General features: G+C 42.9%; 51 protein-coding genes, 1 tRNA gene and 10 pseudogenes (1 of these 62 only partly in view). 36 read left to right on the plus strand and 26 right to left on the minus strand.

All coding sequences use genetic code 11. The annotated features are described in order from the left end of the window. Window positions 1–58: 58 nt before the first annotated feature. Both VL20_RS01450 and VL20_RS01455 read right to left on the minus strand, forming a co-directional pair. Window positions 59–196 (minus strand): annotated as a pseudogene (locus VL20_RS01450) (IS630 family transposase); the annotation flags it as partial. 121 nt (window positions 197–317) lie between these two features. Beyond that, window positions 318–2,351 carry an elongation factor G gene (locus tag VL20_RS01455; RefSeq protein ID WP_052275391.1) on the minus strand — a complete coding sequence of 678 codons (2,034 nt, stop codon included), beginning with the start codon at window positions 2,349–2,351 and terminating at the stop codon, window positions 318–320. Between the two features lie 379 nt (window positions 2,352–2,730). On the opposite strand from VL20_RS01455, the gene ychF reads away from it, so the two are divergent. The 3 genes and pseudogenes from ychF to VL20_RS01465 all read left to right on the plus strand — a co-directional run bounded on the left by ychF (window position 2,731) and on the right by VL20_RS01465 (window position 6,258). After that, window positions 2,731–3,822 carry a redox-regulated ATPase YchF gene (gene ychF, locus VL20_RS01460; protein WP_052278350.1) on the plus strand — a complete coding sequence of 364 codons (1,092 nt, stop codon included), beginning with the start codon at window positions 2,731–2,733 and terminating at the stop codon, window positions 3,820–3,822. 274 nt (window positions 3,823–4,096) lie between these two features. Next, entirely contained in the window at window positions 4,097–4,228 is a 132-nt protein-coding gene (locus VL20_RS32115; RefSeq protein ID WP_260441168.1) for a hypothetical protein, read from the plus strand. Then, window positions 4,225–6,258 (plus strand): annotated as a pseudogene (locus tag VL20_RS01465) (N-6 DNA methylase). The gene VL20_RS32115 and the pseudogene VL20_RS01465 overlap by 4 nt, the downstream one beginning before the upstream one ends. Window positions 6,259–6,357: 99 nt before the next feature. Here the strand turns inward: VL20_RS01465 and VL20_RS01470 are convergent. After that, the gene (locus VL20_RS01470) at window positions 6,358–7,899 is read right to left on the minus strand and encodes an NAD(P)H-quinone oxidoreductase subunit N (protein ID WP_052275392.1); all 1,542 of its coding nucleotides are present in this window, start codon (window positions 7,897–7,899) and stop codon (window positions 6,358–6,360) included. Window positions 7,900–8,407: 508 nt separating this feature from the next. Between VL20_RS01470 and pipX the strand changes: the two genes are divergently transcribed. From pipX to VL20_RS01500, 5 genes and pseudogenes are all read left to right on the plus strand, one after another. Beyond that, window positions 8,408–8,680, plus strand: coding sequence for a transcriptional coactivator PipX (gene pipX, locus VL20_RS01475; RefSeq protein WP_002733869.1), 273 nt, complete (start codon window positions 8,408–8,410; stop codon window positions 8,678–8,680). A 3-nt stretch (window positions 8,681–8,683) separates the two neighbouring features. After that, window positions 8,684–9,343, plus strand: coding sequence for a YggS family pyridoxal phosphate-dependent enzyme (locus VL20_RS01480; protein WP_052275393.1), 660 nt, complete (start codon window positions 8,684–8,686; stop codon window positions 9,341–9,343). A gap of 321 nt (window positions 9,344–9,664) precedes the next feature. Further along, a complete protein-coding gene (locus VL20_RS01490) occupies window positions 9,665–10,237 on the plus strand; it encodes a cell division protein SepF (protein ID WP_002788446.1) in 573 nt (190 codons plus the stop codon). A gap of 125 nt (window positions 10,238–10,362) precedes the next feature. After that, window positions 10,363–11,175 carry a pyrroline-5-carboxylate reductase gene (gene proC, locus VL20_RS01495; RefSeq protein WP_052275394.1) on the plus strand — a complete coding sequence of 271 codons (813 nt, stop codon included), beginning with the start codon at window positions 10,363–10,365 and terminating at the stop codon, window positions 11,173–11,175. Window positions 11,176–11,413: 238 nt separating this feature from the next. Next, window positions 11,414–12,933: pseudogene (locus VL20_RS01500) on the plus strand (ArnT family glycosyltransferase). Window positions 12,934–12,952: 19 nt separating this feature from the next. Here VL20_RS01500 and VL20_RS01505 read toward each other — a convergent pair. Beyond that, entirely contained in the window at window positions 12,953–13,489 is a 537-nt protein-coding gene (locus VL20_RS01505; RefSeq protein WP_046662393.1) for a metal-binding protein, read from the minus strand. Between the two features lie 81 nt (window positions 13,490–13,570). Here VL20_RS01505 and VL20_RS01510 point away from each other — a divergent pair. From VL20_RS01510 to VL20_RS01520, 3 genes are all read left to right on the plus strand, one after another. Beyond that, window positions 13,571–13,642 (plus strand) — tRNA-Val (locus VL20_RS01510). Window positions 13,643–13,799: 157 nt separating this feature from the next. Beyond that, the gene (locus VL20_RS01515) at window positions 13,800–14,147 is read left to right on the plus strand and encodes a YkgJ family cysteine cluster protein (protein WP_052275395.1); all 348 of its coding nucleotides are present in this window, start codon (window positions 13,800–13,802) and stop codon (window positions 14,145–14,147) included. Between the two features lie 189 nt (window positions 14,148–14,336). Beyond that, window positions 14,337–15,761 (plus strand): AAA-like domain-containing protein, encoded by a 1,425-nt coding sequence (locus VL20_RS01520; RefSeq protein ID WP_052275396.1) that lies wholly within the window; start codon window positions 14,337–14,339, stop codon window positions 15,759–15,761. A gap of 190 nt (window positions 15,762–15,951) precedes the next feature. Here the strand turns inward: VL20_RS01520 and VL20_RS01525 are convergent, their stop codons facing one another. The 3 genes from VL20_RS01525 to VL20_RS01535 are packed head-to-tail and all read right to left on the minus strand — an operon-like array spanning window position 15,952 to window position 17,694. Next, a complete protein-coding gene (locus tag VL20_RS01525; protein ID WP_052275397.1) occupies window positions 15,952–17,139 on the minus strand; it encodes an RNA-guided endonuclease InsQ/TnpB family protein in 1,188 nt (395 codons plus the stop codon). 10 nt (window positions 17,140–17,149) lie between these two features. After that, complete coding sequence (locus VL20_RS34025; protein ID WP_167341529.1) at window positions 17,150–17,467, minus strand: ParE family toxin-like protein; 318 nt, start codon at window positions 17,465–17,467, stop codon at window positions 17,150–17,152. Beyond that, the gene (locus VL20_RS01535) at window positions 17,464–17,694 is read right to left on the minus strand and encodes a hypothetical protein (protein WP_002775250.1); all 231 of its coding nucleotides are present in this window, start codon (window positions 17,692–17,694) and stop codon (window positions 17,464–17,466) included. Before VL20_RS01535 ends, VL20_RS34025 begins: the two co-directional genes overlap by 4 nt. Window positions 17,695–17,996: 302 nt before the next feature. Between VL20_RS01535 and VL20_RS32125 the strand changes: the two genes are divergently transcribed. After that, the gene (locus VL20_RS32125) at window positions 17,997–18,119 is read left to right on the plus strand and encodes a hypothetical protein (protein ID WP_002796307.1); all 123 of its coding nucleotides are present in this window, start codon (window positions 17,997–17,999) and stop codon (window positions 18,117–18,119) included. 11 nt (window positions 18,120–18,130) lie between these two features. Next, on the plus strand, window positions 18,131–18,451 hold the full coding sequence (locus VL20_RS01540) for a hypothetical protein (RefSeq protein ID WP_002796305.1): 321 nt from the start codon (window positions 18,131–18,133) through the stop codon (window positions 18,449–18,451). A gap of 259 nt (window positions 18,452–18,710) precedes the next feature. On the opposite strand, the gene VL20_RS01545 is transcribed toward VL20_RS01540, so the two are convergent. Further along, window positions 18,711–19,517: a hypothetical protein gene (locus VL20_RS01545; protein WP_052275398.1), complete on the minus strand. Its 807-nt coding sequence runs from the start codon at window positions 19,515–19,517 to the stop codon at window positions 18,711–18,713. Window positions 19,518–19,605: 88 nt separating this feature from the next. Between VL20_RS01545 and VL20_RS01550 the strand changes: the two genes are divergently transcribed. The 10 genes and pseudogenes from VL20_RS01550 to VL20_RS01590 all read left to right on the plus strand — a co-directional run bounded on the left by VL20_RS01550 (window position 19,606) and on the right by VL20_RS01590 (window position 25,133). Continuing rightward, on the plus strand, window positions 19,606–20,133 hold the full coding sequence (locus tag VL20_RS01550) for a hypothetical protein (RefSeq protein WP_052275399.1): 528 nt from the start codon (window positions 19,606–19,608) through the stop codon (window positions 20,131–20,133). A 3-nt stretch (window positions 20,134–20,136) separates the two neighbouring features. Further along, window positions 20,137–21,789, plus strand: coding sequence for a caspase family protein (locus VL20_RS01555; protein WP_284525975.1), 1,653 nt, complete (start codon window positions 20,137–20,139; stop codon window positions 21,787–21,789). A gap of 259 nt (window positions 21,790–22,048) precedes the next feature. Continuing rightward, window positions 22,049–22,440, plus strand: a pseudogene (locus VL20_RS33530) (type II toxin-antitoxin system RelE/ParE family toxin). Beyond that, window positions 22,433–22,729 (plus strand): helix-turn-helix domain-containing protein, encoded by a 297-nt coding sequence (locus VL20_RS01560; protein WP_002731911.1) that lies wholly within the window; start codon window positions 22,433–22,435, stop codon window positions 22,727–22,729. Before VL20_RS33530 ends, VL20_RS01560 begins: the two are co-directional and overlap by 8 nt. A gap of 435 nt (window positions 22,730–23,164) precedes the next feature. Then, a complete protein-coding gene (locus VL20_RS01565) occupies window positions 23,165–23,539 on the plus strand; it encodes a type II toxin-antitoxin system RelE/ParE family toxin (RefSeq protein WP_002734817.1) in 375 nt (124 codons plus the stop codon). Next, on the plus strand, window positions 23,536–23,841 hold the full coding sequence (locus VL20_RS01570) for a helix-turn-helix domain-containing protein (RefSeq protein WP_002732780.1): 306 nt from the start codon (window positions 23,536–23,538) through the stop codon (window positions 23,839–23,841). The genes VL20_RS01565 and VL20_RS01570 overlap by 4 nt, the downstream gene beginning before the upstream one ends. A 56-nt stretch (window positions 23,842–23,897) precedes the next feature. Next, window positions 23,898–24,140: a hypothetical protein gene (locus VL20_RS01575; RefSeq protein ID WP_081417885.1), complete on the plus strand. Its 243-nt coding sequence runs from the start codon at window positions 23,898–23,900 to the stop codon at window positions 24,138–24,140. Beyond that, a complete protein-coding gene (locus tag VL20_RS01580; protein WP_052275400.1) occupies window positions 24,127–24,540 on the plus strand; it encodes a type II toxin-antitoxin system VapC family toxin in 414 nt (137 codons plus the stop codon). The genes VL20_RS01575 and VL20_RS01580 overlap by 14 nt, the downstream gene beginning before the upstream one ends. Window positions 24,541–24,762: 222 nt before the next feature. After that, the gene (locus VL20_RS01585) at window positions 24,763–24,954 is read left to right on the plus strand and encodes a hypothetical protein (protein WP_002796297.1); all 192 of its coding nucleotides are present in this window, start codon (window positions 24,763–24,765) and stop codon (window positions 24,952–24,954) included. Continuing rightward, entirely contained in the window at window positions 24,951–25,133 is a 183-nt protein-coding gene (locus VL20_RS01590) for a type II toxin-antitoxin system HicA family toxin (protein WP_012267861.1), read from the plus strand. The genes VL20_RS01585 and VL20_RS01590 overlap by 4 nt, the downstream gene beginning before the upstream one ends. 378 nt (window positions 25,134–25,511) lie before the next feature. Here the strand turns inward: VL20_RS01590 and VL20_RS01595 are convergent, their stop codons facing one another. From VL20_RS01595 to VL20_RS01605, 3 genes are all read right to left on the minus strand, one after another. After that, a complete protein-coding gene (locus VL20_RS01595) occupies window positions 25,512–26,630 on the minus strand; it encodes a glycosyltransferase family 4 protein (RefSeq protein WP_052275401.1) in 1,119 nt (372 codons plus the stop codon). 81 nt (window positions 26,631–26,711) lie between these two features. Then, window positions 26,712–27,938 carry a glycosyltransferase family 4 protein gene (locus VL20_RS01600; protein ID WP_052275402.1) on the minus strand — a complete coding sequence of 409 codons (1,227 nt, stop codon included), beginning with the start codon at window positions 27,936–27,938 and terminating at the stop codon, window positions 26,712–26,714. Continuing rightward, window positions 27,935–28,594: a D-glycero-alpha-D-manno-heptose-1,7-bisphosphate 7-phosphatase gene (locus VL20_RS01605; RefSeq protein ID WP_052275403.1), complete on the minus strand. Its 660-nt coding sequence runs from the start codon at window positions 28,592–28,594 to the stop codon at window positions 27,935–27,937. The genes VL20_RS01600 and VL20_RS01605 overlap by 4 nt, the downstream gene beginning before the upstream one ends. A 559-nt stretch (window positions 28,595–29,153) precedes the next feature. Between VL20_RS01605 and VL20_RS01610 the strand changes: the two genes are divergently transcribed. The 3 genes from VL20_RS01610 (at window position 29,154) to VL20_RS01620 (ending at window position 31,661) form a co-directional block, all read left to right on the plus strand. Further along, window positions 29,154–29,789, plus strand: a complete 636-nt coding sequence (locus VL20_RS01610) for a D-sedoheptulose-7-phosphate isomerase (RefSeq protein ID WP_002788412.1) — start codon at window positions 29,154–29,156, stop codon at window positions 29,787–29,789. A gap of 37 nt (window positions 29,790–29,826) precedes the next feature. Further along, window positions 29,827–30,852, plus strand: coding sequence for a GHMP family kinase ATP-binding protein (locus VL20_RS01615; protein WP_002768766.1), 1,026 nt, complete (start codon window positions 29,827–29,829; stop codon window positions 30,850–30,852). 92 nt (window positions 30,853–30,944) lie between these two features. Beyond that, window positions 30,945–31,661, plus strand: a complete 717-nt coding sequence (locus VL20_RS01620; RefSeq protein ID WP_052275404.1) for a nucleotidyltransferase family protein — start codon at window positions 30,945–30,947, stop codon at window positions 31,659–31,661. On the opposite strand, the gene VL20_RS30935 is transcribed toward VL20_RS01620, so the two are convergent. After that, the gene (locus VL20_RS30935) at window positions 31,639–31,863 is read right to left on the minus strand and encodes a hypothetical protein (RefSeq protein ID WP_052275405.1); all 225 of its coding nucleotides are present in this window, start codon (window positions 31,861–31,863) and stop codon (window positions 31,639–31,641) included. The two genes, VL20_RS01620 and VL20_RS30935, sit on opposite strands and share 23 nt — an antisense overlap. A gap of 192 nt (window positions 31,864–32,055) precedes the next feature. Here VL20_RS30935 and VL20_RS01630 point away from each other — a divergent pair, with 192 nt between their 5' ends. Continuing rightward, window positions 32,056–33,099: an IS630 family transposase gene (locus tag VL20_RS01630; protein ID WP_052275234.1), complete on the plus strand. Its 1,044-nt coding sequence runs from the start codon at window positions 32,056–32,058 to the stop codon at window positions 33,097–33,099. Here VL20_RS01630 and VL20_RS01635 read toward each other — a convergent pair. The 5 genes and pseudogenes from VL20_RS01635 to VL20_RS01655 all read right to left on the minus strand — a co-directional run bounded on the left by VL20_RS01635 (window position 33,096) and on the right by VL20_RS01655 (window position 40,080). Continuing rightward, window positions 33,096–33,836, minus strand: a complete 741-nt coding sequence (locus tag VL20_RS01635; protein WP_052275406.1) for a hypothetical protein — start codon at window positions 33,834–33,836, stop codon at window positions 33,096–33,098. The genes VL20_RS01630 and VL20_RS01635 overlap by 4 nt on opposite strands. Before the next feature lie 404 nt (window positions 33,837–34,240). Continuing rightward, window positions 34,241–35,149, minus strand: coding sequence for a glycosyltransferase family protein (locus VL20_RS01640; protein WP_002788401.1), 909 nt, complete (start codon window positions 35,147–35,149; stop codon window positions 34,241–34,243). 10 nt (window positions 35,150–35,159) lie between these two features. Further along, window positions 35,160–36,100, minus strand: a pseudogene (locus VL20_RS01645) (glycosyltransferase). A gap of 1,129 nt (window positions 36,101–37,229) precedes the next feature. Continuing rightward, window positions 37,230–38,081: a glutamate racemase gene (gene murI / locus VL20_RS01650; RefSeq protein WP_002788398.1), complete on the minus strand. Its 852-nt coding sequence runs from the start codon at window positions 38,079–38,081 to the stop codon at window positions 37,230–37,232. Window positions 38,082–38,181: 100 nt separating this feature from the next. After that, window positions 38,182–40,080, minus strand: a complete 1,899-nt coding sequence (locus VL20_RS01655) for an N-acetylmuramoyl-L-alanine amidase (protein ID WP_052275407.1) — start codon at window positions 40,078–40,080, stop codon at window positions 38,182–38,184. Window positions 40,081–40,213: 133 nt separating this feature from the next. Between VL20_RS01655 and VL20_RS26895 the strand changes: the two genes are divergently transcribed. Beyond that, window positions 40,214–40,417 carry a hypothetical protein gene (locus tag VL20_RS26895; protein ID WP_284525976.1) on the plus strand — a complete coding sequence of 68 codons (204 nt, stop codon included), beginning with the start codon at window positions 40,214–40,216 and terminating at the stop codon, window positions 40,415–40,417. Here the strand turns inward: VL20_RS26895 and VL20_RS01660 are convergent. The 5 genes and pseudogenes from VL20_RS01660 to pyk form a co-directional block, all read right to left on the minus strand. After that, window positions 40,397–41,784 (minus strand): annotated as a pseudogene (locus tag VL20_RS01660) (cation:proton antiporter). The gene VL20_RS26895 and the pseudogene VL20_RS01660 sit on opposite strands and share 21 nt — an antisense overlap. 239 nt (window positions 41,785–42,023) lie before the next feature. Further along, on the minus strand, window positions 42,024–43,862 hold the full coding sequence (gene modB / locus VL20_RS01665; RefSeq protein ID WP_052275408.1) for a molybdate ABC transporter permease subunit: 1,839 nt from the start codon (window positions 43,860–43,862) through the stop codon (window positions 42,024–42,026). Between the two features lie 188 nt (window positions 43,863–44,050). Next, entirely contained in the window at window positions 44,051–44,848 is a 798-nt protein-coding gene (gene modA, locus VL20_RS01675; protein ID WP_052275410.1) for a molybdate ABC transporter substrate-binding protein, read from the minus strand. A 621-nt stretch (window positions 44,849–45,469) separates the two neighbouring features. After that, the gene (locus tag VL20_RS01680) at window positions 45,470–46,171 is read right to left on the minus strand and encodes a 2,3-bisphosphoglycerate-dependent phosphoglycerate mutase (protein WP_002772325.1); all 702 of its coding nucleotides are present in this window, start codon (window positions 46,169–46,171) and stop codon (window positions 45,470–45,472) included. Between the two features lie 164 nt (window positions 46,172–46,335). Then, a complete protein-coding gene (gene pyk, locus VL20_RS01685; RefSeq protein ID WP_052275411.1) occupies window positions 46,336–47,757 on the minus strand; it encodes a pyruvate kinase in 1,422 nt (473 codons plus the stop codon). A 211-nt stretch (window positions 47,758–47,968) separates the two neighbouring features. On the opposite strand from pyk, the gene bchM reads away from it, so the two are divergent. The 5 genes and pseudogenes from bchM (at window position 47,969) to VL20_RS01710 (ending at window position 50,730) form a co-directional block, all read left to right on the plus strand. Further along, window positions 47,969–48,661, plus strand: coding sequence for a magnesium protoporphyrin IX methyltransferase (gene bchM, locus VL20_RS01690; protein ID WP_052275412.1), 693 nt, complete (start codon window positions 47,969–47,971; stop codon window positions 48,659–48,661). A gap of 3 nt (window positions 48,662–48,664) precedes the next feature. Further along, window positions 48,665–49,432 (plus strand): 3-methyl-2-oxobutanoate hydroxymethyltransferase, encoded by a 768-nt coding sequence (panB, locus tag VL20_RS01695; RefSeq protein ID WP_052275413.1) that lies wholly within the window; start codon window positions 48,665–48,667, stop codon window positions 49,430–49,432. Then, window positions 49,425–49,918: pseudogene (gene msrA / locus VL20_RS01700) on the plus strand (peptide-methionine (S)-S-oxide reductase MsrA). Before panB ends, msrA begins: the two are co-directional and overlap by 8 nt. Before the next feature lie 51 nt (window positions 49,919–49,969). Then, a complete protein-coding gene (locus VL20_RS01705) occupies window positions 49,970–50,278 on the plus strand; it encodes a carbon dioxide-concentrating mechanism protein CcmK (RefSeq protein WP_002732196.1) in 309 nt (102 codons plus the stop codon). Window positions 50,279–50,382: 104 nt separating this feature from the next. Beyond that, entirely contained in the window at window positions 50,383–50,730 is a 348-nt protein-coding gene (locus VL20_RS01710; RefSeq protein ID WP_002733188.1) for a carbon dioxide-concentrating mechanism protein CcmK, read from the plus strand. Window positions 50,731–50,797: 67 nt separating this feature from the next. Here VL20_RS01710 and VL20_RS01715 read toward each other — a convergent pair whose 3' ends face one another. The 4 genes from VL20_RS01715 to cbiT form a co-directional block, all read right to left on the minus strand. Then, window positions 50,798–51,205, minus strand: coding sequence for a 14-3-3 family protein (locus VL20_RS01715; protein WP_052275414.1), 408 nt, complete (start codon window positions 51,203–51,205; stop codon window positions 50,798–50,800). A 78-nt stretch (window positions 51,206–51,283) separates the two neighbouring features. Further along, window positions 51,284–52,801, minus strand: coding sequence for a uroporphyrinogen-III C-methyltransferase (cobA, locus tag VL20_RS01720; protein ID WP_052275415.1), 1,518 nt, complete (start codon window positions 52,799–52,801; stop codon window positions 51,284–51,286). Window positions 52,802–52,855: 54 nt separating this feature from the next. Then, window positions 52,856–53,773 carry a phosphatidate cytidylyltransferase gene (locus tag VL20_RS01725; RefSeq protein WP_002796273.1) on the minus strand — a complete coding sequence of 306 codons (918 nt, stop codon included), beginning with the start codon at window positions 53,771–53,773 and terminating at the stop codon, window positions 52,856–52,858. Between the two features lie 42 nt (window positions 53,774–53,815). Then, window positions 53,816–54,406: a precorrin-6Y C5,15-methyltransferase subunit CbiT gene (cbiT, locus tag VL20_RS01730; RefSeq protein ID WP_052275416.1), complete on the minus strand. Its 591-nt coding sequence runs from the start codon at window positions 54,404–54,406 to the stop codon at window positions 53,816–53,818. Window positions 54,407–54,810: 404 nt separating this feature from the next. Here cbiT and VL20_RS26900 point away from each other — a divergent pair. The 3 pseudogenes from VL20_RS26900 to VL20_RS01740 form a co-directional block, all read left to right on the plus strand. Beyond that, window positions 54,811–55,044 (plus strand): annotated as a pseudogene (locus VL20_RS26900) (RNA-guided endonuclease TnpB family protein); the annotation flags it as partial. Between the two features lie 180 nt (window positions 55,045–55,224). After that, a pseudogene (locus VL20_RS01735) lies at window positions 55,225–56,439 on the plus strand (ISL3 family transposase). Between the two features lie 29 nt (window positions 56,440–56,468). Next, window positions 56,469–57,270, plus strand: a pseudogene (locus tag VL20_RS01740) (RNA-guided endonuclease InsQ/TnpB family protein); its annotated part runs 114 nt beyond the window's last position; the annotation flags it as partial.

Below are 57,270 nucleotides of genomic sequence, written 5' to 3' on the forward strand. Positions count from 1 at the left end.
TAGAGAAAGACATTTGGCGATTTTTGTCAATTGTTTTCGATCTAGAGCGAACTATACTTTAGACGTTCATAATCTGAGATTTATTAAACTTCTGAAATCGGAGAGTGAGCAAAAAATCAAGTTCTTTTTTATGTTTCAGATGGGCATCATTCAGACATCCATAAATAGCCGAAGAAAACTCAGAAAAGTTTTCAATCCCTCGTTGCAAGGGTCTCCCTTGTAACGCATTTCCAGAGGTTCTACCTCTTGTGTAACCCATCAGGGAAGGGAGGGAGACCCTCCCTTTCCTCAATAGACCACACCAGAGGCGAAATCGCCTACTTGTTACCATTACCCCGCATAGCTAAAACCGCATCGCGTAGTTTATCTGGCACTTCTTGCAGGTGATCCTCATCCCACTGGAAAAAACCGACACCCATAGTCAAAGAACGCAAATCAACGATAAAATCGTGCATTTCCGCTTGGGGTAGATAGGCCGTTACCTGATCCCAACCTTTCCACTCCGCAGAAGCTTCAAAACCCTGAATTTGACCGCGTTTACCACTGATTAACTGTAAAACCTTGGCGGTGTATTCTGAGGGAGCGAGAACCGTCACCGATAGAATTGGTTCTAATAAGACCGGATGACATTTAGGCAGTCCCTCCGTCATCGCTAGACGGGCCGCTTGTTTAAAAGCTTGTTCGGAACTATCGACACTGTGATAGGAACCATCGGTGAGAGTAACATCAATATCCACCACGGGAAAACCCAAAGGACCATGACCGAGATATTCCCGCACTCCCGTTTCCACCCCGGGGATATACTGTTTCGGGACAACACCACCGACAATGCTTTCATGGAAGTGGAAACCTTCCCCCCGGGCCAGGGGTTTAATATCCAGGTACACATCACCAAAAGCACCGTGGCCGCCGGTTTGGTGTTTATAACGTCCGTGGGATTTGGTGCTGGCCTTGATCGTTTCCTTGTAGGGGACTTGGGGTAAATGGGTGGTCATCGGTAGATTATACTTGCGCGCTAGGCGATCGAGGGCCACTTGCAGATGAATTTCTCCCTGTCCCCAGAGAATCACTTCTTGAGTATCACCGTGTTGTTCCCAGTAGAGGGAAGGATCTTCTTCGATCAGTTTTGTCAAAGCTGAACTTAATTTAACTTCATCCTTGCGATTTGCGGCGGCAATAGCGAGAGCAAAGACGGGTTTAAGCTGTAATCCTCTGGGAAGATCGGGTTTTTGACTGCCGCTGCTAACCACGTCTCCGGTGGCGATTCCCTCCAAACGACCGAGAGCGATAATTTCCCCCGCTTGGGCCTGCTGTAGGGGTTGTTGTTGTTGTCCCATGAGACGATAGATACCACCAATCCGCACACCGTTCAAGGCCATGCCATCGTTAAGGGTTCCCTGCCAGATTCGCCCTAGGGAGAGGCGACCGCCCTGGGGAGTAAAATAGGTTTTGAGGATTTGTACCACTGCATCCCCATCCGCACTGGGATCGAGACCGCGACGATTGGCGGTAATTGTCGGGGCCGGTGCTTCTTCCACTAAAGCGGTGAGGAGATGACGCACACCATAGTCCCGTTCCGCCATACCGAAGAACACGGGTACTATCTGATCGGCTCCCAGTTCTTGTTTTAAGTCTTGGAGAATTTCTTCCCGGGAGGGGTTAATATCTTCGAGGAGTTCTTCTAAAAGATGATCGTCAAATTCGGCGATCGTTTCCAGCATTTCTTGTCGAGCAATCTGTTCTTCTTCCTTGAGGTGGTCGGGTAAAGCGACAGGATCGGCGGGACTGTTAGCATGGTAATGATAAGCCTGTTCGTTGATTAAATCGATGAATCCGATAATTTCGTTGTTCTGACGGATAGGATATTGCTGGGGAACGAGGGGACGACTAGAAACGGATTTGAGAGCTTGTAGGACTTCGTTAAAGTGACTATTACAGCGATCCATCTTGTTGATGAAGATTAGATGCGGAATTTCCCAATCATCGAGGAATTTTAGCAAGGGAGCCAGGGTGAGAACTCGATCGACCACCGGTTCACAAACGATAATAGCAGCACCGGCCCCGACGAGGGCATTATAGGTTTCACTGGCAAATTCGATCGAACCGGGGCAATCGAGAAAGGTAAAATTTAGGTCTTGGTATTGACTATGGGCAACGGAAACTTCTACACTCATCTGTCGATCCCGCGCTTGGGTGGAACTATCAGCGACGGTGTTGCGATCGCTGATTTTGCCTTTTCTGGTGATTGCTCCTGTTACGAAAAGTAAACTTTCCAGTAAGGAGGTTTTTCCACTGGAGTAGGGGCCGACAAGGGCCACATTACGGGTGTTTGCTCCGATACTTTGATTCATACAGATACCCCCAACAATGATTTAGTGATTAGTTGTGGCGATTGGACGATATTTACACTCGATCGCCCTAGGAAATATACTGTCATAGCACTGAAAATTACTCTCAGGACGTATTTAGAAGTGAAAGGCCTGTCTTGCCATAATTTTGCCCAGTGCTACAGGTGTATTCTTTCCTACTCTTCACCCTAACTCAGTCTCAAGCATTACATCCCATTCTCGCAATCTCTTGTAAAATCTCGCCTACTTTTAGTTAAGGAACTTGAATAAATGTTAACTAAGCTGTTGACTATCGAGAGTTTTTCTCATCAACTGGATTTACAAAAACGAGAGGCAGCCTGATATAGTGAGAGGTCGGGATGATGTTTATCAAGCAATTTTTATGTTAAAAGCTGGAATCGTGGGACTGCCAAATGTGGGGAAATCGACCCTATTTAACGCTCTGGTGGCTAATGCCAAGGCTGAGGCCGCTAATTTCCCCTTTTGTACCATTGAACCGAATGTGGGTGTGGTATCCGTCCCCGATGAACGTCTGGAGGTTTTGGCTAAAATCTCTAATTCTGAGAAAATCGTGCCGACGCGGATTGAATTTGTCGATATCGCCGGATTAGTCAAGGGTGCGAGTCGCGGGGAAGGATTGGGTAATCAATTTTTGGCGAATATCCGGGAAGTGGACGCGATCGTTCATGTGGTGCGCTGTTTTGATAATGATGATATTATTCATGTTTCCGGTTCTGTGGATCCGGCCCGGGATATCGAGGTGATTAATCTAGAGTTAGCTCTGGCGGATTTGGGACAGGTGGAGAAGCGGGTGGAACGTTTACGCAAGCAGGCGAAAAATAGCAAGGAAGCCGCCGAAGAATTAGCTATCCTTGAAAAAATCCTAATTTGTCTTAATGACGGTATTTCGGTGCGAAAAGTGGATTTAAACAAAGAGGAAGAAGAATTAATTAAAAATCTCGGTTTATTGAGTCGGAAACCGATTATTTATGCCGCTAATGTTAGCGAAGATGATCTAGCTACGGGTAATGATTGGGTAGAAAGTGTCCGTCAAATTGCCCAACAGGAACAGGCCAAAGTTGTGATCGTTTCTGCTCAAGTGGAATCGGAATTAGTGGAATTGTCGGAGGAAGAAAGAAAAGATTTTCTTGGTTCTTTAGGAGTAGAAGAAGGGGGATTAAAATCTTTAATTCAAGCTACCTACGAGTTATTAGGACTGCGTACCTATCTCACCACCGGTCCCCAAGAAACCCGCGCATGGACGATTATTGCCGGTATGAAAGCACCCCAGGCAGCCGGAGTTATTCACTCGGATTTTGAACGGGGTTTTATTCGTGCAGAAACCGTGTCTTATCAGGATTTAGTTAATAGTGGCACGATGAGCGCAGCCAAAGAAAAAGGTTTAGTCAGAAGTGAAGGCAAGGAATACATTGTTCAAGAGGGTGATGTTTTACTATTCCGTTTTAATGTTTAGCTAAAAATAAATCAGGTGAGCGCTTCCACCTGATCAAAAGGTTGAATTTGGCGTTGTCAATAGCTGTAGGGCTAATTCATGAATTAGCCCTACAATTGGCGCTAATTCTGGAATTAGCCCTACACTTGGCTTTGTCAAATTGAAAGATGCTCCGAATTTCTGTCATAAACAATCTCTAAGCTTTTTTTACTCACTTTGGTTAACATTAAACTGAATTTTTTATCTCTTGACATACTCTAATTTATATTCTATAATTAGCTACAGGAGCAAGTTCTTGTTTAATCAAGATGGCGATGATCTCTGTCCACTAAAAGACTGGTTTGCTAGGAATGCAGTCGAGGCTAAAAATAGTTTATCTATTCAACAACTCGCAACGGAAAACGGTCAAATCAAACTGGAAAAATGAAAGAGCAAGGATTGTTATTTTCTGAAGACAGCCTTTTACCTGAAAAACTCCCCCAAATTCAGGAATTAAGACCTTCTAACAATCTTGCAGCAGTTTTTGAAGAGTGCCATAATTATATTTACGCCAACGAAGGAATGCTCAAAGACAAGATTTTTCACGAGATGGTTAAACTAATCATCATCAAACTTCATGATGAAAAATCTGCCAAGCAATCTGTAAATTTTGGCGTTACAGCAAGTGAATATAAAGCCATCGTCGCCAATAAGTCCGATGAATTTATGTCGCGTCTTAGTCAATTATTTACCTCCATCAAGAATCATTATCGGGGATTTTTCACCGATGACACATTCAAGTTAAAACCTTTGACTCTTGCTTATATTGTAGGCAGGTTACAGTACATTAATTTAACTAAAACATCTGGGGATATAAAAGGGGAAGCCTTCCAGACTTTTGTAAATAGACACCAGCGTGGAGATAGGGGAGAATTTTTTACCCCTCATCCAATTGTCCGCCTTGCGGTTGAAATGATAGACCCCAAACCAAACGAAAAAATTATAGATCCTGCTTGCGGAAGTGGTGGTTTTTTAATTCAAGCAATCAACCATGTTCGACAAAATAATCCAGAGTTCAATATAGCAAGTTTTGTGCAAGAAAGTATTACAGGAATTGAATTTAATCCCGATGTCGCCCTTTCCGGAATGATTCGTTTAGTTTTTGAAGGTGGCACAGGTGCAGAAATTATCTGCACTAATGCGCTTATCGAAGATGAAAAATTAAATAATTCTTTTGATGTTATCTTGACCAATCCTCCTTTCGGAAATAAAGGCAAAGTAGAAGACCAGACAATTCTTAAATCATATCTTCTTGCCCGGAAATGGCATAAATCAGCGTCCAATAGTTGGGAAGTTTCCCCAACCATTTTAGCGGGTCAGTCGCCCGATATTTTATTTATTGAGAAATCTATAAAATTATTGCGGGTAGGTGGGCGCATGGCGATTATTCTGCCCGATGGTTTATTACAAAATATCTCTAATGGACCGATTCGGTATTGGTTGCGCTCCCAAACAAAAATATTAGGGGTTGTTTCCATACCGTCGGAAGCATTCGTGCCATACGGTACAGGAATCAAGACATCACTTTTAGTAGTTCAAAAATTACCAGCAAACAATGATTCTTGTTTTATGGCACAAATCAAAAAAATAGGCTATGACGTTAAAGGACAAACAATATATAAGCGCAACGAGTCGGGAGTTATAGCCCGAACAAAATCAGGTTTGCCAATAGTTGACGATGATATAGATGATATTTCTCACTCTTTTAGGTCATTTATCAATGGCGAATTTGCACAAAACAGCGATTGTATTTATACAGTTAAAAACACACTGCTCAATTCGAGACTGGATGCCGAACATTATTTACCCAATGACCAAAAATTATTAGAACATCTGAAATCTATTGGAGCGAAACCTTTAGGTGAAATTGCCGATATTTTGAGAGATTGAGCTGATTTTCGTTTAGCCAGGGATAGTGAAATTAGATATATCGCTATTTCCGATGTTGATTACCGTACAATGCAAGTTGTTTCCCAACAAATAATCAAGGCACATGAGGCCCCATCTCGTGCAACTTATAGATTGTACAAAGGTGATATTATTACAGCAATTTCAGGAGCAAGCACGGGAACACCACGCCAAGCAACAGCCCTAATCACAGAAGATGAAGACGGGGCAATTTGCTCAAATGGATTTTCAGTATTAAGAAATATTCAGGGAGTCGAGCCTTTGTTTTTATTAGTATATATGCGAACAGACTTTTTTTTGCGTCAGATTAAAAGGTATATGACAGGTCATGCCATTCCTACTATTTTAGTAGATGATTTGTCTAAAGTTTTAGTGTCTATTCCACCCAAATCTGAACAGCAGAGAATCGCCAAAAGTATGGCTGAAATTCAAGCAATTAGAAAAGAATCGTTAAAAGCAAGTGAGAATGTTGTTAACGAAATGAGTCTTTTACTTGGCCAATTTGAGTAAGGCAAAAAGCAGGTTAAGCTTAGAAAAAGTCTTAAGGTGGTTGATTTATCCCAACCTTAAGACAGGACTAGAATAGCTAGGATAAATCAACAGGGATTCTCAATTCGCCCGGGAAATGTGCGTCGCCAGGGCCGCCGATTGTAGGATGGGGGTAGTGGTGACGGAATCCGTCGCTAGGGTAAAGAGAGGATTGGAGAGGATACCGGCCAGGGAAGTCGCCACTAGGGAGAGGACAATACCCACCTGTAGGGGACGCATCCCGGTAAGAGTCCAATTGATAACGGGGTAATTTTTCACCGCATCGGACATCTCTTGGGGTTCCTTGACCACCATCATTTTGACCACACGGATATAGTAGTAAATCGAGGCCACACTGGTGACTAAACCAACGAGGACGAGGGCATAAAGTCCCGCTTGCCAACCGGCCCAGAATAGATAAATCTTACCAAAGAAGCCCGCTAGAGGTGGAATTCCCCCCAAAGAGAGGAGACAGATGCTTAAACAGAGGGTTAGCAGCGGATCTTTCTGGTAGAGTCCCGAATACTCAGCGATCTGATCGGTTCCAGTTCTGAGAGCAAAGAGAATCACACAGGCAAAAGCCCCTAGGTTCATGAACAGGTAAATTAACAGATAGAAAATCATGCTAGAGTAACCCGCGTCAGTACCGGCGGTTAAACCAATCATGACAAAACCCGCCTGACCGATCGAGGAATAGGCTAACATCCGTTTCATGCTAGTTTGGGCTAAGGCGACCACGTTGCCGAGGATCATGCTCAAAATTGCTAGAGCGATAAAGATAAACCGCCATTGTTCGCTCACTAGACCGAAAACCGTCACTAATAGGCGAATTGCTAGGGCAAAACCCGCCGCTTTGGAACCCACCGAGAGGAAAGCGACCACGGGAGTGGGTGAACCTTCGTACACATCAGGGGTCCACTGGTGAAAGGGAACCGCCGAAATTTTGAAGGCGATACCGGCAATCACAAAAACTAATGCGATCGCCAAGGCCAAGGACTGACCACCGTTAACATCGGTTAATTTTTGGGCAATGGCACTTAAACTGGTTTCACCTCCGGATAAACCGTAGAGAAGGGAAACACCATAGAGGAAAATCGCCGAACTAGAAGCTCCAATTAACAGGTATTTTAAAGCAGCCTCGTTCGATCGAGGATCCCGCTTCATGTAACCGGTCATTAGATAGGAGGAAATACTGAGCATTTCTAGGGAGATGAAGATCATCACCAATTCACTAGAGCCAGATAGGAACATTCCCCCGAGGGTTGCGGTGAGCATAATGGCCAAGAATTCCGCTAGGGAGGTTCCCGCTTGTTCCACATAACGGATAGACATCAGCACTGTGGAGGCGGTAGAAAGAGCAATAATCGCCCTAAAGACGATACTGAGATTATCGCCCTCAAAAGCCCCTAAAAAGGCCACTGGTTTCGGATTGTCCCAGGCAAAATAGAGAGCAACCACAGCAGCGAGCAGACCAGCGATCGCAACGTAGGGCAGCCAACTTCTGGCACTCCGTCCCACGATTAAATCGCCGATTAAAATCACCATCAGGGTAATAATCAGGATTCCTTCGGGCCAGATAACGCCGGCGTTTAGCTGACTGGCAACAAGACTAGAAAAATCCATATTGATTGAGGTTAAAGGAATTTGAAGTTAAAAAAGGCTTAATACAAGCTTAGGGCATTTGATCAGCGATTCAGTGATCAGTTATCAGTGATCAGTGATCAGATGTGAGTTTTCAGTTCACCGATCGCCGCTATTGGGTTAAAATTTCTAAAAAACCAGATAAATTTGAGATAATCTTAGCTTTTATGGGTATTATACTTGTCCATTGTCTTTTTTATCCTCTTGTCTCCTAGTCTCCTCAGCTAAGGGAAAATCTTTGATTTTTGCAGCCGAGCTAATTTCTGGTGGTGACAACTTGTCACCGAAATGTATCCACGTTAACAGGGAAAAAGTGAAAACTCAGGAAATCATGACATAGACTGGCATCGTTAGTTGTCGTTGAAGGATTCTGGTAAAATCAGGCTAGGGGAAACACCCGAAAAATCAATTGTTTTTGAGCCATCCGCTTGATTTTTTTGTGGAAAAATTTTCTAGTTCGCTCAATCCTTTTCCTTTAGCGATCGCTTGAATGAGTAACGAAACCTATCTCAATCATCCCACTTTCGGTCTATTATACAGAGTGTGTCTATTAGAAGAACATCGGGAATTATTCACCACTCTTTATGCCCAACGTCTTTTTTTTCTGGTGACGGTGGGACCAAAAAAAGTCTCGTTCGATCCGATTAGTCGTTCCGATGCTCGTCTTTTAGTGGAAAACCGGCTGCGAAATTTGCGCCGGGGCAGTAATGTGCAAGAATTTAACAGTCTCAACCAAACTTATCAACAAACCTTTTCAGTCTAGTTCATGACGATCGCTAGTCGTATCGAGTCCATCCGTCTTACCCTACCCCCCGGCACGCGTCTGATTGCCGTCAGTAAACAGGTATCGAGCGATTATATCCGTCAAGCTTACCGAGCAGGAGTGAGAGATTTTGCCGAAAGTAAGCTACAGGAAGCAATCTCGAAGCAGCAAGAACTAAAAGACCTCCCAGATATTTCTTGGCACTTTATCGGGCATCTACAGGCAAATAAAGCCCGCAAAGTCCTAGAATCTTTTGATTTAATCCATTCCCTCGATAGTTTAAAATTAGCCCAAAGACTCGATCGCCTGGCCGGGGAATTAGAGATTAATCCCCAAGTTTTGCTACAGGTGAAAGTTGTCCCCGATCCCGATAAGTTCGGTTGGGACAAGGCCGAACTCTTAGCAGCTCTTCCCGATTTAGTCAACTGTCAACAGCTAAAAATTCAAGGTTTGATGACAATTCTGCCCCAGGGATTATCGGCTGAGGAAAAGTTAGCCGCCTTTGAAAAAACCAGCGATTTAGCCCAAATAATCGAGAATAGCTCTAGTTTATGCCTGCCCCATCTATCCATGGGGATGTCTAACGATTATCCCCTGGCCGTCAAGGCCGGAGCCACTTTGATCCGGGTGGGAACTGGTATTTTTGGTGATCGCATTTACTGAACCATCGGCGTAAATTTACAGAAAAAACCTCTAGAAAATTTAATAATCCGTGACAATATATCTTAAAATTACAACGTTCAGTCTAGAAACTGGTGGTTAGAAATGGGGAATGGACTTTTTCCCAATCCCTGAAAACTATTCCCCCTGATACCTGATAACTGAAAAGAGGGAACTAACCGCTGCCTCCAGACGACTAAAATGACGAACCCTTAACAAAATAGTTCCCCTGTACCAAATGAGAGCAAGAATTGTTAAAGGCCAATAAATAACCCCGACTCTAGACAAGACCACCCAAAAAAATCTTTTGAAGGACATTAGACTGTGAACAACATTTTTACCAAGCTCAAAGATTTTGTCGGTATCTCCGAACAACCAGAAGACGAAGATGAAACCGACTACGAAGAAATGAATTGGGAACAGTTTTCCCCCCAAGAGAAGGATCAAAACGAAGAAGAAGAACCCCTTAATCGTCGTCAACGCGAACCTTTAAATCTCAATACAGCCACATCTATGGGACTCAACAGAAGCAACGTGATCGGTATGCCAGGTATTAACAACAATAATGCAGAAGTAGTCGTGATCGAGCCCCATTCCTTCGAGGAAATGCCCCAAGTTATCCAAACCCTGAGAGAACGCAAATCGGTGGTTTTAAATCTCAACGTCATGGATCCCGAAGAAGCACAAAGAGCCGTGGATTTTGTCGCCGGTGGCACTTATGCAATTGATGGTCATCAAGAACGCATCGGTGAGAGTATTTTCCTATTTACCCCCAGCTGCGTTAAAGTTAGCACCCTTTCCGGAACTATTCACGATATCGCTGATAACCCGAAAATGGCTCGTCCCGTTTCCTCCGCACCTGCTTGGGGAGCCGAAAGCAGTCGATTAGCTCAATGAATCCTGCCATAGTCCTCTCGTCAGGTTTGTCGAAGCTAGAAATCGATCGATTTATCGAGAGGATGCGTTTTTTCTTGGTAGGATAGCTAAATCTCTCTTTTTTACTTTTTACTTTAAAAAATACTGTGTCTATTCGTTTAGGAATTATTGGCGGTGGAGTGATGGCCGAGGCCATTCTCAGCCGTTTATTAAAAAAAAATATTTATAGTCCGGAAGCGGTGTTGGTTAGTGAACCCCAATCCCAACGGCGCAACTTTTGGGTGAATACCTACGGAGTACAAGTCAGTGAGGATAACCGGGAAGCCGCCAGAGCAACCGAGGTGTTAATCTTAGCGGTAAAACCGCAAATTTTAGAGCAAGTAGTCAATAGCTTGCTGGGAATACCCGAAAAACCCCTAATTATCTCGATTTTAGCGGGAGTTACCCTCAATCGCCTAGAAATGGGCTTTCCCGATCGGCCCGTCATCCGGACGATGCCTAATACCCCCGCCACGGTGGGACAAGGGGTTACAGCGATGGCGGCCGGTCGTCATGCGGAACCGGAACATCTGGCCGTAGCTAGAGATATTTTTGCTGCGGTCGGTTCGGTGGTGGAAGTTCCCGAGGCTTTGATGGACGCGGTAACGGGATTATCGGGATCGGGCCCGGCATTTGTGGCCTTGATGGTGGAAGCTTTAAGCGATGGTGGTGTGGCGGCCGGATTACCGCGATCAATTGCGTCTCAATTGGCCATAGAAACAGTTTTAGGGACGGCAACCCTGTTAAAAGAATCGGCCATACATCCGGGGGAATTAAAGGATCGCGTCACTAGCCCGGGGGGAACCACGATTGCTGGGGTGAGACAATTAGAAAAAGGCTCTTTTCGATCGACTATTATCGAGGCAGTAGTGGCGGCCTATCAACGTTCTAAAGATTTAGGGCGTAGTTCCGAAAAGTAATTTTTGTATCTTTTTTAACCATAAGTAGGTAGGCGTTAAAAATTATCAGACACCCCCCTTATCAAGGGGGGATTAAGGGGGGACTAAGGGGGGACTAAGGGGGGATCGGCACCCCCCTTATCAAGGGGGGCAGGGGGGATCGAACCTAAAATCCATTTTTAATTTAATTATAACCAGCTACTTAACTGATGTCTCGATCTGTGATAAGATACGCAGCAATTCTTGTCCAGAAAAAGTTATGAATAAGAAATCTAATCGTTTTGATTTAATGGCATTAATTGCCATTGCTGTTTTTTTTCTGGGGATTGTTTTCTGGAAAGTCCCGCTTCATTATCCCTATATCCTTAATTTTGATGAAGCGGTGGCCCTGGTACTTGCCTACGTCACTAAACAAGGTTATCGTCTCTACGAACAAGTTTGGCACGATCATTTATCGGGTTTATCTCTTTTACTAAATAGTTGGTTAAGCGTGACAGGATTTACTATCCATGCCGCGCGCCTTATGGTGCTTTCTTTGTCCACAATTATGTTAGGAATTTTTTATCTAATTCTGAGAGTTAATTGCGGAATATTAGCTTCTTGTTTATCGGTATTTATTCTCTCAACCTGTCTAGTGTATATTACCCTATCAACGACAATGTTGCGGGAGTTACCCTCACTTTTTTTTACAATCTTAAGTATTTTTATCATCTTTAAAGCCGTTCAATTCACGGGTAAGCTTAAGTATGGACTGTATTTACTCAGTGCCATTGCTTTCGTTTTTTCCCTGCAAATTAAACTTTCAGGCATTACTATTATCCCAACTGTAGCTTTAATTATTTTTCTCAATCAACAAAGTAGCTTTATTAAAAGAATCATTGATATTGTTATTTGGTCAGTCGCTGTCGTTTTAGTCTTTGTCTTGGGTTCCCTGACTATTTTTCCTTTTTCCTACGAAAATATTATTAAATCTCATGTCAGCGTTGCCTCTAGTTTTACTCAAGAAAATCTCACCTTATGGACTCTCTTACAAAGCGCCCTACAGCACGAACCAATTTATCTAATCGTGACAGCGATCGCTATTATAGCGATGGTTTTTACTCGCAATATAATACCACTTTTACCGCCCTTGATCTGGTTGGGTTCTAATCTATTTAGATTCGCCACAGTCGCGCCAATTTGGCCCTATTACTATATCCATTTAATTATTCCCGCCGTTTGGATAATTGCCTTGTTTGTCGAACAGTTAAAAATTACTGATAGCCTCGGAGAATTTAGGCAAAATCGAAAAATAACCCAGGAATTAGTTCTCAAAATGCTGATTTTTCTCTCCCTTTCTGGTCAATTTCTCTTTAATACCTTGAGAATAATTACCAATCGTGATCCTGCAATTAATGCCTACGTTCAATTTAACAAAAAGTATAAACCTCTTTTAGCAGAAGCTGTGTTTGAAAAATTTAAAAACTCCGATAAACTCCTGTTAACCGACAATCCTCACTACATATATCAATATTTCTTGAAAACACCCCAGAAACTGCTGTCATGACCAGAAAGAGATTTATCAATCAGAATCTTGATGGAGATTTTATCCTAGAAGTCATCGAAAAAAGACAGCCGGATTTAGTTTTCCTCTATCGATTTGAAAAGCAATTTCTGCAATCACCAAAACTCAAGGATTATTTAGAGAAAAATTATATCCAGTTTCCCGATCAGCAAGAAAAAGGAACTCTCTTTATCAGTCCGAAAACTTGGCAAGAATATCAAAGTAAGGCTAATTAGAAATTGTGGACGGGGACTATTAACGTTTTTTCTTTTTTACCGGTTTTTGAGCCACTTTTCGAGAACGTTTATAGGCAGATCCGATCCAATCACTACAACTATGACTCATCGCCCCTAATTCTAAACCCAGGAAAATAGCGATCGCTACCCGGGGATACTGTTGCCATAATGCGATCGCTTGCTGCGGCCACAGTCGCCAATCCCAGTCTATACCCCAGAAACTTTGCAGGATGGGAATGATGATGATCGCCGCTAGTAAAAGAAAACTACCCAGATAAAATAACCGAAAGACCGTGCCGATCAATAAACCGTGGGATAACCAACCGCGATGACGGATCATAGAACGATAGGGTAGCCACAACCAGCGCAGATAACCCCAACGTTTGTACTGTACCGAGTGGATGTCCAGATCTGGTCCAAACAGGAATCCGCTAAACAAATAACTGGCCAACAGTAACAGGGTTAAGTTACCACTGCCACTGACCAAAAAACTCGCCCCCGCAATCGGTGGCAGCAGAATTAGGGTAATGCGATCGTGAGTTCGACCAGAGGGCATCGGAAAAAAATTAACTCGCTCAAAAAAATAATATACTTTTTTGAAAATATGTGTTATGCTGAGAAAGTACGAAATTAATTCGGGCGTTTAGCTCAGTGGTAGAGCGCCTGCCTTACAAGCAGGATGCCGTAAGTTCGACCCTTACAACGCCCATTTTATTCGATCCTTGCCTCGTCAAGCTTTCATACCCGATCGCCGGTTTAGATTAAAACTATTGAGGGGAATTGCTGCTGGAAGGCAAAATTGCGACTATTTGCTAGTAAGCTAGTCAGTAGGTACTAGGATTAATTCGTTGCGGCACACCGGTTATATGGCCAATTGGAAATGTATTAAAAATTGTGGAGCTTGTTGTCAACTAAATCCCGATGAGCGTCCTGACTTAGAAGAATATCTTACCCCCGCACAATTAAGTCAATATCTCAGCATGGTGGGGGAAGATGGTTGGTGTATAAACTTTGATCGCCAAACCCGTCTCTGTACCATTTATGACCAGAGACCAGAATTTTGTCGTGTTCAACCCGATATTTTTGCCAAAATGTATCAAATTGAACCGGGAGAATTCGATCAATTTGCGATCGATTGCTGTCATCAACACATTGAGGATCTTTATGGGGAAGATAGCCTAGAAATGAATAGCTATCGTCAGCAAGTAGGCTAAGATTTATCCCTATCCCAGAAATAACTCAGACGGAGAAGAAAACAAGTGTTCTGGTTATTGTCCCTAGCTTCTCAATGGCTAAACCAGTAAAATTACGGAATTGATTGTTTCCCTGTTGAGGAGAAGTCTATAGGAAACTCGAAACCTCTAGAGGTGCAGAGTTTGAGTTCAGGACAGGGAAAAACTATCATGGAAAAACCGGAAAAACAGCGCCGCAGACGCGGGGTTATCCTCACCACCACGGGACTAGAAAAATTACTTACTGCCAAACAAGAAGCGGAATATCGGGATAATTGCGGTTATCGCTTCACCCTAGAAGTCCTCAGCGAGAAAACTCTTTTAGGGGTAGATACTCTGATGAAGGTATTTGCTTGTGAATCGGGAGTGGATAAACAAACCCTGAAACATTGTTTTCAAGCTTTTAATTTAACTTTAGAAAATAGCGATTATTATCGTCCTAACCTACCAGAAACTAATAGTATTAATCCTCAACTATTGGCTGAATTACCAGAGGGACAAGTCCCCCTCGATTCCCCCTTTTATATTAACAGAAACAATCTAGAACAGACTTGTTATCAAGAGGTCTTGCGCGGGGGTAGTCTGATCCGGATTAACGCACCCAGAAAAATGGGAAAAACCTCCCTGATGGCCAGAATTATTAATCATGCACAACAACAGCAATACCATACACTTTATTTCAGTTTTCGGTTAGCAGAAAGATCAATTTTTCAAGATTTAAATCACTGTCTGCGTTGGCTTTGTGTTAGTATTAGTCGTCAGTTAGATTTAGACAATCATCTCCCAGAGGATTGGGATGAATTCTTAGGGGGTAAAATTAACTGTAAAATCTATCTAGAAAAGCATATTCTCTCCCATCTCGATCACCCTTTAGTGCTTGCCTTTGATGATCTTGAATATCTTTTACCCTATCCACAGCTAGGGGAAGAATTTTTTAGTATTCTGCACCTCTGGCACGAGGAAGGCAAAAACAAACCCCTCTGGCAAAAATTACGTTTAATTGTTGCCTATTCCCCTGCACACGAGCTTGATAAAACCTTAGATACCTATCAATCTCCTTTTAGTCTTGGTTTACCGATCGAATTGCCTAATTTTACCAGCCCACAAGTACGAGAATTAAGTCAAAGACAGGGATTAGATCAGAATTTTGACTCCGAAAAATTACGGATATTTCTAGGGGGTAATCCCTATTTAATTCGTCTTGCTTGCTATCATCTTGCTCGGGGTAATTGTACCCTAGAAAGCATTTTAGCTACTTCGATCGACGAGGAAAATAATATTTTTGCAGATCATCTTAAACGTTTACTTTGGCATCTACAATACTTAAAAGGCAATTTGTCGGCTATCTTTGCTAAGGTGGTGATGGCGGAAAAAGACATAGAAATTGATTTAATGGCAGCTTTTCACCTAGAAAGTCTCGGACTGATTCACCGACAAGGTAAGTTTTGCCGAGTCAGTTGTCCTCTCTACCGTCAATATTTTAGCGAATATTTCCGGCAACGTTCTGTTTTTTTGCCTCGAAAAACTTCTATCTTCGCCAAAAAAATTACGCTTGCTCACTTTGATACTTCCGAAAAAAGTCGCTATGCCATGTAATTTATAGTCCGTTAGGCACTCGACTAACACAGCCTACGATTGTTAAAGTTATCACCATCAACATCCTCAACGAAAATCAACAATGTCATTATGGTGGGATAGGCTTGTAGTTCCTGTGTTTTACGAATAAAACTTTTCGTACTCATCTTGACATCCTCGCCGCCGTAAAACGGACGGCGATTCCCAAACCTCACGATTTGGGTTTCTGCTTCTTTCCCGAAGGATTTTTCGCACCTGCCTTAACAGATTTACTCTGTTCTGGTCTTATGGTCGCTCTACAGACTGACACCGCAAGCCCTGCGGCCAAAATATTTTTACTGGCGTTAATATCTCGGTCATGGTGAGTCCCACAGTCTGGACAATCCCACTCTCGAACATTTAACGGCATTTTCTCAGCAATATACCCGCAATTACTACACCGCTTAGAACTAGGAAACCATCTATCTATTTCGATGTAATTTCTCCCATACCAACGGCATTTATAGGCTAATTGTCGGGTGATTTCACCCCAGCTAACGTCAGATATTGCCTGAGATAATTTCGGGTTTTTGACCAGATTCTTGACGGCTAAATTCTCAACCACAATCGTTTGGTTTTCACGAACTAATTGAGTGGTTAGCTTATGTAAATGGTCTTTTCTGCTATCGGTGATTTGAGCGTGAATCTTGGCTACTTTGATTCTTGCTTTTTCCCGATTTTTTGACCCTTTCTGTTTTCTAGAAAGATTTTTCGCTGCTCTTCGCAACCTCTGATAATGTTTCTTAAAATGCTTAGGATTAGATACCTTGTCACCATCGCTGGTAATCACAAGGCTACTAATTCCTAAGTCAATTCCGATGGCTTTATCTGTTACTGGTAAAGGCTTAATCGTTGGGTCATCAAATCTTATTGAAATATGCCAACGTCCAGAAGGATGTAATCTGACTGTTACTGTGCTTGGTTCACAGCTTTCTGGTATTTGTCTTGACCATCGAATAGGTAAAGGTTCTGTGCATTTAGCTAAATAGATTTGTTTGTCTTTGAATTTAAAAGCAGATTTGGTAAATTCGGCACTTCCTCCTTGATGTTTTTTCTTAAAGTTAGGATACTTAGTACGACCAGCAAAGAAATTAGTAAAAGCTGTTTGTAAATGTCTTAACCCTTGTTGTAAAGGTACACAGCTTACTTCATTGAGAAAGTCTAATTCTTCTTGTTTTTTCCAATCGGTTAGCATTGAAGAAGTTTCAGTATATCCTACTCTTTCTTGTCTTTCATACCAAGCTTGTGTTCGTTCGTGGAGAGCTTTGTTGTAAACTAATCTTACACAGCCCAACGTGCGCCGCAATAGCGACTCTTGTTTGGGTGTGGGGTAAAATCGAAACGAATAGGCTTTTTCCATACCTCACATTTTAGCATATATTTCGTAAACGATGCTCATATTTAACAGTAAAGCCGTCGTAGAACGACGGGGTTTCAGACCCAAATTTTCGATGATCGCCAATCCAAAACCAGGTCACTGTATCCCCTGACAGCACTCCCAAAGCTCGATGACTCTTCGTTACACGCACTGACCAAATATCTTCGTCGCTGTCAATACACTTAAAATTTAACGACGGATGAAACGGATTCTCTACCCATAACCGATATGCTTTCCTGGCTCCGGCTTTGACTGCTGGCTTCAAGTCGCGATACTTCTGCCAAAATGAGGGCAATGTCGCGGAATTCATAGCTGCTCATAATCCATCGGCGCGGACAATCCTGCTGCAATCTCTTCTTTGGCTTTTCGGGCTGCTGCGACTAGATTATTCTTCGTCTGTTTAAACGACTGATCCCATCGTTTTTCTTCTTCAATTTCTGCAATATAAGCTCGAACATACTCTACTAACTGCTCTTGAAGCTCATCAGGCAGAGACTCAACCATCTTGATGATCGTGGTAATAGCAGGAGAGGGCATGGTATCTATCAGCGTAGTAGGTTTTCTCTATTCTACAACGTCCACCGCAAACCCAAAATGATATGATCTTTGTTTCCTCTGTGTCTGGAGTGGTTTTTATTAAGTAGGTAGGCGTTAAAAGTTGTCAGATGCCCCCCTTATCAAGGGGGGATTAAGGGGGGACTAAGGGGGGATCGGCACCCCCCTTATCAAGGGGGGCAGGGGGGATCGAACCTAAAATCCATTTTTAATTTAATTATAACCAGCTACTTAATGAGCCTTGCTCAAAACCAAACAATTTATAATTCAAGAGCGAGGTATTTATGGGTAAAGAAGAAGAACTACTTGAACAATGGCGAGAACTGACACCAGAAAAGCAACAAAAAGTTTTACAATTTGTTCAAACACTGAAATCTAAGTCAGAAACAACAGCACCAATTAATTAGGAGTCTAACCCATGAGCGGCCTCACCATCGAAACCGATTTAGGAAAAATCCTAGACCAGATTAATCAGAATCTTAAAGAGACCAATCAGAAGCTAGACGCGCTCCAGAAAGATGTCACAGAGATCAGGATTGTTCAAGTCAGATTCGAGGCCGAAGTCAAGGGAGATCTCAAGGCATTACAGGGAGAATTCAACACCTTACAAGGTGATTTAAAAGAGATTAAAGGCTCCCAGAAAGCCCAAATTTGGGCATTAATTACCATCTTGGCAACAGCAGTTATCGGAACTGTCATCCGCTTTGTCATCACTGTTCCCCCTGTTAGCAACCCCTAACTTCCACTGCCGCGGAACAGGCTTCTGGTTCCTGTTTGATATTCAGGTAGAATTAATGATAGAATTGGTGCGTTACGGCGGATTGTTAATTTTGGTTTTTTGACCGGATTTGTAACCGACTCAACACTTTATCATCCTCTACTGATCCCCCTGCCCCCCTTGATAAGGGGGGTGCCGATAGGCCGGGGGATCCCCCCTGCCCCCCTTGATAAGGGGGGAACTTATAACTTTTAACACCTACCTACTTATGTTTTAGATGCTAGGGTTGGGACATGGAAGAATTAAGAATTGTCAATTGAACACCGTTATCTCTTTCATAAACTATCACGACGGGAAAGGTTAATTTAGCTTCTTTTTTTGGTAACGCTGGGAAAATATAGGAATAACCATTGCCTTTGAGCAACAGTCGCCAAATTCTCGGTTTATCAGGGTTACTAATATCATTAAGTTCGTTATCTAATAAACGTTTGTAGGATTGAAGATCGCCGATAATTCTAAAATTAGGTAAGTTAGTTTTTGTGGAACGACTTTCTAAGGGATTATTAAATTTTCGTCCTAAACTGGCATCTTGAGGCATAACAATCGTGACAATCGGTAAAGAAGAAGTTTCATTAACAGCATCTTTCCAAGCATCATCTTTTGCTTGCCAGGTTGCCAGCCAAAAAAGAGCCATCAGTACAAAAATAACGATAATAAATTCATTCAATAGGGATGATAAAAAATTAACGATCTTAGCTTGAGATTTACTCAAAGCAATCGGTAATCTTTTCAGATATTTTATCAGCCATCTTTGTCCGGCAAAGGTGATGACAGTAGCACCTATAATCACCAATAAAAATAGGATTTTTCTAGGAATTGCCCAAAGGTCTCCAAAAAATGTTTGAAAAGCGGCAAAATAAAAGGATTCGTTAGGAAGACTCAGAGTCGTAACTTCGAGATGAAAAAAGCTAAAGTATGCCCAGCGATAAATCCAGCCGGTAAAGTAAAGAGCAGCGGCTAATAAAACCAATACACTAATTAGTTTACCGAGAGGATTAAATTCTGAGGAATTGTCGGGATCAGTCATGACAAACTGCTTGGGATGGTTGAAGTGAAAAAGGAGATGTTAAAATTCTATCATCTCTTATTTATTTCGATATTGAGGGGTTAATCGGATGATGAAAGCTATTTTGCGGGGGAGTATTTTCTCTTTGCTGTTGCTGGGAGTAGCAAGCGATAGGCGGTTAGAATGGCTTCAGGGTTCTGTCCGCAGTCAGGAAACGGCGTTAGAGGTGGCTGTACCGGATAAGGCGACGGTGGTACTCAAGCGGGGAAATCCTCTGACGGGACGGTTAACAGCTTTTAATCAGGCAAGTTTGAGGCTGTCGGCGGGGGGTGATTCAGAAACAGTTCCTCTGAATCAAGTTAAATCGATAGAATTTCAAGGAGATGTCTGGATTGAGGGTGAACCTCTTCCTTCTCGTATCCGAGGTTATGTTAAAACTTGGCCTGGAGTTCCTGTCACGGCTTTAAGGTTACAAAATCCTCCCCAGTCGGCTAAAGTCAACTTAAATAGGGTATTAACACCTGAAGAATTACGAAAGCTACTTAATATCAAAGACAAGGTTCATGTACTATCTAAAATTAGTTTTAACTCGCCTCAAAAAATGACATTAGAAGCCTTTACTATGCCCAAAAAATAAATTATGTCTATCTCTCGTCTTAAACTTCTGGGTTATTTAATCATCACAACAACTATCCTAAGTGTTGCGATGTGGATGTCTCCTGAGCGAGGCAAATTTTTGCCGTTTAAGGGCATCAATCAAGCTGTTACCCAAAATCGTCCAAATACACAACAGCAGCAACAGCAGAGGCGGATCGCCCTAGTAATTGGTAATGCAAATTACCAAGTTGGTAAGCTTGATACGCCGCTTAATGATGCCACAGATATGGCTAATGCTTTGAAGGAATTAGGTTTTGAGGTAATTTTGCTCAAGGATTCTTCTAAACGACAAATGGATGATGCTCTCGATCAGTTTACCACTCGAATTAATCAAGGTTATGTCGGTTTATTTTATTATGCAGGTCATGGAATGGAGGTAGAAGGAGAAAATTATCTTATTCCTGTTAATGCTCAGATTAAATATAAAAAAGATGTTGAGTATGAGTCAATGCCTTTGGGGAAAATACTCGGCAGAATGGAAGATGCGGGTAATCGAATTAATATTGTGATTTTAGATGCTTGTCGGGATAATCCTTTTCGTAAATTTTGGCGTTCATCTAGCAGGGGATTAACAGCACCATCGCAAGCAACATCAGGAACTTTAATTGCTTTTGCCACTGCACCGGGAAAAGTCGCTAGTGATGGTACTGGACGGAATGGATTATTTACTTCCTACTTATTGAAATATATTAAAACTCCCAATATGGAAGTGGATTCAATGCTGCGAAAAGTACGCTCTGATGTTGTCCAAAATACTAATAATTATCAAGTTCCTTGGACTTCATCTTCTTTAATAGGAGAATTTGCTTTTAATCAAAAAACTGAAACAACCCCTCCTATTGTGACTAGCTCACCTGTTCCTAAACCTAGCCCATCTATTGCTGTTGTACCAACGCCAAAACCGACCCCTTCACCTCCTCCTGTGACTAGCTCACCTGTTCCTAAACCTAGCCCATCTATTGCTGTTGTGCCAACGCCAAAACCAACCCCTTCACCTACTCCTGTTACAGATCCTCAGTCTAGTTCTTCATCAGTGCTGGAACAGCAGACGCAGCCCTCTTCACTAACAACTGTTGCTGCGCCGATGACAGAGAATGCGAGGATTACTAGAAGAATGCTCTCCGAGCATGCTACTCTTATATCGAGGTCAACAGGAGTGAATTATACCAACCTGCGAGACCTACTAGCAGCAGGGAAATGGAAAGAAGCAGATGTGGAAACAACTAGGGCGATGCTTCAAGCTGCTAAGAGGAAAGAGGAAGGATGGTTCTGGTTCAGATATGAAGATATTGAGAACTTTTCCTGTGAAGATTTACGCATCATTGACCAGCTTTGGGTGTCAGCTAGTAAAGGTAAATTCGGCTTCAGCGTTCAGAAAGAAATCTATGAGAGTCTCCGTGGTACGAGAGAGTATAATGGGGAAGTGTGGAACAAGTTCGGCGATCGCGTCGGCTGGAGAAAAGGAGGGAGTTGGTTGTATGATTCAGACCTTACCTATAGTGATGAAGCCCCCAAGGCGCACCTGCCTCATGGGATTTGGGGGATTTGGGTATTTTCGGATGGATTGGTGGTTTTGGTTCGTGGTGGGCTTCCTTTTGGGGGCTTCCTTTTTCGTGCAAAAGCTTGTAACCTGTAGAATATAACGATCTCAGGTCTTTTATCAAGTCTAATTTTAGGGGTTTTGCTCACGGAAACATCTGCTTTTCACAGAACTCGATACTTAACGATGTTGATGTCTATTATCGCGGAATTTCTAAGTTTAATTTAGGGGATAAACAAGGGGCGATCGCATAATTCTTTTCAACGAGGTTATGAGCTATCCAGCAATTCGATACCCATCACCATCACCTGATTACATTTATTGATTTTTCATCGCATACTATTTCAAAAGAAACGTGCCAAAGACAAAAATCATCTTTTATCAAGAAGTAGAAGGCATCTCACCCGTTGTTGAGTGGCTTCAGAAATTACTCAAAACTGATAAAAAGGATTTGCCAAATGTATAACCAAAATCGAACAACTTGCCGCACAAGGTCATGAACTGCGCCGCCCTGCTGCTGATTATCTCAGAAATGATATCTGGGAGCTTAGAGCCAAACAGGGAACCATACAATATCGAATCCTCTATTTTTATCATGGTCAAAATATAGCAATTATTGGTCATGCTCTTATCAAAAAAACTTCCGCCGTTCCCTCACAAGACATCGAGAGAATTATCCAAAGAAAAGCACAATTTAAACAAAATCCAGAACTTCATACTTATCAAGGAGAAATAAACAATGCCTAAAACCACAGATGCCGTAAAAATCATTCACCAAATGATTGCAGACGATCCCACAATCAAAGAACAAATTGCCCTAGAATCCCTCAACTCAGAAATCGCACAATTGATTTATGACGCTCGTATGAATGCTGGATTAACTCAACAACAACTAGCCGACCTAATCCATGTTGAGCAATCCGTTATTGAAGATCTAGAAGACGCTGACTATCAAGACAATCCCCTAATAATGCTACAAAAAATTGCCACTGCCCTTAATCAACGAGTCAAAATGAGCCTTGTTAGTAGCTTGTAGGGTGCGTGTTTGCGCGTATTTAAAGGAGATTTGTTAATAATTAAACTATGATCGCGCCGTAACGCAGCATCTTAAGAAAATTGGTGTGTTACGCTATCACTAACGCACCCGACAAGAGCCACCACTGTGTCTGGAGTGGTTTTTATTATGATTATTTAACTGCTACCAAATATCCCCCCGTAGCAATCTCTCCCTAGTAACAGGTTTCTAGTTCTTGTTTGATATTCAGGTAGAATGAATGATATAATTGGTGCGTGGGGCGTGGCTCTTTCGTGCAAAAGCTTGTCACCTGTAGAATATAACAATCTCAGGTCTTTTATCAAGTCTAATTTTAGGGGGTTTGCTCACGGAAACATCAGCTTTTCACAGAACTCGATACTTGACACTATTTAATTTATCATTTGTTAGAAAACTCACATATATAAAAGCTTTAATATGCCAAAAATACAACTTATTTTTTACCAAGATGAAAGAGGTAATATACCAATTATAGAATGGCTTGATAGTCTTCCTGGCAAAGCTCAAAACAAATGCTTTATCAAATTACAAAGACTGGCAGAACTAGGATATGAATTACGCAGACCAGAAGCAGACTTTTTGCGGGACAAAATTTATGAACTGAGAGTTAATTTTAAAGGAATAAATTATAGAATTCTTTATTTCTTTTATAAAAACAAAGCTGTGGTCATTTCTCATGGTATAATTAAAGAAAAAGAAGTTCTACCACTGGAAATCGAGCAAGCAATTAAAAACAAAGCTAAATTTGAAAAAAATCCCGAATTACACACCTATTTTCAGGAGTTGATATGAATACACACCAAACGACAGCCGATGGCTTACAAATTCTTTACCAACGTTATTATGCTAATAATCCAGAACGTCAATTAGAATTAGAAAAGGCTCGTATTGATGACGAAGTAGCCAGAAAAATATTTAAGATTAAGGAAACACATCATCTTTCAACAAAAGCTTTAGCAGAATTAATTAATACTGATGAATCTATTATTGAAGCCTTAGAAAATGCTGACTATGAAGGAAACTCTTTTTTGTTGCTAAATCTCATCGCTACAGCCCTAAAAATCAAGGTTAAATTTGAATTAGTTTCAGCCTAATTGTTTCAGTAATTTGCTACAATGAGAATAAGCTGTCGCGCATTTAAACAATGACAATGATAAACCTAGAAACAATTGAAGAAGATATTGCGTCCCTTCCCCTCGACGCACAACAGACTATTCTTGAACTTGTAGGTATTCTCAAAAAACGATATTCTCCCAACCCACAGGAAATGAAAGAGCAGGGAACAGAAGATTGGTCTGACTTTATCGGTTGTATAGAAGCTGAACCAGACCTTTCGCAAAACTATAAAACCTATTTAACAAGTGAACTTAAGCAAAAATATGATCATTGTTGATACTGGTTTCTGGCTGGCCATTGCTAATAAAAACGACTCACTTCACCCATTAGCAAAAAAACAATTCCAAAAATTAATCAATCAACAATTTATTACAACCTGGTGCGTTGTTACTGAAACTTGCTACTTACTACAAAAACGAGTGGGAATAGATGTCCCAAAAACCTTTATTCATAAAATCTCCACAGGAGAACTACAGGTATTCAACCTCAAAACTAAGCACTGCCAACCCATTGAAGAACTGATGCAAAAATATAGAGATTTGCCAATGGACTTAGCCGATGCTTCGTTAGTAGTGTTAGCTGAAACAATTAAGGAGAACAGAATATTAACCACAGATAGGCGAGATTTTAGTGTTTATCGTTGGCTAAATAATCAAACATTTGATATTCTAATTTAACAGTCCGTAGTCCGTAGATTGAACCCTCGGAACGAAACCCAACACCCAACACCTAAATCTGTCTGAATGGGCGATCGCCGCTTTGGTAGGCTGCATTAACGAAGTGTAAGGCGGCAATCTCGCTGCCAACCCTGATAATAAAGCTGATCGTGGCTTGGGAGCAATTCAGTTATGATAGGGGTCAACTTAATATCTTTAGCAACGCAGAATGAGGATTTCACCATGAAGATTCCATATACATATTGGAAAGAATCAGATGGGATGTTCTTGGGCTATTTGAATGAATTTCCAGATCATTGGACCCAAGGTGTTGACTTAGAAGAATTAATCGGAAACTTGGTCGATCTCTACAAAACATTTACTACTGAAGAAATCCCCGGAATCAAGAGAGTTGCAGAGTTTGAACTCGCATGAAAAGACATGATTTAATTGCACAATTAGAGCAAGCGGGCTGCTATTTGATTAGACGTGGAGGGAAACACGATATTTACCATAATCCAGATACTGGAAAAACAGAACCAATTCCCAGACATCGAGAAATTAATGAGCGATTGGCTAAAAAGATTATCAAAAGTCTTACAGGCGACAGATAAATTCACAGTGCCAATTAGGGTCTGCTGAAAAAGTTTTTCGTGGGGCAGGGTGTGGGGTGTGGGGTGTAGGGTTTTAGCCATTTTCAGGGGGTCAATTACCTAATTTTCAGGGAAAAAGTGCCTTAATTTTCCCCCGATTCCTCCAATGGCTGGCACTTTTTGATTTCAAAAAAGCCTAAAGATATTATCCAACAAGGTTTTTAGATTTATTCAGTAAACCCCAAAGCAAAGGAGCTATGGAAAAATGATTACTGTAGGATTTAAAAAAGGACGATCACTCTTACAGCAAGATTTCTAGTGCCAAAGTGAACCCCAGAACCATATCCTCCCCGCTTAAAATCGCGTTGGCAGGATAATGAGTCACCAAAAAGCTCTAAACTACAATTTTGGCAATAATCGGTCGTAGGATTGGATCATTCTTTCGTAAGTAAAGCGAGTGGCATTGATAAAACCTTTTTGCCTCAAATCTTCCAGGCGATCGGGAGCGAGAAGATTTTCTGCAATAATAGTAGCGGCGGCCTCGTGTTCGGTGGGATCGAAGTAAACGGCTGCATCATCAGCGATAACAGTCATGGGGAGACGATTGGAAGTAAAGACGGGACAACCACAGGATTGAGCTTCAATAACGGGAACACCGAATCCTTCCTGAAAGGAGGGAAAGATTAAAGCAGTTGCTAGGCAATAAAAGGCGCGGAGATCATCATCGGAGACGGTTCCTAATTCGATTACTTGTGCGGACAAGTTATTCTGATTAACAAATTCTCGCATATCCGGCAGCAAAGGTTTTCCCATCAGGATCAATCGGCAATTTTCCAGACCGGGGAAAGTGATTAACCTCTTGAATATTTTCAGCAATCCCAATCGATTTTTATACCATTGGTCGCCCCCGACATGAATTAGCCAGGGGCAATCACTATTAATATTAAATTTATCCACTAGATTTACCGCCGCTGCTCTTGTCATCGGACCGTATCCCTCACTCAAGCAATCCTCGATCACTTCCGTTTGTTCGGGGGTAATTTTGGTTAAACGGAGAACATCGGCACGAGTAGCTTCGGAAGAACAGACAACATATTTAGCCTGTTTGAATCCTCGCAAAATCATCGCCTGATACTGTTTTCCCGTCCAACTGGTGGGATTTTCAGGAATTTCTCCTAGGGCGGAACGAATGGCCAGCAGATCGTGACAGATGACAAAATACTTGCGATCTTTTAGATAGGGAGTTAAATAGGATAACGCCTGATCACAAATGCAGACGATATCGGCCCAATCAAGCTGCTGACGTAACTGCACTGGGAAAATAATTAACTTATCAATATACCCCAACCACTTGCCGAGTCCCTGGGGAGAAGATTTCAGTTGACCGAAAATAGGCTGTGCTTGCACTCGCCGAATTTCGTGTCCTTTTTGTCTGAGTCCTTTCTCCACTAAACCGACAAAACGATTAATACTGATCTGCCGATCATTGACGTAATTTCCTACTATTAAAACTTTCATGATTAGGCTCCAAAAAATCAATTTTTATGGCGGTAAAACTCGCAAACAGTCTCAAGTAAAATTCAGGGGTTAAGAACAATATTAGTCCCGCAAAATTTCCTCGTACCTTTGTCCCGCTCGCTCCCAGGTGTACTCCGATTCCACCATCGCCCGGCCATTATGGGACAGTTGTTCTCGCACAGAAGGATCATCAAACAACCTAGAGATCGCTGTGACGTACTCAGCAACACTATTAGCCCGCAGCGCCCTAGGGGGAATTCCCTCTGCTGCCACCGTTAAACCCTCTAAACCGCGATCGCTGGCGACAACCGGAATCCCAGCGGCCATGGATTCTAGGGTTTTGGTCTTGATTCCCAATCCCACCCGCAGGGGAACCACACAAACGGTTCCTCGGTGTAAATATTCCACTGTCGAGGGAACGGTCCCCGTCACCTTCACACCGGGATACTTGGCGAGTTCGAGAACTTCCGGTGCCGGGTTTGCCCCCACTAGGGTTAAGGTGGTAGCGGGATATCGCTGTTGAATGACTGGCAGGACTTCTAAAACAAAAAAACGGGCGGCATCGATATTATGGGTAGAACTCATGGCACCGACAAAGACCAAATTATGACCGCCGGGATCCCGAGGACGATAGGGAAACAGGTCTAAATCCACGCCATTAGGCACGATATCCACCCGTGCATCCGGGAGGATTTTTAACAATTGTTCGCGATCGTAATCGGTAGTAGCCACTAATTGCGAAAACTTGGCACAGTAACGTTTTTCGTACTGATAGAGTAAGGGCAGATAGAGAAAATCCCGCAGCGGATAGGCGGAGGCTCCTCTATCCAAATGATTGCGTGTCCAACCGTACACGGAACTGTGAATATCCACTACTGTTTTGACTCGCTGACGGTATTCCGGCCGGATAAAAATCTCGCTGATACTCTGAGCGCAGATAATTACATCACATTTTTGCTGCTCGACGTATTCATCTACTCGCTCTTGAATGAGCGGCGAACGATAACTAAGAACACTAGCAGGGGTCATCTGTACTATTCCCTCCAGAAAGCGCCCTGTTTTACCGATTAGTTTTGTCAGTCCCTTGCCTGGTTCGGGAATTTCCTGGGGCGGAAATAAGACAAGATGATTGGTAAAGGTTTTTAATTCTTCGATCTGAGTTTCTGTGACATTCTCCACCCGACGGGCAAACAGGGTGACATCATGGTTTTGATGAAGACATTTGATCAGGTTAAAAGTTCTCCCCTCCGTTGCCCCGCGACTAGGTGGATAGGGAAAGTTATTGCAAAAAAGGACTAATATTCTCATAATTCTGGTTCGGCAGCGGTTTTTGACAATAATTCTACCGTTTCCTTTAGTTGGCCATACACGGGAATCTCAACTGGGTATTTCTCGATCTCCCCAAGGGTGACTTTTCCTCGCCCTGTTAAGAGCAATACGGGCTGACAACCAGCTTCTAGGGCGCATTCTAAATCACTGGGCGCATCGCCGATAAACAACGAGCGGGCTAAATCGATTCCGTACTGGTGGGCGGCTGTCAGCAGCAGATAGGGGGAGGGTTTACGGCACAGACAACCTTCGTCGGGATGGTGCGGGCAGATGGCAAGATCGTGAAAATGCACGCCCAATTGTCGGTATTCCTCAATCATGCGCCCGTGAATCGCCGCTAGATCGTCCCAAGTGAAATAGCCCCTAGCAAGTCCCGATTGATTGGTAATGATGATCAGCAGATAGCCGGCATCCTGCCACTGTTTTAAGGCAGCCGCTGCCCCGGCGGGAATGCTCACCTGTTCTGGTTTGCTCAGGTAGGGGATATAGTCAATAACTACCCCATCTCGATCGAGAAATAAGGCTTTGTTCTTTTTCGCTCTATCTTGGCTTTTCTGGTCAGAATTGCCAGGAGATGGCGGAGATGGGTATTTTAGGTCGTCGTCATTGACGGAAATTGCGGGGAAAGGATTCATTATGTTGGACTTTTTCGAGTCGGGGACTATAATTCTCAGTTCTTCTGTCAGGGACGAGAGCTTGAACCGATGGACAGACAAAATTCGAGGGATTGTCGCGATTTGTGCTAGTTTTCTCGGCTAAATTGCTTCTCTTTACTATCTAGATGTCAGAGTGTAGCAATCAGGGCATATTATACGCCGTCAGGCCTTTGGACTTTTGATTATATCAGCAGTATTGTCAGGAATTGTTAACATTTTTGTCCAGCCAAACAAAAAGCCAAGACTGGCAAGGGTGGAACCCCCCGCTCAGAAATCCCCCGTCTCGGCCAGAATAGAGCAAAAGTTTATTTACAAATAAAACAAATTGTGCTAAGGTTGGGGCGTTTGTGGTATATTCCCAGAGTAACTGGCAAAAGATCACTCTTTTGACTCGATTCCCGTGATCAATTCTACCATGCTAGGGGTTTTGTCCCCAATTAATGGAGAGCGATTCTGGTCTTTTGATACTATTCAATGTAATGACAGAATGATTGAGAGTTAAATTTATTCAACTAATAAAAATTGGAAAATCAAACCTATGCAAATGGTGGAAAAATCAAACAAAAAATTAGATAGTTTCCAGAGTGATCCGTCTCTGTCAATTTTAATCAAGACTGAATTGGAAGAAGCTTATAACCTGAAGAAAAACCTACTAACTGAAACAAAATATCTAGAAAAAATCCAAGAGATTTGCCAAGTATGTATCCATGCTTATCGCAACAACCACAAAGTATTAGTCGCCGGTAATGGAGGCAGTGCCGCCGATGCTATCCATTTTGGCGGTGAGCTACACGGCCGATTTCTGAAAGAAAGACAGTCTTTACCAGTTCGCGTCCTCAATAGCGATATCGCCAGTTTAACAGCGATTGCTAACGATTATGGTTACGAATATATTTTTAGCCGCCAGATAGAAGCGGAAGGAAACCCTGGTGATGTGTTTATCGGTATTTCCACTTCGGGAAATTCCGCTAATATCCATCAAGCTCTCAAAGTTTGTCAAGTAAAAGGTCTCACTAGCATCGGTTTAACTGGGGCGAAGGGATTAGCTCTAGAGGAAAAAACCGATTATTGTTTGATGATTCCTAGCACCAGTACCCCGCGCATTCAAGAAGGTCATGGTTTTGTTCTTCATACTATTTGTTTAGCGATCGAAGAAGCGCTCTTTCCTAACTAAAATCTCCTAGCAAAAAATCAACCTAAACAGCATACCCATGATCATCAGAACCAAAGCTCCTTTAAGATTAGGTTTGGGTGGTGGCGGCACCGATGTCGAGCCTTACTGTAGTCTTTATGGGGGTTACGTTCTCAACGCTACTATCGATCTCTATGCCTACTGCACAGTCACGGAAATTACCGACAAACAGGTCATTTTTGTTGCCGCCGATCGAGGAGAACAACAAATAGAAACCCTTCAGTTTCCTCTCCCCTATAATGGTGTTCTCGATCTGCATAAAGCAGTCTATAATCGTTTGATTAAAGACTTTAATCAAGGGCAACCTTTGCCGCTGCAAATCACCACTTTTTCCGATGCGCCGGCTGGTTCGGGATTGGGTTCTTCTTCTACCCTAGCCGTGGCCATAGTTAAAGCCTTTGTGGAACTGTTAAAATTACCCCTAGGCGAGTACGATATCGCCCATTTAGCCTACGAGATCGAACGAATTGACCTAGGCTGGTTAGGGGGCAAGCAAGATCAGTACGCTGCCACTTTTGGCGGTTTTAATTTTATGGAATTTTATGAACAAGATCGAGTCATAGTTAATCCTTTGCGGATTAAAAATTGGGTGATCAATGAATTGGAAGTCTCTCTGATCCTCTACTATACAGGCATTTCTCGCTACTCATCTCAAGTAATTGAGGATCAAATTCAGAATGTCCAAGAAAAAAATGATCAAGCAATCGCTGCTACCCATCAACTCAAAAAAGAGGCAATTCTCTTTAAAGAAGCACTGCTTAAATCAGATTTTATGGGGATAGCAGAAATTCTGAGAACCTCTTGGGAAGCGAAAAAGAAATTATCCAAATTAATTAGTAATCCGCAGATTGATCGCATTTATCAGGTAGCTAGGGAAACCGGGGCCTATTCAGGCAAAATATCGGGGGCTGGTGGCGGTGGTTTTATTATCTTTATGGTCGATCCTACCAAGAAAATCGAAGTAATAAAAGCTTTGAAATTAGAAGGAGGCCAAGTGATTAATTTTCATTTTACTAAATACGGAACCCAAGCATGGACATTATAACAAGCAAAGGCAGCGATGGGGGAGATTATCCCTATAATCCTAAAAATAGTTTTTAAAAGATTGGCAATAATTCAGATTTTTGAGGTGTATCTATGGATGTAATTATTCTGGCGGGTGGGTTAGGAACTAGGTTGCGATCGGTGATCAACAGTTTACCAAAACCTATGGCTCCCGTTGCCGACAGACCTTTTTTAGAATATCTATTAGATTACTTAATCTCTCAAAAAATTACCAACAAATTTTTAGTTTCTGTGGGCTATGAACATCAGAAAATTATCGATCATTTTGGCGATCAATACAAGGAATACGAGCTAAATTATCTGATAGAAGATACACCCTTGGGAACTGGAGGAGCGATCCAGTTGGCACTAAATAAAATTGAAACCGAACAAGCATTAATTGTCAACGGAGATACCCTGTTTAATGTCAATTTATCCGCCTTAATTAATTTACATAATCGAAAGAAATCCCTGATAACTGTTGCTCTGAAGCCACTAACTGACTTTGATCGTTACAATAATGTTATGCTAGACGATGACCAAAAAATTATCGGGTTTGAATCCAAAAAATATCAAGATAAAGGCTATATTAATGGCGGTATATATTGTGTAGGGAAAAACATATTATCTAGCTTTGATCTGCCATCAAAATTTTCTTTTGAGGACGACTTTCTCAAAGTTTATACCGAGAAAATTCCTATGTATGGCTTTATTTCTGACGAATATTTTATTGACATAGGCATCCCCGAAGATTACGAAAAAAGTCAGATTGAATTACCTGAACTTTTTAATTTGCGAAATCGGGTTTAACCTCAGGATTAAAATACGAACCATAAAACTTGGCGACTTTGATCAAATTATGGTCTTGATACCATCTGTGAGCGTTGTCAGCAACTTGCTGAAGTTGAGTCAAATCAAGACTAGACAGATTTTCATCAGCTACTAAATAATGTTTATTATTTTCTACTCCATCCGCTTCAGAAGGGTTATAGTCTGTTAGAACTGGAACCAAACCGTGGGCGGCATAGGCGGCAAAGACAGTGGATTTGCCTAAATCTTTTGGAAAATGGCTATAATCCAGAACCCCCCCCGTGAAGTTAACATCAATTCACTATACTTTGCACGGCTACAACTTGCATTTTTTACTCAAGGACAATAATATAGTTTAAGAGTCATAATTAGAAGCAAAGCACTCATTAAAAACATGATTAACCTAGAATTCACGGAAGAAGAAAAGAACTCACTGTATTATGAAAGATTTCATCATCCCCATCCCCGGGTTCAACTGAAGATGGAAGTTCTCTGGTTAAAAAGCCAAAAGATACCGCACCAAAAAATTTGTCAGTTAGCAGGGATCTCGCCAAATACCTTATTAACCTATCTTCGCGATTATCAAGAAGGCGGAATAGAAAAATTAAAAGAAATCAACTTCTATCGCCCTAAAAGTGAATTAGAGTTTCAAAAAGAAACCCTCAAAAAATACTTCGAGAAAAATCCACCAGCCACAATAAATGAAGCTGTATATAGGATAGAAGAATTGACGGGAATAAAACGAAGTCCTACCCAAGTGAGAAAATTTTTAAAATCAATGGGAATGAAATGTTTAAAAGTAGGTTCTCTTCCTTCTAAAGCTGACCCAGATGAACAAGAGGACTACAAAGAAAAAAAGCTAGAACCCAGACTAAATGAGGCAAAAGAAGGAAAAAGGGCTGTTTTTTTTGTTGATGCCGCTCACTTCGTCATGGGAGCATTTCTCGGTTTTGTTTGGTGTTTTGAGAGACTTTTTGTTAAGTCACCGAGCGGGCGTAAACGCTTCAATGTTTTAGGAGCATTAAATGCAATAACTCATGAAGTTATTCTGGTAACATATGAAACTTATATTACGGCAACTCAAGTCTGTGAACTCCGGTCAAAAATAGCTGCTTTAGGACTAATGATTCCCATCACTCTAGTCTTAGATAATGCCCGCTATCAAAAATGTAAAATTGTTGAAGAATTGGCTCTTTCTTTGTCAATAGAGCTGCTCTATCTGCCGTCTTATTCACCTAATCTAAATTTAATTGAAAGGCTGTGGAAATTGGTCAAAAAGAAATGTTTATATGGTAAATATTATGAGAACTTTTCTGACTTTTCTTCAGCTATTTATGAATGTCTGAATGATGCCCATCTGAAACATAAAAAAGAACTGGATTCCTTGCTGACTCTACGATTTCAGAAGTTTAATAAATCTCAGATTATGAACGTCTAAAGTATAACAACCTGATTAGACTGAAATCCCATAGGGATTATCTCTATTCCTTTGAATTGACCTTCTGTGGTACTCAAATCACAGGGATAACCAACATCATAAATGCGTTCAATGCCTAAAGCTTGACAGGCTTTTAGGAGATTTTTACTGAATTTTGTATAAACTAGGGGACGAGTGTACTTGGAACCGAAAACAATAAGGTATGGTGGGCGATCCTTGAGAGGAAGAATACATTGAGGTTCACCCATAGTAGAAAAATTTGGTAAGCAAATAACTTCGGTTTTTCCAGTTAATCGTGAAACTATATTTTTAATTCTGGAAGTAGTAGTCACGGTTAAATCAGCTAATCTGAAGATTTGATAAGAAGTTAGTAAAAATCTGAAAGCGGGGAAAATTATCCCTTTTCTTGTGTAAGTTGCGTTGAACTCATGGACTAGGATAATTAATTTAAAGTCTCTAGTTTTTGTGAGATTTTGTAATACTCTCAAGAGCCAATCGGGAACATCGTAGTATCTAAAGTTATAATGTAAGAGAACCCCCAAACAATCTGGAGTTATCAATGAAGACAAAACACTGGAAGCATCTATATTCTTGAGAGATTGATAGTCGATCAAGCGGTTTACTATGCCAGTTTCAGAGCTAATTGCTTCAGCTAAAGTAACGTTGAAATCTTCATGACACCTTGGACCAATGTGTATAATTTGTTTTTGATTGACTGGTTCTGTTGTGTCAAACATGGATTCCTTCACTCAAGCAAAATTCTAGATGTTTTTGTAAACACGACACCAACACGGTAAGCGCATCTTAACAATCCTTGGCAAAATGAACTTTATGTGGGTTGCTTACCCAGAGGGCGATTCAAGCATATTTGAGGAGAATTTGCCCCCTCAATGTTTAGGCAACAACCGAGCAAATGGATCGAGTTCTTAACCATTTCAATTGATTGCTATCACTCGAAATGCCTACAAGCCAATCCTATCACAAAATTGCCCAATTGTCAATAGCGTTTGGGATGCGCTCACCCTGCTTCATGTTCCTTCAGCAGCTTTTCTGGAATTTTGCGGATTACGAAGTTGATGGGGGGTTGTTGATAACTCATGGGAAATAAAACCAGATTAGTAAAGTATCGCACGATAATTAGTCATGCTTTCCAGAGACTTTTGATTTTGGTCTTGATGCCATTGTATAACTCCTCGAAGAAAAGATTCCAGAAATAACCATACTGGGGAAATCTTTTGACTAATAAAGCATCGGAAGGAAAAAGGATTCTTAGGCTTTTCATAGAGTAGGGTTTGACTATATATCTTATTTGATTGGGTTCGGGCATCCAATGGCCGATATATATATCTTTTTGAAAAAACTTCGCTTGCAGAAATAATCCTAAAGCTCTATCAAATCCCCAGAGAGGCAACCAAGTTAAAATTTCTCCTATCCTCATGTTGCGGACAAAATCATCTAAGGCTTCTTTCACTAAGGCAGTCTTCCAAATATTATTATTGAAAGGTTCTAGATGACAGCCATGAATATCTTTTCTTTTGCCGTAGGGCCATAAAGCTAGTCTTAACTCGAAAGGATTATCTAGGGGAGCGATAGGAACTTCCACTAAATCTTGGTACTTATCTTGTCTTTTTCTAGAGATATTTAACTGATTGATAGCGGGTAGCTCCGGCCAAGGAGCTTTAATTCTTTCCTCATCGAGATAATCAATTTTCTCCTTATAGAGACGCAAGAGCCAACTTTGGGGAAAATTATCAAAGTAATCTTTCGCTAAGGCAACCACCTGGGGATGCAAGAAATCATCATCATCGAGAGCCAACACATATTGACCGGAAGCATTGAGAAGACCGACGGCCCTCTGGGCTGTTTCTCCCTGATAAAGACTATGAAAAATTTTCACTCTGGGATCTTCTAGGGAAGGGGTAACGGCCCCAGGAGGATAAACCAAAATAAATTCTACTTCCCCTTGAATGGTCAGAAGTTGTTGCAACCAATATTCGGAAAATTTGCCCAGAGTTGGAGTAACGATTGATAGAATTGGTGAGTTGGTCATGATTAGCTGACTATCCCTCTTTTCCTAGTCGATAAAGTACATATTTTTTGGGAACTTCCCTGAGATTGGTAATCACCAGATTCCACATATATCCATACTGAGGAAAACACTTGACTAGGAAAATTTCTGATAAAATACCATAGCGATTTAGTCTTCTATATTCGGGGGATTGTTCTCCATGCGTAACTGTTCTGGAGATGGCATGAGATGACCGATGATTTTTCCTTGGCCCTGCTCGAAAAACTTAGCTTGAAGAAATAAACCCAAAAGACGATCTAAACACCAAAAGGGAATATACTTAAACGGACCCATTAATGGTAACAAACTAACGATATCTTTGCAGGTTGCCTGTACCATTTGAGTGAGCCAGACTTTTTTATCAAAATTTTCAGTATGAGGGCCGTGGTGATCTTTTCTTTCGCGCACAAAGCACATCAAATCTAACTTTCTTTTGTCAAAAGGAACGATGGGAATTTCCTTTAAGTAGCCACTTCGATCTGAGCCATCCTGATTTTTGGAGCTTTTATCCCACACCAGTAGTTCTTCTATCTGGGGCAGCGGTTGCCAGGGAGCAGTCAGTTCTTTTGTTTCTCCATACTGAAATCGCTTAGTACAGAGTCTCATCACCCAGCTATCTGGAAATCGCTGGAAATACTGTAGAACCATGGTCAAGATATCGGGGTGAAGAAACTCATCACAATTAATGGTTAGTGTGTAAGGTGCTGTCGCATTCATCAATCCACTAATTCTTTGAATAATTTCTCCCCGCAAGGGACTGACTATTTGCTGTACCCTGGGGTCGGACGTGGGATACTTAGGCGCTCCTGGTGGATGAACCAAGATAAATTCTACTTCTCCCTTGACCTCGGTCAGCGCATTAAACCAGTGGTCAGCAAATCCTTCTCTAGTCGGAATAACAATTGATAGGCTTGGTGTTGACACCTTGTCCATGATAAAAAAATTTTTCCTCTATTTTCTGATGCCATTGTATCATAGTTCTCCAGCAACAAGGAAAATTTCTGGAAGATCAGAAGGCTGAGAGGTCAAGAGTGGGAATTCAAGAGAAATAAAATCTATATTCAACTTGTTTACCATCCTAAAATCTGATTTCTAGTTTTTTTTATTCTTGAAAAATTAATCATGCCCAAAATCCGAAGCATTGGTAGTCTGATAAGCTTATATAGCAAGCATAAAGGCAAATATTAACTAATATAAAATTGTGCCAAATTTCCCCCACTAAATCAGCATTTCCATGACTACCCTTTTTCCATTCCTCTTTTTCTACTTGACTCAATTGGCTGTAGAAGGGCAATTAATAGACAAATATTATCCTCCAACCACTCACTCTAGCCTTCCTTTCCTAGCGGTGGGCTTATATACTTGCCATGTAAACGTTTTATCTAGGATTTGCTGAAGTTGATGAGCAGGTATTAGTGTCTGTGCTTCACCTTGACGAGAAAGGCTGTAAATAGCAGTTTCCTACTGTCTTTTCACTGATTACTGCTCACTGATTACTGCTCCCTGAAAAAGGCTGACGGCTATAAAACGGGGACAGGCAATTGACGCTCCCGTCGCGCTCATGGGAGGGATTCTTGATTCACCGAGTCCACTTAGACTAAGTACCTTGCGATTCTCAACCCAGAGGTGGTTCTCTCCTCAAGCGTTAACTTTGGGTGCGCCCCACCCTAGTTGTATTTCTACAAAATTTGCTTTAATTGAAGTGTTAGCTTCAAATACTGCTTTGTCTAGTTCCTGCAAAGATTTTACCTACCTACAGGTAGAAACTAGAACATTAGGTAGAACCCCATATCTTTGATTGTCAAGGTGCAGATAGCATAGTGATTAGACTACATGGATTTTTCAAGCGGTTGTTTACCCTAGCCGCTATACTTATATGGTAGCTATTTTTCGTGAGTCCTTCAAGACCTTTAAATGAAAAAAGACTGCCAAGGCTAACGACCCCAAAAGAAGAGCAAGCGCACTTCGGAATACGCAACTAGAATGCCATTAACAATGTCAGAAGTCATTCGAGATTTCGCTCTTGAGACTAGACACTTATTTTTAGCTGTGGTTCGCTGTTCTATACTGGCCTTTGTTTCATCCCATCGGTAAAACCGAGGGTCTTCACCCGACATTGCAAATAAACCTTTTCTACCCCGGGAGAAAAACCTAGCCATTGACGAGATAAACGAGCAAAAGTGTCAGGATCACCGCTAACTGCGAAGTTGGTAGGTAGGGGTGTTTCGGGATTTTTTAGACCTAATAATTCTAGTTCTTTTTCCGCCGCTCGGACAACGGCAGCGGCGGGATCTACCAATCGCACGGAACTAGGTAAAAGACGACGCAAAACCGGGGAAAGATGGCGATAATGGGTACAACCATAGACCAGAGTATCAATATTTTCTGCCAGTAAAGGCTGAAGATATTCCCTAGCCACTTGTGTGGTGTAGGGGTCAAAAATGCGGTTAGCCTCGATCAAAGGGACAAATTCAGGACAGGGAATTTGCCAAACTTGGGCAGTAGGATCGATTTCTTGAATGGCTTGTTTATAGGCATTACTTTTAGCCGTAGCTGGGGTAGAAATAACCCCAATGCGCTTTCCTTGTTTAACGGCAGTTTTGGCACCGGGTAATATTACCCCCAAAATTGGTAAATCTTTAAATTCGGCCTGTACTTCTTCTAAAGCCAAGGCGGAACTGGTATTACAAGCCATAATCACCATTTTCACCCGGCGCTCGCTCATCCAAGTGAGAATTTCCCGGACAAATTCGATAATTTCCCCTTTAGAACGAGTTCCGTAGGGAAGTCTAGCGGTATCAGCGAAATAGAGAATTGATTCTTGGGGCAGTTGTCGATACAACTCCCTTAAAACTGTCAGTCCACCCACACCACTATCAAACACACCAATCGGACTAAGTTGTGATTCTCTCATAGATAATATCGAGGAAAACGCTGATCTAAAATAGCTTTATTTGATGATATTAAAACACGGATTTTTTGATTAGTAAACTAATGCTCCAATCATTTAATCATTAACGGAGATTTCGTTGAATATATTCAATAATCCCCCCTGCGATCGCCGCCGCCATTTGTCGTTGAAAGTTGGCATTGGCTAATTTAGCAGCATCCTCAGCGCCGGTGACGAAACCCACTTCCACGAGGGTAGAGGGCATTTTCGAGGTTCTCAGCACATAGAAACGGGCCCGACGCACCCCCCGATCGCGCATATCGATACTACGGACAATATTGCGATGGATAGTATCCGACAACCTGCGATCGCCGAAGTAATACACCTCTAGGCCATTGACATCCGGTCGTGCTTTACCCATAGAGTTAGCGTGGATACTGACAAATAGATCGGCATCGATCCGGTTAGCCAGATCCGTGCGACCTTGCAGGGTGACAAAAAAATCACTATCTCTGGTGAGACGCACATCGATGCCCTGTTGTTGCAGAATGCGGGTAACTTCTAGGGAAATGGGCAGAATCACGTTTTTTTCCTGAAGGCCACCAATTCCGATCGCCCCCGGATCCTTACCACCATGGCCCGGATCGATCACCACTAGAAAGCGGCTATTGCGTTGTTGGGGGGGATTAGGAGTGGGGTTAGAGGGGCGCGGCGGTGGGTTAAATTGCCCCGTATTGGGGGGTAAAGGAACAGGGATAGTAGTGGAGTCAGGAACCTGAGAAAGGGGGCTAGAATTGCGGGAGGAAAGCAATTCTAGGGCTAGGGTTTGACTGTCCGATTGAGTTAATTGTCCCAGTTGAAAACCCACGGCCGTCTGTACCAAAATCAGCACCTTATTGGCGCTTTCCTGACGTACCCGCAATTGATAGATAGGACTATAGCGGCCGAAGCGCGGACCGCGAAAAGACTCGGCTAACTTAGCATTTTCGATGCGTAGTTCATAGACACCATCCCGGTTAACACTGCCGTTAGCTTTCAGGGGTAAATCCGCGCGAATTAAGAGGCGATCGTTATTGCCCGTCAGATCGATCGAGGAGATCGTGGCCAAACGATTGCTAGAAGGGGGATTATTGGCAGTTTTCGGGGGGGGATTGTTGGGACGAGGATTGGGATTGGTGGCGCTAGTGGGGGGAGGTGAGGAGATATTATCCACGGCACCCAGACCACCCCTAGGCAGTAAAACCAAGCCACCAAAACGACTATAGAGAGCTTGCCAATCGGGACTATCTCTATTAACACTCAGGGAAATCTTAGCTCGTTGATTGGCGGTCTGACTGAATTGAATATCGCCGACCCCATAGCGATTGACGGGGATAGTTTGACCAGTGAGACTGCTGGGTAAAGTGGCACCGGGTAATTCAAATTCGATTTTTTTGCCGTCCCGGCTGCGTTGACTGCGGATCGATCGCTCATCACCATTCTGCTCTAAACGGACAAAAAGACCATTGCGAGTGACCTGAAAATCATCGTTGTTGTCCGTCCGGCTAACTGGAGGTGGGGGAGTGGGACGGGTGGAACCGCGATCGGGGGGAGGTGTGGGGTCAGGGGTAACGGGTGGTTGCGTTTCCTCCCTAATCGGTTGGGGATCTGGCAATTCCACTGTCCATTGGGTGGGCGAAATTCCGCGAATTTTTACCTGTTGAGGATCGACGGTGTAGCCGGGGGCCAATTCAATCACTAAACGGGTAGTTTCCGCATCAAATTGACCAATACGGACACTTCTGACGATATTGCTAATGGGCCGGTTAATATTGGGTTGCCCTAACTTGATCCCGGGCAGATCGATCACGATCCTGGTGGGGTTAGTGATCATTTGCGCTCGCGGTTGCACTCGATTGTCGGTAGTGAACACCAGACGATTCTCATTGGTGTCGAATCGCCAAAAGACGAGCTTGCCAGCCCAAGCAGGGGCTGCCACCAGCAACCAAGTTAATGCGCTTAGGAATAACCAATGAAATCTCACGATCGATGCTCCCGTTGCTCAGTTATCAATTACCTTTTTTCGGTAAAAATGGACTATTTTGTCGATTTTTGGCCATCCATAGCTCCGTTAATGCTCTGAGAATGACTATCAATAAAAACAAGCTTATGGGACGTTGGCATGGTCTGCTATGTTTCTGATCAGTTATCAGTCATCAGTCATCAGTTATCAGTTATCAGTTATCAGTTATCAGTTATCAGTTATCAGTCATCAGTCATCAGTTATCAATGAAAAGACAGTGCTGTTAGTGCCACTTAACACTGCTACTGGTAACTTATACACTGCCACTGGTAACTGCTCACTGCTCACTGCTCACTGATTGAGGGCTGCCGGTGGGTTCTTTAAATACTAACCTTAACAGGGGCGGAGCGATAAAGGTAGTCAAGATCACCATCATAATAATCGCCGCATCGGTAGCGGGGGATAAAGCACCACTAGCAGCACCGACTCCGGCAAAGACTAAACCCACTTCACCCCGGGGAATCATGCCAACTCCGATCGCCAAGCGATTGAGTTTTTCCTTGCTGAAAACGGCCAACCCCGTCACCACTTTACCAAAAATAGCGACGACAATTAGGAAAGCAGCCAAGACTAATCCTTCTCGATTGCTGGGAATAGCGGGATTAAGGACACTTAAATCGGTTTTTGCCCCCACACAGACGAAAAATATCGGTACAAATAAATCGGCGATCGGGAACACTTGTTCTGCCAATTCCGATCGCTTTTCCGTTTCCGCTAGAACCAGGCCTGCGGCAAAGGAACCGAGAATCGCTTCTAATTGGATAACTTGGGCAATATAAGCAAGAATAAAGGCGAAAATCAGGGAAACTAAGAGCAATTGTCCCCTAGTTTTCATGCTATTAACTAATTGAACGTAAAAGGGGCTTAAAAAACGACCGATCAGGATCGCCCCGATTACAAAAGCGCTAGAACTAATAACTAAATAAATTACTTTGCTAATTTGCACTTCTCCAGTCTTCACCAAAGAAGCAACGACAGCGAGGACGATAATACCGAGAATATCATCGAGAACCGCTGCCCCGATGATAATTTGACCTTCTTTCGCCGATAACTGCCCTATTTCTGCTAAAACCTTGGCGGTAATGCCGATACTGGTAGCGGTTAAAGCCGCCCCGGCAAAAATAGCGGGAATGGTGGCCAGATGAAAGATATAGATTAAACCCAAAGTACCCACCAAAAAGGGAACCGCAACCCCTACCACTGCGACAGCAGCTGCCTGTGGACCGACGCGAATTAATTCCTGTAAGTCTGACTCTAAACCAATCTCGAAGAGCAGGATAATTACCCCCAATTCCGAGAGGACGGAAATCACCTCACTGGCAGCACTAAAAACGGCAGGAGATTCCTCCGGGGTGAGGGGAGAAGTGGATTCTAGGAAATGAATGAGGAGAGAATCCTCGAATACCGCCCCACCTTCTGGAAAAACCAGTAATTTTAGGGCAGAAACCCCGATAATCACGCCACCGACTAATTCTCCTAACACGGGGGGCAAGTTGAATCGGACGCATATTTCCCCCCCAGTTTACAGGCGAAATAAATAACGGTCAAACTCAGCAGCACGCAGGCTAAAACTAAGGCACTATCAGCAGTTTCGGCTGTAGCTGCCGAGGCTAACAGGGAAATGTTAAAACTCCAAGCGGAAGAAAGGAAAGGCTGTAGTATCATCGCTCGCTCAAAATTACTCTCAATACTCTAACAAGCTTGCGGCTTATTCAGTTATTCCCGATCAAAGTTCGCCCCTTGTCCCCCAGCAAGGTAGGGCTGGAGGAGATTCAGCTAATCTAAGGATAGGCGGTTAAAATGCGTCTTAGTTTATTAGCATCAAAATCTCTGTTTGGCAATCTAACTACCCACCGGTGCGTGAGTCTGGGTGGGTACTCATGGGGGTTCGTTGAGTTAGCGCATTACTTTAATAATAATAAACGCTGGGGAGATAAAGTAACAGTCCAAGGCAAAGCTTGCTCCTTAATTTCTAACCATTTATCCTTATATAACTCTGCTTGGATATGAAAATCGCGGTCGTGGTTGGAGGGTTGATTAAGTTTCAGATAGAGAGTCACCCGATGGGGTCCTTCAATGGCATTAGCTAACCAACAGAGAAAAGTATTAATATCGCCTAAATCTCGACCAAAAATAATTTGATGAGCGCGAATTCCCGTATAGGCTAAATAGTCGGGAATCCCGGGGACGGTGTGTAATTTAACATCCCAATCAATCGCCTCCAATTGTTGATTATTAATGATTATAGCACGAGAAAAATTCTTACAACCGGTAATCTTGGCCAAACTAACGCTATCTGGTCGCTCAAAAATTTTCTGTTTAGAATTATTAGCAATTGCCCGCCCTTTTTCCATAACTAATAAATTCTCGCATATTCGATAGGCTTCATCCATATTGTGGGTAACAAAAATTGTCACGCCATCGTAATTACTTAAAGTTTTGATCATCTGACGTTCTAATTGAGCGCGTAGATGGGTATCAAGGGCAGAAAAAGGCTCATCTAATAATAAAGCTTCTGGACGACTAGCTAAAGCGCGAGCGATGGCGACCCGTTGTTGTTGTCCCCCCGATAATTGATGAGGATAACGGTTTTCCATGCCAAGTAACTGCACTAATTCCAATTGGTTGGCAATCTGCTGTTTAATAACTTTTTTAGATAAGTTTTTCGAGAGACCAAAAGCGATATTTTCTGCCACGGTGAGATGGGGAAAAAGGGCATAATTCTGCACCACAAAACCGATACGACGCTGACGACTGGGGAGATTAATTCCCTTTTCGGAATCGAAGAGAATGCGCCCATTTAAGACAATACGACCCCTTGAGGGCGTTTCCACACCAGCCAGCGATCGCAAAATCAGGCTTTTTCCCGATCCCGAAGCCCCTAATAGTCCTAGGGGCTGATTTTGGCAGTTAAAAGTTACCGAGAGGTTAAAACCGGGTAAATATTTCTCTATATCGACAAATAAGCCTATTTTATCCCTATAATGCTTATTTTCAGCTGCTAAAAGGGCAAAATCGCGACCCTCCCAGGGTGGCAGCCAGTCCTCCATCTCGTTAGGTTTGCTTTCTCCTGGTCGTCCTAATTGCTGTTTGCGTTGACTTTGCCAGAGATTAACGGCGATAATCCCCGATAGGGAGATTAACATGATAATAAACACCCATATCCAAGCCTCAGTCATCGCTCCTGCTTCCACAGCGAAGAAAATCGCCATCGGGATAGTTTGAGTTTGCCCCGGAATATTACCCGCTAACATCAAAGTGGCCCCAAATTCCCCCAAAGCGCGGGCAAAAGCTAGGGTTAATCCCGCTAATACTCCGGGGAAGGAGAGGGGCAAAAGTAGGCGCCAGAATATTTTCCCTTCCGATGCCCCTAGGGTGCGGGCAACCTGTAGGATGTTGGCATCCACCTGTTCAAAAGCCCCTAGGGTGGTTTTGTACATCAGGGGAAAAGCCACCACCGTCGCGGTGATAATGGCGGCATACCAAGTAAAAACGACGCGAAAGTTAAATAAGTCTAATAACTGTCCTAAGGGTCCGTTTTTGCCGAATAGGAGCAGTAAAATGAAGCCTAGCACCGTCGGGGGCAAGATTAAGGGTGCGACGAAAACTCCCTCGATTAGGGATTTCCACCGTCCGCGATAGCCTAACATCCAATAAGCGGCGGCAATACCGAGAAAAAAGATGATTATCAGGGCAATGGTGGCGGTTTTCAGGGATATCCATAGGGGGGAAAAGTCTGGCATTTTTCAGGGGTCAGGGGTTGGGTTTTGGGGTTTTGGGGTCTTGGGGTCTTGGAGTGTTGGGGTGTTGGAGTGTTGGGGTGTTGGGGTTTTAGTTGAAATTCCCCACTTCCCCACTTCTCCACTTCCCCACTTCTCCACTTCCCCACTTCCCCACTTCTCCACTTCCCCACTTCTCCACTTCCCCTAAATTATCTGGCTATTCCGAAGCCGAATTTTTCAAAAATGTTTTTAGCGGCTGTGCTGGTGAGATATTGGGCGAAAGTCTTGGCAGCTTGCGGGTTTTTACTGGCTTTGATCACAGCTATCGGGTAAATAATCGGAGAATGGAGATTATTGGCAGCCGTAGCCACTACTTTTACTTGGTCGGAAATTTTGGCATCGGTGATGTAAACAATGCCAGCATCGGCGTTACCAGTTTCTACGGCGGCGAGAACATTACGGACAGAGTTGGCCAAGACCAGTTTTGGTTTTATTTGCTCTAAAATGCCGATATTTTTCAAAACTTCTTCGCTGTACTGACCGACGGGAACGCTGCGCGGTTCACCCACGGCAATTCTTTGGACATTACTGTTAGTCAGAGAACGAAAATCACTGATTTTTAGGGTGGAATTCTTGGGAACGATTAAAACTAGGCGATTAGTGAGCAGCTTTCTTCTGGTACTTGTATCGATTAAACCAGCTTTTGCTAAAGCGTCCATTTGCTTAGTGGCAGCCGAGAGGAAAACATCGGCCGGCGCACCTTGTTCGATTTGCCGTTGCAAAGCCCCCGACGCACCGAAGTTATAGTTAACTTTAATGTTGCCATGGGCTTTTTCAAACCCCGGCTTGATTTCTTCTAGGGCCTCTTTGAGACTAGCGGCGGCAGAAACTAGAATTGTCTGGGTTTGCGCGGTGGTGATAGTAGAGGAAAAAAGGTTTATACCCAGAGATAATAAGCAACTAAGGGCAATTGAGCCGATAAAAGCCAGAAAATATCGTCTTTTCATCAAGATTGACAGTAAGCGATCGATATTTATATTTCTATCACAACCAATCCACCGCCCAAAATCTGTATCTAGGGTTTGCGGCAAAAAGTTTTTCGTGGGGTGTGGGGTGTGGGGTGTGGGGATAAGTAGCTGGTTATAATTAAATTGAAGATGGCTCCCGCCTTAATCCCCCCTTAATTTACCCTTAATAAGGGGGGTGTCTGACAATTTTTAACATCTACCCACTTAACATAAATTGACATCCTCGCCGCCCTAAAAGTGCGGCGATTCCTAAACCTCACGATTTAAGTTTCTGCTTCCACCACCGTCGCATACCACAGTTAAAAAACCATGTACTGTCTTACACAGAGTCCACAGACTTTCGCCCCATTTCAGAAGCCGGATTCCGTGTGTCCCACGGTACTTTGACCGCCTATAGCTTCTTGTACTTGTTGCGCACGACTTTTTACCCGGCCAAGCTTTTCTGGTCGGAACCCCCTAAGCCGAGTTTTCAAGGTGCTGCGCCGTCCACTTGGTTTTCGAGACTGGCCTTTTAATTCTAACGTAAAGCCAACCTAGAACGGCGGGGTTTCAGACCCAAAATTTCCGATGACCTCGCGCGTCTGGAAGAAGACGGAAAAATCAGGGCAGAATTTGCTTACTGATAATTTTTCCCGTCTCATCGAGATCATAGACAATTGGAACTCCCGTGATTAACTCCAAACTGGGGACTTCTTCTGGGCTAAGATTTTCTAAGGTCATAATCATTGCCCGCAAGGAATTACCGTGGGCTGCCACCAAGACATTATCACCCTGTCGGATATGGGAGAGAATACGACTCTGAAAAAAGGGTGCAACCCGGGCGACGGTATCCTCTAAACTTTCACCTCCGGGAGGACGGGTAAAATAGGATCTACGCCATTCCTTAACCTGTGCCTCTCCGAATTTAGTGGCAGTTTCGGCTTTATTTAAACCCTGTAAATCACCATAATAGCGTTCGTCGATGGCCTGACTGGGAAAAATCGGAATTTCCTGACTGGGATCACCATCGTACCGATCCCAGCCGTGCCAATCAGGATCATCGCTATCGTGTTTAAAAATAGGGATTTTACCGGCGCGAATTTCATCACACTCAGTCAGACAAATTATTGCCGTTTCCATAGTGCGAATTAGGAGACTGGTAAAACAAACATCGATCGTGATATTGGCTTCTTTCAGTTTACAGGCAGCGATCATCGCTTCCGCACGACCGCGTTCACTTAAGGGAACATCGACCCATCCAGTGAATTTATTGGCCGCATTCCAAAGACTTTGGCCGTGACGAATTAATACAAGTTTTGACATGAGTTTTCTTGGGAAGTGGGGAAGTGGGGAAGTGGGGAAGTGGGGTGTGGGGTGTGGGGTGTGGGGTGTGGGGTGTGGGGTGTGGGGTGTGGGGTGTGGGGAGAATAAATAGAAATAATCTCCTGTCTCCTATCTTCTGTCCCCTGACTCCCGACTCCTAGAACTTACGAAATGGTGTGAATTTTGAGGAAATTGGTGCCTTTAGTTTTCTGCATGGGAATTCCCGCCATAATCAGGATTTTATCGCCCGATTGCGCTAGATTTTTCTGAATTAGAATTGATTCCGTTTGCTTTAACACATCCTCAAAGACGGACACCTGATGATCAAGAAGAATCGGGATCACACCCCAGACTAGATTGAGACGGTGATAGACGCGTTTGTTGGGAGTCATGGCAATCACAGGAACTGAGGGACGTTCCTTAGAAGCCAGTAGCGAAGTGTAGCCAGAGGTGGTAAAAGTAACAATATAACGGAGATCAAGGGTTTGATCGATCGCCACCAAAGCCTCACTGAGAGCGTGAGTTTCATCGGACTGATTGGGGGGAGCATTATCAAACTTCACATCCGCTTCCACATCATGGGCGATTTTGGCCAACATAGCCACCGCTTTGACGGGAAAATCTCCCACTGCTGATTCCCCCGATAACATCACCGCATCGGTTCCATCGATAATTGCATTAGCCACATCACTGGCCTCGGCCCGAGTCGGTCGGGGATTGTGAATCATGCTTTCTAACATCTGGGTGGCAGTGATGACGGGAATAGTTTTCATGTTGCAGAGTTTGATAATGCGTTTTTGCAACATAGGGACTTTTTCGGGACTCAATTCTACCCCCAAATCGCCCCGGGCCACCATAATTCCGTCACATTCCTCGACAATTGACTCTAAATTTTCGATCGCTTGCGGTTTTTCAATTTTAGCCATCACTGGCACATCCCCATGATTTCTCTCGGCTAAAAATGCCTTAATCGCTTTGATATCTTCTCCTTTACGAACAAAACTGAGGGAAACCCAATCAACCCCCTGAGAAAGACCAAATTCTAGGTCTTGTTTGTCTTTTTCGGTCATGGAAGGTAAACGCAAATTGAGACGGGGTAGATTAACTCCCTTGCGACTCTTGAGAATCCCTCCTTCCAACACTTGACATTTTAGGTTTTTTCCGTTAATTTCAACGATTTTTAGCTCTAATAAGCCATCATCAAGGAGAATTTGCTCACCTAACTTGGCTTCCTCGGCCAGATAGGGATAATCGATCGAAACGGTGTTCGCTTCTCCCCGATACTCATCCATGGGGACAAGGGTGAGATAATCGCCGTCGTTGATGGTAATCGAACCATTGGGGAGATTACCAACGCGAATTTTTGGCCCTTGTAAATCTTGCAAGAGAGTGATAGGATTGTCTAATTCTTGAGAAATTTGCCGTAAAAGGCTAACAAATCTCGCATGATCCTCGTAGCTACCGTGGGAAAAGTTTAGCCGCGCTACATTCATCCCCGCACCGATCATTTCCTTGAGGACTTCCGGCGAATTACTGGCAGGGCCGATCGTGGCTACGATCTTAGTTCTATGGGTGATAATTGACATGGAACCCTTACTAATCGATCTTGGGACGATTACATGATATTCACTTTAGGTTAACTAACGGTGAAGCGGAAAACAAATTAAGCTTTTCCACAGAGTTGCAATCGCTCCCGGTCCTCTCCTTAGCAGTCAGGAGTCAGCTATCAGCGGCAACGGTTGAGAGCTTTCACGGTACGATAAACTAATAACCATCTCCGCTCGTTTAGATTTCGTTATGACCAACACATTAGACGATAAAGCCATAGTCAAGGACTATTTTAACGCCACGGGATTCGATCGCTGGCGCCGGATTTATGGGGATGGCGAAGTTAACAAAGTACAAAAAGATATTCGCATCGGTCATCAACAGACGATCGATACTGTTATCGGTTGGTTAGAAAGTGATGACAATTTGCCCGAACTCTCGATCTGTGATGCCGGTTGTGGAGTCGGTAGTCTTAGTATTCCCCTTGCTAAAGCGGGCGCAACTATTTTCGCCAGTGATATTTCTGAGAAAATGGTGACAGAAGCCAAGGAAAGAGCAGCCAAAGAGTTAGCAGATACCGGTAAACTCACCTTTGCCGTTCAAGATTTAGAAGCATTAACCGGCCAATATCACACAGTCATCTGTCTTGATGTTCTCATTCACTATCCCACAGAAGAAGCATTAGGAATGATTAAACACCTGGGATCCCTAGCTCAATCCCGTTTAATCCTCAGTTTTGCTCCTAAAACCTGTTTATTAACCATTCTCAAGAAAATTGGTCAATTTTTCCCAGGTCCGAGTAAAACCACTCGCGCTTATCAACACAAGGAAAAAACTATTATCGCCGCTCTCAACGAAAATGGCTTTAAAATCGAACGGACGAGTATGACTAGCACTCGTTTCTATTTTTCCCGTATCCTCGAAGCTGTCCGCAGTGAATAAATAATGGCAGTCACCACCAGCAAATTAATCGAGTGGAAACAGCAAAAACGCGCGATTGTCACCCTCACAGCTTGGGATTATCCGATCGCGCGACTGCTCGATCGAGCAGGAATTGATATTATCTTGGTAGGTGATTCCTTGGCTATGACCGCTTTGGGCTATCCTACCACTTTACCGATCACCCTCGAGGCGATGATTCACCACGCGGCGGCCGTGTCTCGCGGGGTAAAACAAGCTTTAGTTGTCTGTGATTTGCCTTTTCTCAGCTATCAGGAAAGTGTCAGTCAGGCAATTCACTCGGCGGGAAGGATGTTAAAGGAAGCGGGAGTGCAAGGGGTAAAATTAGAGGGAGGTTATCCCGCTATGATCGAGACTATTAGCCGTTTAACCGAGATAGGCATCCCTGTTATGGGTCATATCGGATTAACTCCCCAGTCGGTGCATCGCTTAGGATACCGTCAGCAGGGAAAAACCCCATCGGATGCACAAAGATTAATCGAGGAAGCTTTAGCCTTGGAGAAAGCGGGAGTATTTGCCCTGGTTTTGGAACATATTCCCGCCAATTTAGCCGCTACTATCACCGATAAATTGACTATCCCGACGATTGGTATCGGTGCGGGGGAAGATTGTGATGGTCAGGTGTTAGTAACGGCGGATATTCTAGGATTAACCGAAAAAGCTCCCCCTTTTGCCAAAGTTTATGCTAATTTAAGCGAGACAATTACAAAAGCAGTTCTGGAATTTGCCAAGGATGTGAGGAGAAATGAATAGCGGCGAAAAAGCCACCTTTGGGGCCGGTTGTTTTTGGAAAACCGAGGACGCATTTCGGCGTTTATCGGGGTTTTAGCGACTTCTGTGGGTTATATGGGGGGACATTTCCCCAATCCTAGTTATCTCGATGTGTTATCGCGAATTACCGGTCATGCGGAAGTGGCACAAATTGCCTATAATCCCCAAGAGATAAGCTACGAGGCGTTATTAGCCGTTTTTTGGTCAATTCACGATCCGACTCAGTTAAATCGCCAAGGACCGGACCGGGGAGAACAATATCGATCGATTATTTTTTATCACACCCCGGAACAAAAGTTAATCGCCACTGCTGGCAAGCGTCAACTACAACTATCGGGAAAGTTTCAGCAAGATATCGTTACTTTGATCGAACCCGCAGGAGATTATTATCTGGCCGATCAGTCCCATCAACAGTATTTGGAGAAAAAACAGGCTCGATCGGTCGCGGATTTCCAGAAGAAAATATAAATACAGGTTCGGGGTATAATGTAAAGTTGCTTTCGCAGGAGATCAGGAAAAATGCCCGAGGCGGTCGGAGTCATTCAAACGTTGGGTTTTCCCCCCGTTTTAGCGGCGGCGGATGCCATGGTTAAAGGGGGACGAGTCACCCTAGTTTATTTTGATCTAGCGGAAAGGGGCGAATTTTTGGTGGCGATTCGCGGTCCGATTTCCGAGGTTAAACCAGCAGTAGAGGCAGGATTAGCGGCGGCGATGACCGCTTTTGGTGGTAATGTGGTCAGTCATTACATCGTACCGAATCCTCCAGAAAATGTACTGGCAGTTTTACCAGTGCAGCATACGCCTAAGTCAGACCGTTTTCGCAGTTAATTTCCCTAGCGATTTACCCCAAACTAGACTATAGTTAAAGACTGGAAAATAGATTGGATTCTATCAATTAAACTTATCTGATTTTTGTTATTAGGAGTTAATTTATGACAGCCCAACCCGCGGTGGGATCGATCGAGACCAAAGGTTTCCCCGGTATTCTAGCGGCCGCCGATGCGATGGTAAAAGCAGGACGGATCACGATTGTTGGTTATTTAAGGGCAGGAAGCGCCCGTTTTACCCTCAATATTCGTGGGGATGTACAGGAGGTAAAAACCGCTATGGCTGCCGGCATTGAAGCCGTCAATAAAACCGAGGGGGCAGCTTTAGAAACCTGGGTAATTATTCCCCGTCCTCACGATAACGTGGTGGCTATTTTACCGATCGATTATAGCGAGGCAGTGGAACCTTTTCGCGCTGCCGCCGACGGTGCGATGGCACCAATCCGTCGTTAATATTCAAGGTCAATTTTTTGTTACTGGTTGGAACTTGTCTAGTTCCAACTTAGTTTTTGATGATGATTTAAGTTTTAGTCAGAAAACCGAATTTGATCATTGCTGCAACAGTTGCACCGATAACAGTGACTATCAAAGCCCATATTTGAGCCGTTGCCCTTTCTTTCAAGTCTTTGACATCTTCTTTGATTTGGGAAACTTCGGTCTCTATTTTCGGCAATACTTCTAGTTTTGTTTCGATTCCCTTCAGGTTTCTGACATCTTCTTTGAGTTGGGAAACTTCGGTCTCTATTTTCGGCAATACTTCTAGTTTTGTTTCGATTCCCTTCAGGTTTCTGACATCTTCTTTGAGTTGGGAAACTTCGGTCTCTATTTTCGGCAATACTTCTAGTTTTGTTTCGATTCGCTCTAACCGATTGTCAAGTTTAGCGAGAATATCTTTTAAGTCAGTTTCAATGATCATAGGGTTACTCATGGGGAGATTCCTAGATTTTTATGGCTTTGTTTATCGTCAGGTTTGGGAATCGCCGTCTGTTTTACGGCGGCGAGGATGTCAGGTCTTACTCGACTCGATTAGAGCGCTAGTCAACCCTTCTAGGGTGTATTCTCGCGCCTCGATATCAACACGACCAAATAACTCTTGACAGGTTTTTGAAGTTTGCGGACCGATAGAAGCCAGACAAACTTTTTCTAATAGGGAATTAACCGATAATTCTGCCGTTTCTTGCAGCAATAACTGATAAAAATTCTGGACGGTTTTGGAACTAGCAAAGGTGACTATATCGACTTTCCCATCTCGAAACGCTTCCCAGATGCCACTATCCATGCGTGCCGGACATCCGGAATAATATGCGGCCACTTCCGTCACCTGACCAGCTTTGGCCGTTAATTCCTTAACTAATATGTCTCTGCCTCCCGTTTCCACGCGAGGAAAGAGGAATTTTTGCCCCCTAATCGGGTCGGGAAACTCGTTTACCAAAGCATCAGCGACAAAATCCCCCGGGATAAAATCCGCTTTTAATCCCCGTGAGTGCAAAACTTGGCTGGTTTTTTTGCCCACCACGGCGATTTTTATGGTTGCTAAAGCCCTAGCATCTTTTCCCCAAAATGTCAAGCGATCAAAGAAAAAATTAACAGCATTGGCAGAAGTTAAAATCAGCCAATCAAACTCTTGTAACTGAGCGATGGCATCGTCTAAACCTTGCCAACGGTCGGGGGGACGAATCTCTAAAGCGGGCATTTCCAGAACTTCTGCGCCTTGATTTTGCAAAATTTCGCTAAATTGACTCGTTTGCTCGGCGGCACGGGTAATAACAATAGTTTTACCTCCTAGGGGTGGGGGAGAGGACATAATCGCCAGATCCACAACTTGACCAATGACCATAATAGAGGGTGAGAGGGACACCCCGGCGGTTTGAGCGAGAATATTTTCTAAAGTGCCGCGCCAAATTTGTTGATCCTTGCGTCCCGCCTGGCGGATAATAGCGATCGAGTCGTGAATATTACGCCCATTTTGGCATAATTTCTCGATAATTTGCCCTAAAGACTGACCAGCCATCAATAGTACCAGTGTATCAATTTTAGCTAAGGCTGACCAATCGAGAGACTCGGGATCGTGAGCGCTCAAGACCGCAAAACAGCGACTAATATCCTTTTCGGTCAGGGGAATTCCGGCCAATAAAGGAGCGGCCAAAGCGGAGGAAATTCCAGTTATCAGTTCAAAATCACAGCCAGCCCGCTTTAAGGCTAACATTTCAGGATATACTCGCCCAAAAACCCCCGGATCACCACTTTTAAGCCGAATAACTCGTTTTCCCTCTTGACAATAATTAACCAATATCCGATTAATCTGATTTTGCTCGGCGCCGGGTTGTCCTCCCCGTTTGCCCACATCGACTAAAACACAGGTTTTCGGCACGAGGGAGAAGATTTGACTATCCACTAGGGCATCATACAGCAAAACCTCGGCCGTGGCTAAAATTGCTCGCGCTTGCAGGGTGAGAAAACTGCTCTGACCGATTCCCGCACCGAGAAGATAAACTTTACCCCGGGGATAGACGACTCCTGACATAATCGCAAATTTGGGTTTAATCTTTAATTTAGCACTTGGAGAAGAAACAAATTACTAACGCAACCAGGGCAGCAGTAAAGTGACGAAATAATATACTAGGGGAGCGGTGAAGACATAACTATCAGTGCGATCAAGTATACCACCGTGACCGGGGATTAACTGCCCGGAATCCTTGACCCCGGCATCGCGTTTCATCATCGATTCGGTCAAATCGCCCAATAAACTGACAATACCAATTAATAAGCCCAAAATTAAGCCCGTCAGCTGCCAATAGGGCCAATCTAAATACCAAGCACCCACCTCGGCCACCGCTATACTGCCTAAAATGCCAAAAAAGGAACCTTCCACGGTTTTTTTGGGACTAATCAGCGATAAGATGGTTTTACCTAACCATTTTCCCATGATATAAGCTCCGATATCGGCGGCCCAAATGCAACCGAAAGCTAGAAAAGTCACCGTCAAAGCGGCCGGGAATAATTTCGGTTCCATCCACGATTCTGGCCAATATCCCATCAGGGGTAAGTTACTGGCCATAGCCACGGGACCACTTTCAGGAGAAAAACCGACCCGTAAACGAATCCAATAACTAGGTAAGTAACCACCATAAAACAGACCGAGAATTGAGGTGGAAATGTCGGCAATTGTCGCCATTTTGGGCTGAAAGAGCAGATAAAAACAAATTAACGCCCCAGCGAGGGGAAACATGGCATCGGTGAGGGGGGCTGCCATAGTTGCCGTCAGTAGTAATAATTGCGAAACTACGAGAGTGGTTTTAGCGGCCGGTTCAATGCCTTTAGCGCGAACTAAGCGAAAATACTCCAATTGTCCCAAAAAGACGATAACACCGATGCCGAGGGTGAAATACCAACCCCCAACGATAATAATTCCCAGTGCGAAGGCAATAGCAAAAATAGCGCTGACAATGCGTGGCCAAGGCATGGTTAATCCAGAGAAGTTAGGCGGCATTGTCATAATTATATAGATTAAGAAAACTTTATGGAAGGTTATCCCCAATTAAAGTTTATCGCCACTCAGGATGAACATGGGATCAACGGCGGCAAAAACTTGGTGAATACCCCTAGTTTCTAGGCGATTTACTGCCGCTTGGACAATCTCGATATTACGCGCCTGTAAATTAGAAAAGCCTTCGGAAAATTGATAGAGGGTTTCTAAATTATTGGCCGTAGCCACGATGCGGCCGTTGGGTTTCAGGTATTGCCACACTTCTTGCAGAACCGATTTAATCGGTTTGCCGCCCTCGATACAGACGCGATCGGGTGCTAGGGATATATTGGGCAGACAATCGGGCGCGCTGCCTTCAAAAACCGTAACATTTTTTACCCCAAAGCGCTCGCAATTACGGCGGATTAAACTGGCCACTTCTTCATCCCTTTCAATGGCAATAATCGGACTATTGGGGCATAATAAGCCAATTTCAACGGGAATAGTGCCGGTTCCTGCGCCGATATCCCAGAAAACCCCCCCATCACCTAACCTCAAAGCGGAAATCATCAATAATCTCACCTCGCGTTTACTCAAGGGAATCCCGGGCAAACGTTCAAACAATTCATCGGGAATACCGGGGGTTTTATATAACCAAGTCATGGGGAATCAATTATTGAGAAGCTTCACTACCAAGCATTATTATATAAATTTGTCCAAGTTTCTTTATTAAGTAAACAGGGACTTTTCTAGTGGGACTTAGGCGTTTTCGGTCAGCAAAAAAGGCTCAAACCATTACGGGACAAAGGGTTAACCTCGATTGATGATTTTCCTTGATATATCTGGGTTTCAGCGATTTTGGGCTTCTCGAAGTAAATCCCAAGCGGGGATTGGAGTTGAGGCTTTTCTCGATTTGTTTTTTGTCTAAGTCCCACTAGAGATAAAACCCTGATTATAGGAAACTATTACCGAAAATGTCGGATGAATGCCCCCGCTACATTTTTCAACAAGATACTCACCAATAACAGTTAACAGTTAACAGTTACCAGTTATCAGTTTTTCCCCCACTGTTAACTGATAACTGTTCACTGACAACTGAAGAGACACCATGGGTTAATAAATTAAACTCTCAAGCTCGTCAATCGGCTGCTGATAGAGCCTGGCAATCAATTAATAGGTTTTATCAGAATTGTCATGCTAAGATACCGGGAAAAAAGGGTTTTCCTCGGTTCAAAAAACATAACCGTTCGGTTGAGTATAAACTAACGGGCTACAAACTATCAGATGATCGAGGTAAAATGGCTCTTCGGGAATTGTTATGCAAATAATTAACTTAAAATAAAATTCGATGAGAGCGCCTACGCTCAAAAGTAGCTGAAATCCATACAGGGAAGGACTTAAGGCACAAACAGGTTAATACCAAAAGATAGACAATTGAGTTAAGATTTGATATAATAGCCAAAAACGAGATTATTTTACTTATGATACTTGACAAATTTTTGAACCTAAAAGGAACCTGTATTCAAGGCTATCTACACCTAGAAAATATCGGTATAGTTTGCCGAATCGAATCGAAAAATCAAAAAGCAACCTGTCCTCGTTGTGGGTTAGAGAGCGATAAACTCCACCAAAATCATCGACATTTAGTCAAAGATTTACCAATCTCAGGACAACCAGTGTACCTACAGGTTAATCGTCGTCAATTTAAGTGCGATAATTGTCAGAAACCCTTTAGCGAAGAGTTAGATTTTGTCGCCAAGAAACGAACCTATACGAAAAGACTAGCCGAGAATATACTCGAACAATTAAAATCAGGAGATATTTTAAATGTTAGTCGAAGAAATGACGTAACGGAAGAAGAGATTCAAAGAATGATAGAGGACATAGCTGAAGAAATTACAGAGACAGACCTATCGAAATTAAAAAGACTAGGAATTGACGAAATCGCTCTAGTCAAAGGACAAAAAAATTACTGTGCGGTTTTAGTAAATTTAGATACGGGAAAACTAATAGCTATTCTAGAGAAGCGAACACAAGAAGAATTGAGGGAAACGCTTACAGGGTGGGGAAAAGAGGTGTTAGAGCAAATTGAAGAAGTCAGCATAGACCTTTGGTTGCCCTATAAAAATTTGGTGAAAGAATTGATGCCATCGGCCGAGGTAGTCGCCGATAGATTCCATGTAATGAAACAAATTAATCAAGAGTTAGACGAACAAAGAAAAGCAGAAAAAAGAGCCGTAGAAGCGCAGAAAAATAAAAAACAGAAAGCGGAAAAAGAAGCGAAGCTAGAAGTTTTAAAGCGAAGTAAATATAGCTTGTTAAAAAATGAAAAAGATTTAACGGAAACTCAAAAAATCAAACTAGAAGCTATCAAAGAAAATTGACCAAATTTGAAAAAGATGCACGAGTTAAAGGAAGAATTTAGAAAGATTTATGAAACCTCAGAGAATCCGACAGAAGGACTGCTATCCATCTCGGAATGGTTGGCAAAATCCTCCAGTGTTTTTACCAAGAGTTGTCAAACAATCCGAAACTGGTTTGGAGAAATAATTAGTTATTTCGAGCGAAGGACAACGAATGGGGTGGTCGAGGGAATCAACAATAAACTTAAACTAATAAAACGGAGAGGCTATGGCTTTAGAAACTTTCGGAATTTTTGGGTTAGAAGTATGTTATCTTGGCATCTTGTATGTTGATTTAGCATAAAGGGTAACGAAGAGCCGGTAAAATCAAGTTCACTGATGGCTTTAAAGCAGGAGAATTTGATTTATGGTGTAGTCAAAAGACCTTAGTTTATTATTCAGAGCAACAGATTAGACGGGTAAGAGTTGTTAGACGTGCTGACGGTTATTATTGCCAGTTTCTGATTGACGGAGAACGGCAAGAATACCATAAACCAACGGGACAAATAACAGGAATTGACTTAGGGTTAAAAGAGTTTTATACCGACGCTCAAGGCAATACTGTAGAAAATCCCCGTTATTTAAGCAAGTCAGAAAAACGACTTCAAAAAGCACAACGACGATTATCTAAAAAGTTTCGTCAAGGAAAGAAACAGTCGAAAAACTATCACAAGCAACGGGTAAAAGTAGCTAGGCTTCATCTTAAAGTATCAAGACAACGTAAAGACAAAGCAATTAAAGACGCTTTGGCGTTAGTCCAGTCTAATGATCTGGTAGTCTATGAAGCTTTAAAGGTAAGAAACTTAGTTAAAAACCGTAAGCTTGCCAAGTCGATTTCTGATGCTTCTTGGTATCAATTCACTCAATGGTTGAATTATTTTGCTAAGATTTATCGGATTGTCTGTGTTGCTGTGCCACCGCATTTCACTTCTCAAGATTGTTCAGTTTGTGGGACGAGAGTTCAAAAAACATTAAGCACTAGAACTCATCAATGTCCCAATTGTAAAACAATCTTAGATAGGGATCATAATGCAGCCATCAACATTCTTAAAAAAGGGTTGAAATATTTGGGAAATTATCTCAACGGTACTGTTGGGCAAACAGAAACCGACCCAAACGCATAAT

The sequence above is a fragment of the Microcystis panniformis FACHB-1757 genome (genome assembly GCF_001264245.1).
In the GTDB taxonomy this organism is placed as follows: Bacteria; Cyanobacteriota; Cyanobacteriia; order Cyanobacteriales; family Microcystaceae; genus Microcystis; species Microcystis panniformis.

What these genes read in the sequence shown, in the direction of transcription:
- VL20_RS01455 (WP_052275391.1), bottom strand. Translation starts at nt 2,351, where the DNA reads ATGAATCAAAGTATCGGAGCAAACACCCGTAATGTGGCCCTTGTCGGC.
- ychF (WP_052278350.1), top strand. Translation starts at nt 2,731, where the DNA reads ATGTTAAAAGCTGGAATCGTGGGACTGCCAAATGTGGGGAAATCGACC.
- VL20_RS01470 (WP_052275392.1), bottom strand. Translation starts at nt 7,899, where the DNA reads ATGGATTTTTCTAGTCTTGTTGCCAGTCAGCTAAACGCCGGCGTTATC.
- pipX (WP_002733869.1), top strand. Translation starts at nt 8,408, where the DNA reads ATGAGTAACGAAACCTATCTCAATCATCCCACTTTCGGTCTATTATAC.
- VL20_RS01480 (WP_052275393.1), top strand. Translation starts at nt 8,684, where the DNA reads ATGACGATCGCTAGTCGTATCGAGTCCATCCGTCTTACCCTACCCCCC.
- VL20_RS01505 (WP_046662393.1), bottom strand. Translation starts at nt 13,489, where the DNA reads ATGCCCTCTGGTCGAACTCACGATCGCATTACCCTAATTCTGCTGCCA.
- VL20_RS01515 (WP_052275395.1), top strand. Translation starts at nt 13,800, where the DNA reads ATGGCCAATTGGAAATGTATTAAAAATTGTGGAGCTTGTTGTCAACTA.
- VL20_RS01520 (WP_052275396.1), top strand. Translation starts at nt 14,337, where the DNA reads ATGGAAAAACCGGAAAAACAGCGCCGCAGACGCGGGGTTATCCTCACC.
- VL20_RS01525 (WP_052275397.1), bottom strand. Translation starts at nt 17,139, where the DNA reads ATGGAAAAAGCCTATTCGTTTCGATTTTACCCCACACCCAAACAAGAG.
- VL20_RS34025 (WP_167341529.1), bottom strand. Translation starts at nt 17,467, where the DNA reads ATGAATTCCGCGACATTGCCCTCATTTTGGCAGAAGTATCGCGACTTG.
- VL20_RS01535 (WP_002775250.1), bottom strand. Translation starts at nt 17,694, where the DNA reads ATGCCCTCTCCTGCTATTACCACGATCATCAAGATGGTTGAGTCTCTG.
- VL20_RS32125 (WP_002796307.1), top strand. Translation starts at nt 17,997, where the DNA reads ATGGGTAAAGAAGAAGAACTACTTGAACAATGGCGAGAACTGACACCA.
- VL20_RS01540 (WP_002796305.1), top strand. Translation starts at nt 18,131, where the DNA reads ATGAGCGGCCTCACCATCGAAACCGATTTAGGAAAAATCCTAGACCAG.
- VL20_RS01545 (WP_052275398.1), bottom strand. Translation starts at nt 19,517, where the DNA reads ATGACTGATCCCGACAATTCCTCAGAATTTAATCCTCTCGGTAAACTA.
- VL20_RS01550 (WP_052275399.1), top strand. Translation starts at nt 19,606, where the DNA reads ATGATGAAAGCTATTTTGCGGGGGAGTATTTTCTCTTTGCTGTTGCTG.
- VL20_RS01555 (WP_284525975.1), top strand. Translation starts at nt 20,137, where the DNA reads ATGTCTATCTCTCGTCTTAAACTTCTGGGTTATTTAATCATCACAACA.
- VL20_RS01560 (WP_002731911.1), top strand. Translation starts at nt 22,433, where the DNA reads ATGCCTAAAACCACAGATGCCGTAAAAATCATTCACCAAATGATTGCA.
- VL20_RS01565 (WP_002734817.1), top strand. Translation starts at nt 23,165, where the DNA reads ATGCCAAAAATACAACTTATTTTTTACCAAGATGAAAGAGGTAATATA.
- VL20_RS01570 (WP_002732780.1), top strand. Translation starts at nt 23,536, where the DNA reads ATGAATACACACCAAACGACAGCCGATGGCTTACAAATTCTTTACCAA.
- VL20_RS01575 (WP_081417885.1), top strand. Translation starts at nt 23,898, where the DNA reads ATGATAAACCTAGAAACAATTGAAGAAGATATTGCGTCCCTTCCCCTC.
- VL20_RS01580 (WP_052275400.1), top strand. Translation starts at nt 24,127, where the DNA reads ATGATCATTGTTGATACTGGTTTCTGGCTGGCCATTGCTAATAAAAAC.
- VL20_RS01585 (WP_002796297.1), top strand. Translation starts at nt 24,763, where the DNA reads ATGAAGATTCCATATACATATTGGAAAGAATCAGATGGGATGTTCTTG.
- VL20_RS01590 (WP_012267861.1), top strand. Translation starts at nt 24,951, where the DNA reads ATGAAAAGACATGATTTAATTGCACAATTAGAGCAAGCGGGCTGCTAT.
- VL20_RS01595 (WP_052275401.1), bottom strand. Translation starts at nt 26,630, where the DNA reads ATGAAAGTTTTAATAGTAGGAAATTACGTCAATGATCGGCAGATCAGT.
- VL20_RS01600 (WP_052275402.1), bottom strand. Translation starts at nt 27,938, where the DNA reads ATGAGAATATTAGTCCTTTTTTGCAATAACTTTCCCTATCCACCTAGT.
- VL20_RS01605 (WP_052275403.1), bottom strand. Translation starts at nt 28,594, where the DNA reads ATGAATCCTTTCCCCGCAATTTCCGTCAATGACGACGACCTAAAATAC.
- VL20_RS01610 (WP_002788412.1), top strand. Translation starts at nt 29,154, where the DNA reads ATGCAAATGGTGGAAAAATCAAACAAAAAATTAGATAGTTTCCAGAGT.
- VL20_RS01615 (WP_002768766.1), top strand. Translation starts at nt 29,827, where the DNA reads ATGATCATCAGAACCAAAGCTCCTTTAAGATTAGGTTTGGGTGGTGGC.
- VL20_RS01620 (WP_052275404.1), top strand. Translation starts at nt 30,945, where the DNA reads ATGGATGTAATTATTCTGGCGGGTGGGTTAGGAACTAGGTTGCGATCG.
- VL20_RS01630 (WP_052275234.1), top strand. Translation starts at nt 32,056, where the DNA reads ATGATTAACCTAGAATTCACGGAAGAAGAAAAGAACTCACTGTATTAT.
- VL20_RS01635 (WP_052275406.1), bottom strand. Translation starts at nt 33,836, where the DNA reads ATGTTTGACACAACAGAACCAGTCAATCAAAAACAAATTATACACATT.
- VL20_RS01640 (WP_002788401.1), bottom strand. Translation starts at nt 35,149, where the DNA reads ATGACCAACTCACCAATTCTATCAATCGTTACTCCAACTCTGGGCAAA.
- murI (WP_002788398.1), bottom strand. Translation starts at nt 38,081, where the DNA reads ATGAGAGAATCACAACTTAGTCCGATTGGTGTGTTTGATAGTGGTGTG.
- modB (WP_052275408.1), bottom strand. Translation starts at nt 43,862, where the DNA reads ATGCCAGACTTTTCCCCCCTATGGATATCCCTGAAAACCGCCACCATT.
- modA (WP_052275410.1), bottom strand. Translation starts at nt 44,848, where the DNA reads ATGAAAAGACGATATTTTCTGGCTTTTATCGGCTCAATTGCCCTTAGT.
- VL20_RS01680 (WP_002772325.1), bottom strand. Translation starts at nt 46,171, where the DNA reads ATGTCAAAACTTGTATTAATTCGTCACGGCCAAAGTCTTTGGAATGCG.
- pyk (WP_052275411.1), bottom strand. Translation starts at nt 47,757, where the DNA reads ATGTCAATTATCACCCATAGAACTAAGATCGTAGCCACGATCGGCCCT.
- bchM (WP_052275412.1), top strand. Translation starts at nt 47,969, where the DNA reads ATGACCAACACATTAGACGATAAAGCCATAGTCAAGGACTATTTTAAC.
- panB (WP_052275413.1), top strand. Translation starts at nt 48,665, where the DNA reads ATGGCAGTCACCACCAGCAAATTAATCGAGTGGAAACAGCAAAAACGC.
- VL20_RS01705 (WP_002732196.1), top strand. Translation starts at nt 49,970, where the DNA reads ATGCCCGAGGCGGTCGGAGTCATTCAAACGTTGGGTTTTCCCCCCGTT.
- VL20_RS01710 (WP_002733188.1), top strand. Translation starts at nt 50,383, where the DNA reads ATGACAGCCCAACCCGCGGTGGGATCGATCGAGACCAAAGGTTTCCCC.
- VL20_RS01715 (WP_052275414.1), bottom strand. Translation starts at nt 51,205, where the DNA reads ATGAGTAACCCTATGATCATTGAAACTGACTTAAAAGATATTCTCGCT.
- cobA (WP_052275415.1), bottom strand. Translation starts at nt 52,801, where the DNA reads ATGTCAGGAGTCGTCTATCCCCGGGGTAAAGTTTATCTTCTCGGTGCG.
- VL20_RS01725 (WP_002796273.1), bottom strand. Translation starts at nt 53,773, where the DNA reads ATGACAATGCCGCCTAACTTCTCTGGATTAACCATGCCTTGGCCACGC.
- cbiT (WP_052275416.1), bottom strand. Translation starts at nt 54,406, where the DNA reads ATGACTTGGTTATATAAAACCCCCGGTATTCCCGATGAATTGTTTGAA.